Here is a 42,289-nt window from a genome sequence, read left to right as displayed (position 1 = left end):
GACCCCGATCGTCCCACCATGAAGCGCAAATCCGACAGCGCCGACACCACAGCCTCCAACCCACCCGCCGACGACCCCGACCGTCCCACCATGACGCGCCGAACCTCCACCACCGACACGCAGAACACCACCACCGACACCGCCTCCAGCGCCTCTACTCCCTCCAGCGATCCCGACCGCCCCACCCTGAAGCGTCACTCCGCCGAAGACGCCAAGCGCGCACACGACACCAACTCCGTTGCGGGGACCGGCAACCTCAACGACGATCCCAACCGCCCCAACCTCCATCACGGCAAACCCACCAGCGCCATGACCGAGGAGGATCTGCCCAAGCTCACCGGCATCCCCCAGAACCTCCACCAGATGGTAGCGGTCTCCGACGCCGCCAACCGCGACCCCCACGCCTTCATCCTCGACTGGGAGGACGCAGCCCAGCACGCAGCCATCCTCGAAAAGATGCAGACCATGGCCCGCGCCCAGCTCGCCGCCTACTCCGCAACACCCGCCGCCAAGCCCGCCACCCCAGCAATAAAGAAGACACCGACGACAGCCACCCACCCCCACCGCACCACCACGCCCACAACACCGCCAATGCTTCTGTCAGACGAAGAGCTGAAGGCCTACACCCTCAGCTACGGCGGTGCCGCCACTTACGTCTACTCGGCCCACACCGCAGGCACCGGAGCAGCCCTTCGCTACGTCACCATCGTCGCGCAGGACAACGGCCTCGGCGAGCTCAAACCAGCCATCCAGAGCGTCACGGATGCAGCCCACCTCGACCGCACTCCGCTCATGCGCTTTGTCGATGTCGTCGACGCGGAAGCCAGCAATCGCGCCAGCCTGCTCTTCGAGCTGCGCGGCCAGAACGCCCGCCAGTTCGGACTCTATCGCGTCATCGCCTCACACTCCGAGCAGATCTTCCTCACCGGGACCACCCAGTAGCGTTTTCCTTTTTCTGTCCGTCTAACGTCTGAGTAGGCTATCCACGCGGAGTAGTCTTTTTAGCAGCGCTCTTGAAACTCAGGAGATCCCCATGGTCCGTCTCTCCATCGCACTTGCTCTTCTCGCCGGCACCGCATCGCTCGCGCAGGCACCTGCAACCGCCCAGTCTCAGCCAGACTCTCCTTCCGCCTTTCACAGGGGACCGACTCCCTCTGCCGTTGTACTAAGAGAACTCGCCGGAAGCGTCAACTGTCCCGTTGGCTTCCACGCCAACCGTAAGGGTCCCGTCCAGATGTTTAGCGCCAGCAATGGCGGAAAGATGAGTCCAACCCTCGGCCTGCATCTTACCTTCGACCATAAGAACTCTCCGGCTATCGATAGCATTGAAATCACTGTTTATGGGGTCACTCCAAACGTACGCGCCGTTCCGGCCGCAGCTCTTACCGCCGATACGAACAAGGCCGATACAGTCTCAAAATCCTTCAGCCTGAGACGAAACATCGGCAGCGACACTCTCACTGACGCAGAGGTGTGGATGCATCAGGTAGGAGCCCTCCGCTGGGTCGACCTGAACGCGGTCCATTACACCGACGGCGCAGAATGGACCTCATCAGAACCTGCCGAATGCCGCGTCTTCCCCACCGATCTCGTCCTTGTCGGTCAAAGATAAAAAGTTAGCCCCCGCGAAGTTCAACCTTACAACGGAATATTGCCATGCTTCTTGGCAGGATTTTTATCCCGCTTCGTCGCCAGCATATCCAGCGCAGAGTTCAATCGTCTGCGCGTCTCACTCGGCCTCACCACCGCATCGATATAACCCCGCTCCGCAGCAACATAAGGATTCGCAAACCGCTCGCGGAACTCCTCCACCTTATCCTTCCGCGCCTCGGCCAGAACCGCCAGCTTCTCCTCTTCCGTGAACGCCTTCCCCTGTGGCCACATCGCCTCGGCGCGCTTGACCGTCGTCTCCAGCTCGCGCTTGTACACGATATTTACCGCGCCCTCCGGCCCCATCACCGCAATCTCCGCAGTCGGCCACGCAAGGTTCAAATCCGTCCGCAGATGCTTCGAGCTCATCACGCAGTAAGCGCCGCCATACGCCTTGCGCGTAATCACCGTCAGCTTCGGCACTGTAGCCTCCGCAAACGCATACAGCAGCTTCGCTCCATGACGAATGATCCCGCCATGCTCCTGCTGAATCCCCGGCATAAATCCCGGCACATCTTCAAACGTGATCAGCGGAATATTGAACGCATCGCAGAACCGCACAAACCGCGCCCCCTTCACGCTCGCGTTGATGTCCAGCACCCCCGCAAGAAACGCCGGCTGATTCGCCACGATCCCCACCGGCCGCCCCGCCATCCGCGCAAACCCAACCACAATATTTCGCGCAAAGTGCTCCTGCACCTGGAAGAAATATCCGTCATCCACCACCCGCGAGATCACATCCACCATGTCGTACGGCTGATTGCTCTCCTCAGGAATAATCGTGTCGAGCGCAGCATCCGCACGTGCCGGATCGTCCTGTATCTCTCTTCGCGGTGCATCGTCGAGATTGTTCGACGGCAGAAAACTCAGCAGCTCCCGCACCGTCGCCAGGCACTCCTGGTCGTCATGCGCCATAAAGTGCGCCACGCCGGAGATCTCGTTGTGCGTCACCGCACCACCCAGCGCCTCCTTCGTCACGTCTTCATGCGTCACCGTCTTGATCACGTCCGGCCCGGTCACAAACATGTAACTCGTCCCCTCCGTCATCACGGTAAAGTCCGTAATCGCAGGCGAGTACACCGCACCACCCGCGCAAGGCCCCAGGATCGCCGAGATCTGCGGCACCACCCCGCTCGCCAGCGTGTTCCGCAAAAAAATATCCGTATACCCGGCCAGCGAGACCACGCCCTCCTGGATCCGCGCCCCACCCGAATCGTTCAGCCCAATCACCGGCGCGCCCACCCGCATCGCCATGTCCATAATCTTCACGATCTTCGCCGCATTCGCCTCCGACAGCGACCCGCCAAACACGGTAAAGTCCTGCGCGAAAACAAACACCACCCGCCCATGCACCCGCCCATAGCCGGTAATAAATCCATCCCCAGGTACCCGCATCTCGGCCATGCCAAAGTCAGTCGCCCGATGCGTGACAAACTTGTCCGTCTCCTCGAACGTTCCCTCATCCAGCAGAAAATCGATCCGCTCCCGCGCCGACAGCTTGCCCGACTTTCGCTCCCGCTCCCGCCGCTCTTCGCCCCCGCCCTCTTCGGCGATAGCGTGGCGTGCGGCAAGCTCGGCGAGTTTGCGCTGATGATTCAAAGACTTCGCGACTGCGACTTCGGGTTGAACAGGATGTTCTGCTGCGGCCATAGAACGGAATTCTAGCAGCGCATCCTCGTACCAGTCCTGCCACTTTCATAGCATTCCAGCTGTTCGTCCGGCGTACGCGCCTACAATCAACATCAAACAAAGTAGGAGCAACCCGAAATGTTCAAATCCAACAACTGCGTCGCCATCCATCTCGAAGACATCACCGCCGCCGAAAACTTCTACACCAACGTGATGAAGTTCGAGCTCCTCAGCCGCTCCGAAGCCTACCTCGAGTACGACACCGGGCACTTCCGCCTCTACGTCAACCGCGACCTCAACACCGCTCCACCCATTCCCAGCTTCACTGTGGAAGACATCGGCGCCGCTAAGCAGTCCCTCATGGAAAACGGCTGCACCATCCTCCGCGAGGACCAGAACTCCCTCTACTTCCGCGACCCCTTCGGCATCACCTACGACATAATCCAAAAATAGCAGAGATCCACAGCTAGACGAACAAAAAGCGAATATATAATCTGAGAGACACCGTGGCCGCCGCGCTACAACCCGACCGCTTCCGCTTCCTCCACATCGACCTCAACAGCTTCTTCGCGTCCGTAGAACAACAAATCCACCCCGAATATCGCGGCCGCCCTCTTGGCGTCGTCCCCACCATGGCCGACACCACCTGTTGCATCGCCGCCAGCTACGAAGCCAAACACTTCGGCGTCAAAACCGGAACCCGCGTCAGCGACGCAAAAAAACTTTGCCCGGGAATCATCCTCATCGAAGGCAGCCACACCGAGTACGCCAAGTACTCCCACGCCGTAAAAGAAGCGGTCGAACAAGCCTGCCACGTCACCTCCATACCCTCCATCGACGAGACCGTCTGCGAGCTCATAGGCCGCGAACAGGAGCCGCCCAACGCACGCAAGATCGCCCTCGAGATCAAGCAGTCCATCTACAAGAACGTCGGCGAAGCCATCCGCTGCTCCATCGGTATGGCGCCCAACCGCTACCTCGCCAAGGTCGCCAGCGACATGCAGAAGCCCGACGGCCTCATCGGTCTCCTGCCCTCGCAGCTCCCCCGCGCCATCGCCCATCTAGAACTCCGCGACCTCCCCGGCGTAGGCGCCCGCACCGAGATCCGCCTCAACAAAAAAGGCATCACCACCATGGAGCAGCTCCTCGCGCTCGACCGCAACGGCATGCACCAGCTCTGGGACTCCGTCTGGGGCGACCGCCTCTACCACTGGCTTCGCGGTATCGATGTCGGCGACAACGGCGCTCCTCCCACCTCCGACATCCAGAAGACCCTCGGGCACTCCCACGTCCTCGCACCCGAATTTCGTTCCACCACCGGGGCATGGTCCGTCGCCCACAAGCTCCTCCACAAGGCCGCCATGCGCCTTCGCATGGAGAAGTTCCACACCACCACCCTCTCCTTCAACATTCGCTTCGCCCTCACCCGCGAGCAGGTCGCCCGCGCAACCAAATCGCGCCGTCACAACAGCGGCATCGAACACGCCTCCTGGGGCATGGAAGCTCGCTTCGCCGCCTGCAACGACACCCTTACCCTGCTCGAAGCCCTGCAAGGCATCTGGAAGCAGTGCCCCAAGGGCCCCGACCAGCAGAAGCCCTTCTTTCTCGCCATCACCCTCCACAATCTCATCCCCGACGACGAGCTCCAGCAAACCCTCTTCGCCGAACCCGGTAACCGCAACGAGCTCTCCGCCACCATGGACAAGCTCAACCTGAAGTACGGCCACACCACGCTGCACTTCGGCGGCATGCTCCCCGCCCGCGAGTCCGCGCCAACCCGCATCGCCTTCACGCAGATCCCCGTCCAGTACGGCGTCGACTACATGTAACCAAATTAGTCACAAAAATGGCGCCGAAGGCGCGTCAGCCTCGATGGCAGATCGCGCCGTGCGCGCAGCACGCCTTTAGTCTTTTGCAACTCAACGAACAACAACCGCCTTCTTAGCAGTAGTAATCACCACCACGCTCACCAGCACACACACCGTCCCCACAACAGTCCGCAGTCCCAGCGTCTCACCGCCCAGGAAATACCCCAGCACCACCGCCACCACCGGATTCACATAAGCATAGGTCCCCACCTTCGTAGGCGATTCATGATGGATCAGCCAAACGTAAGCCGTATATCCAATAATCGAACCCGCAACAATCAGGTACGCCAAAGCAAACCAAGCCCCACGCGAAACCGCTACGGGATGAAAGTTACGAAACTCCCCAGCGACAGCCGCAACCACAGCCAGTAGCAAACCTCCCGTTAGCATCTGCGCCCCTGAGCTCATCACCTTCGATTCAGGCAACGGCAGCACGCGCGACAGCACCGAAGCCACCGCCCAGCTCAGCGAGCCTATGATCAACGCCACCGCGCCCTTCGTCTCAATCGCTGCCCCGCCAAGATCCAGCGAGTGACTCATCAGCACACCCACCCCGCCAATCCCAATCAGCAGCGCCAACGCCAGCCGAACCGTAAGCTTCTGCGTCCGCAGAAAAATAATCTCCGCCAGCGCCATAAACGCTGGAATCGTAGCCAGCATCACCGCCGCAATCCCTGAGGGCACCGTCTGCTCGGCCCAGAACAGCAGCCCGTAGTCGCAGACGAAGATCACCGAAGCGATCAGCACCACCGATCCCCACTGCCTCCCGTTCGGCAGCCGTTCGCCCTTCGCAATCATCCATCCAAACAGCACCAGCCCCGCAACCGTAAACCGCATCGCTGCAAACAAAAACGGCGGCACCTCATGCACACCCACCCGAATCGCGAGAAAAGTCGATCCCCACACGAAGTAAATAATCGCGAACGCCAACAGAGTCTTCCACTTCGGGCGATCGATCACGGCTTCCATTGCCAATTTCTATCACGCTGTCCCACCCAAAGCTGTCAGCAGTCTTCCAAGGCGCATGACATCTGTCACCTCACAATCCTTACGTCCAACACTACTGCTCCCGGACAAACCATCGCATCATCGTCCTGTAATCCACACAGGAGACCGATCATGCCCCTGACCGCCACAGCCTACGAAACCGAGATCCAACCCACCGCTGGCCCCCGGATCGAGCATCGCCAGCCTGTCGCCACCCTCACCGGCGTCACCAAGCGCTACGGCAGCGCCCTCGCTCTCGACCGCCTCAACCTCTCCCTCCGCCCCGGCGAGATCGTCGCTCTCCTCGGCCCCAACGGCGCAGGAAAATCCACCGCCATCAAGCTCCTCCTCGGCCTCAGCTCCCCCACCTCCGGATCCGTCCGCGTCTTCGGCAGCGACCCGCGCAACGCTGCCACCCGCACCCGTGTCGGGGCCATGCTTCAGGTCTCCCGCATCACCGAGATGATCAAAGTCCGCGAGCACCTCGACCTCTTCCGCAGCTACTATCCGCGACCTCTGCCCGTCTCCGACATCGTCCGCATCGCCCAGCTTCAGGGCATCGAAGACCGCCTCTTCGGCCAGCTCAGCGGCGGCCAGAAGCAGCGCGTCCTCTTCGCCCTCGCCCTCTGCGGCAACCCCGACCTCATCTTTCTCGACGAGCCCACCGTCGGCATGGACATCGAAGCCCGCCGCGGCCTCTGGGCAGAGATCCGCGTCCTCTCCGCCCTCGGCAAAACCGTCCTCCTCACCACGCACTACCTCGAAGAGGCCGACGCCCTCGCCGACCGCATCATCGTCATCAATAAAGGCCGCGTCATCAGCGAAGGCACGCCCGCCGAGATCAAGCGCAGCAGCGGAGGACGCCGCATCCGCTGCCACACCGCGCTCTCGCACGAACTTCTGCAAAGCCTGCCCACCGTCACTAGCGTCGAAAGCAGCGGCGAAGCCACCATCGTCACAGCCATCCACGCAGAGAAGGTCGTTCGCGAGATGCTATTGCGCGACGAAACCCTCAGCGGCCTCGAGATCGCCAGCCCCGCCCTCGAAGACGCCTTTCTCGCCCTCACCAAAACCTAACGTGCCCCGCAAGGTCGTCATCCGCATTTGCAGTTTCACTCGCACACATCCAGACCCAAGGAGAAAGCTAATGTCCACTGCCGCCATCCTCCATCCGACCACCACAAACTCCGTCCGCATCTATCGCAAAGAAGCCAGATACGAGTTCGTCAAACTCCTCCGCACCCGATCCTTCTCTCTCGCCACCATTGGCTTCCCTGTCATGTTCTACGTCCTCTTCGGCATCGTCAATAAACACTCCTACGAGGGCGGCGTCCACATCGCCAAGTACATGCTTGCCGGATACGCCTGCTTCGGTCTCATCGGCTCAGCTCTGTTCGGCATCGGCGTAGGCCTCTCCTCCGACCTCGCCGCCGGATGGCTCGAACTCAAACGCTCAAGCCCCATGCCCGTCGCTGCCTACCTCTTCGCCAAGTGCGCCGCCGCCGTCGCCTTCGGCCTCATCATCGTCAGCATCCTCACCCTCATCGGCATCAGCTTCGGCGACGTACACCTCTCGCCTTCAGAGTTGTTCAAGATGCTCGGCCTCACGATAGTAGGTTCCATCTGCTTCGCCAGCATGGGACTCCTCATCGCGCTTCTCGTCCCCGCCAACGCCGCGCCCGGCATCATCAACCTCATCTATCTCCCCATGTCCTACCTCAGCGGCCTCTGGGTGCCCATCCAGTTCATGCCACGCTGGCTGCAGCACTTCGCGCCCGTTCTGCCCACCTATCATCTCTCCCAGCTCATGCTCAGCATCTTCCACTACGGCGACTCCATGTCCCTCATCACCCACTGGAACGCCCTCATCGGCTTCACCCTCCTGATGCTCGGAATCAGCAGCCTCATCTTCCATCGCAAAGAGCAAAATGCATAATCGAAGTCGAGCAGTCCAAACCTCACGGCGTAAACTGCTCTGGAGTAATCCGGGACCCGACCTATGACCGGCAACGACAACATCTCGAGCGCACGCCAAAACAAGTGGCCCTGGATCTGGCTCGCCTACACCGGCTTCCTCTTCATCGACCCCGTCCTGGAGCCGAACCGGCACATCTGGCTCGCCACCATCACAGTCTTCATCACCTTCCTCGCTCTCTTCTTCGGCTATGTCCGAGCCACCGACGAAGGACGCCCCCTGCGCTTCTGGATGATCGGCGCAACTTTCCTCCTCGGCCTTGCGACCTTCCCATGGAACTCCGGTGGCATAACCTTCTTCATCTACGTCGCCGGTTTTCTTCCCTTCAGCATTGAATCGAAGCGCCGCGTTCTCGCTCTCTTCTTCGTTGAGGCCCTCGCCATTCTCGGCGAAGCCTATATCTTCCGCGCACCCGGCCACTTTCAAATCGGCTGGCCGAACGCCATCATCGGCATCTTCCTCCTCCTCATCATCGGTGGCGGCAACATCTTCTTCGCCGAGCAGAAACGCGCCGACTGCAAACTACGCCTCGCCCAGGAAGAGAACGTCGCTCTCGCCGCCGTCGCCGAACGCGAACGCATCGCCCGAGACCTCCACGACGTTCTCGGCCACACCCTCTCCGTCATCGTCCTCAAAGCAGAACTCGCAGGCCGCCTCATCGAAACCGACCCGCACCGCGCAGCTCACGAGATGGCCGACGTAGAAAGAACCGCCCGCACCGCACTCAGCGAAGTTCGTGAGGCCATCGGCGGCTATCGCTCCCAGGGCCTCAGCTTAGAGTTGGAGAAGGCACAAAAAACCCTGCAATCCGCAGGTGTCGCCCTCTCCTGCGAATCTCCCGTCCCTCAACTCAGCGCATCCGAGGAGACCGTGCTCTGCCTCACCCTCCGCGAAGCCGTCACCAACATCGTTCGCCACGCCATGGCCACGCAATGCCGCATCCGCTTCTCACGCTCCGAAGACGGCTATCACTCTCTCCTCATCACCGACGACGGGGCCCAGCCCAAAGTCAGAGAAGGCAACGGCCTCCGCGGCATGCGCGAGCGCGTCCAATCCCTCGGGGGACGACTCTCCATCACCACCAGCCCAGGAGTCACCATCCTCATCGAACTCCCCCACACGCCGTCGCAGCCCACGCCGCAACTCGACAAAGCACCGCTAGCAGCCCTATGAAGACGACCCGCACCACCCCGCACGTCAAAGCGCAGCTGCCTGCCTTAAAGCAATTGTCTGTCCTTAAATTGCCTTTCAGCTTTTATCCGCGTACCTCCGCGAATATCCGCGGTCGACTCATCGGCCTTCAAAGCGCCACTCTATGACCACACCGATCAAAGTCATCCTCGCCGAAGATCAGGCCATGGTCCTCGGCGCGCTCTCAGCCCTCCTCGAGCTCGAGTCCGACATCGCCGTCGTCGCCACCACCGCCAACGGTCGCGACGCAGTCGACGCGGTAGGCCGCCTCAAGCCCGATGTCCTCGTCACCGACATCGAGATGCCTTACATGACAGGCCTCGAACTCGCGGCCAACCTCCGCACCAGCCACCCTAACGTCCGCACCATCATCCTCACCACCTTCGCCCGCCCGGGCTACCTCCGCCGCGCGCTCGACGCCGGAGCCCGCGGCTATCTCCTCAAAGACCGCCCCGCCAAAGAGCTTGCCGACGCCGTCCGCCGCGTGCATCGCGGCATGCGCGTCGTAGACCCCGCCCTCGCCGCCGAAGCCTGGAACGCAGAGCTCGACCCCCTCACCGACCGCGAGCGCCAGATCCTTCAACGCGCTGGCGACGGCCGCAGCAGCACCGAGATCGCCACCGAGCTCCACCTCTCCGAGGGCACCGTCCGCAACTACCTCTCCGAGGCCATCGCCAAGCTTGGCGCCTCCAACCGCACCGACGCCGCCCGCATAGCCCGCACCAAGGGCTGGCTCTAACAGCTCCCTGACTCGTGGCCATGCCTTAGCCGTTGCAACCCCTTTAGCCGTACCGAAGTCTTTGCCGTTGCCGTTGCATTTGCGGTTGCCGTTGCCCTTGTCTGTCCTTTTGGTTGTCATCCCGTAGGGATCTGCGGTTGTCCTTGTACTTACCGTTCTTGTTGTCATCCCCGAAGGGGATCTGCATTTGCCGTTGCATTGCATTTGCCGTTGCCGTTGTCTGTCTTTTTGGTTGTCATCCCGTAGGGATCTGCTGTTGTACTTGCACTTGCCGTTCTTGTTGTCATCCCCAAACGGCATCTGCTTCTTCTACACTTTCCACCCCAAAATCCCACCCTCCAGGCAACCTTTCCCCCATGAGACACCAAACCCCTGTCCTGCATCCCACCAACTGAACAGGAGATCTAAATGAAGCCTTCCATCCGCACCACCCTCCGCACAGCCGCCCTCTGCAGCGCCGCCATCGCACTCGCGACCGGCTGCAACAAAAAAGCCGACAACACCCTCAACTTCACCAGCGCCATCAACACCTACTACAGCGCTCATCCCGCCTGCCTCTGGTCCGACCCCGTCAAATTCCCCGTCCAGGCCAACACCTCCGACAACAGCAAGACCTCCAACTACGACGCCCTCGTCGACCAGGGTCTCCTCGTCCGCACCACCGGCGAAAAGAAGGTCCTCATCATCGCCAGCAAGCAGGTCAACAACTACGACCTCTCCGACAAGGGCCGCACCGCCTGGACCGCCGACACCACACAGCCGGGCTACGGCAACTTCTGCTACGGCCATCGCAAGGTCTCCAGCATCGACAGCTCTACCCCCACCACAGACGCCGTGGGCGCCACCACCCAGATCAACTACCACTACATCATCTCCGACGCAGCCGCATGGGCCACCGCAGCCGAAACCCAGACAGCTTACCCGCAACTCCAGACAGATCTGGCTGCCCCGCAAAACGCGCAGGCCACCCTCACCAACACCAGCAACGGCTGGCAGGTCACCTCGGCCAAATCCACCAGCACCTCCAGCAACGACGGCAAGATCGTCGAATAAGCAAATCTAAAGCCGCCATGCGCAGTTGGCGATCCCGTTGGTCGCAAAGAATCTTCCGCCGACCAACGGGAGGCCCAAAGCGAAGCCAGTATACAAGTCACGAAGTGACCGCCCCGTGCGCAGCGGGCACTTTTAGTCTTTATCGCTGCTGATCAAAATCCCCAGGCCCCGACCGCATCGCCGCAGTCACCGCCGTATAAGACTTCATCTCATACTCATGCGGCGGCACATCTCCCGCCAGGTTCTTCACAAAATAATCCCACCGCCGCCGCGTCATGTACTGCGAAGCCTCCGCATACCCATGAGCCACGTTCGGAACAATCAACAGATCGAAATCCTTATTCGCCTTGATCAGCGCATCCACCACCAGCAGTGTGTTATTCATCGGCACATTGTTATCCATCGACCCATGTGCCAGCAGCAGCTTGCCCTTCAGATTCTTCGCCACATACTGGTTCGCCTGGCTGTCATAGTTCGTCGTCCCATCCGCATTCGTCGTCAGCAGTCCGTTCCACTTCTCCGCCCAATCATCCTCATAGTCCCTCTGGTCGTGATTCCCACTCTCCGCAATCCCCACCTTGAAGAAATCCGGAAAATGAAACATCGCCGCGGCCGTGGCATTTCCGCCACCCGAGTGGCCATACATCCCCACCCTGTCAATATCGATCCACGGATACATCGCCGCCAGCTCCTTCATCCCCGCCACCTGGTCCGGAATCGTATTGTCGCCAAGATTGCCGAAATAAAACTCGTGAAACGCCTTCGACCTCCACGGCGTCCCCATCCCGTCAATACACACCACCACAAATCCCAGCTCCGCCAGCGACTGCCAATCCCGATGCGCCGCCGCGAACCCGCGCCCGCCGCATGACCCCGTCTGCGGCCCCGGATAAACACTATTCACAATCGGATACTTCTTCGACGCATCGAAGTTCGTCGGCTTGAACATGTAACCGTACAAGTCCGTCTTCCCATCCCGCGCCTTCACCGTAATCGGCACCGGAGGCACCCACCCGGAGGCAACCAGCTTCGTAATATCCTGCTTCGCCACCTCCACCACCACCCTGCCGCTGTCATCCCTCACCACCGTCGTCTGCGGCTCTGTCGCAGTCGAATACACATCGACAAAGTACCTCCCATCCTGCGACACCGTCACCGCATGATCCGCATTCTCCGGCGTCAATAACTTCATATCCTTCCCGTTAAACCCAATGCTGTAGAAGTGCGAAAAATAAGGATCGCGCCCCGCCTCCTTCCCCACGCCCAAAAAGTAAATCTTCCGCGCCGCCTCATCTACATGCAGCACCTGCGTTACATTTCCCTCGCCATGCGTAATCTTCTGCTTCAGATTTCCGTTCTCAGCGTCGTACAGATACATCTGTCCCCAGCCGTCCCGCTCGCTGAACCACAACAACTCGTTCGTCTTCGAAAGATACTTCCAGTTCACCTTGCCGTTGCCGCTCTCAAAAAACTTTGCCGCCTTCTCGCCCATCACATCCAGCACATCGCCCGACGAAGCATCGGCAATCCGCATCCACTCCTGCTTGTGATCCCGCGACGTCGAAACAAACGCCAGCGTCTTCCCATCCGCGCTCCACTGCACATCGTCCCACCCGCTGCCGCCGCGGCAGCTCACGTCATCGCACAGCGTCGACCGGTGCTGATCCGGCGCCATCTTCAGCCGCACCACCTTTGCCTTCTCTACATCGATGATCACCCGCTCGATCATCGTCACATCCTTATCCCCCACCAGCGGATACTTCCACGCCTTCAGCTCCGGATGCCCGTTCGTAACCGGAACCATGTACATCTCGCCCGTCTTCCGCTGGTCTTGCTGAAACGTCGCAATCTTCTTTCCATCCGGCGACCACACCAGAATCGCGTTATCGCTCGTCTGCCACCCGGCATTATCGGTCGCGTACCCAAAGTCCTTCACGCCATCCGTCGTCAGCTGCGTCTCTTTACCCGTCGCCACATCACGCACCCAAAGATTCCAGTCGCGAATAAAAGCAGCCTTCGTCTTATCCGGCGACAGATCTCCATGCGCAGCAGCGCTCGCGGCCTCCCCACTCGTCGCCTTCGCACCCGCCGCAACCAGCTCCGTGCAAACCCCGGCCCCGCTCAAATCACAACGAAACTTCCGTGACCCATTCCCCACCACCACGGTCTTGTCCCCGTCAGAGAACGTCATCTCCGTCAACGTCGTCATATGTTGCGGCGAGACCTTCACCGCCCCCTTCACCGCCGCCGTCAACGCATTGGCCAGCTTCACATGATCGAACGCCGGTGCCTTCGTCCCCTTCGCAGGATCGACCACCATCAGCGTCAACCCGTCGGGCCCAAAGTCTCGATACCAGAACCGTCCATCAGCCATCCACGTCACCCGCGCCACGCCGTGATACACCAGCGAGTTGACGTTGTACCCCATAAACTTCTCCGCCCGCGCATAGTCCTCGTTCGTAAGCTGCCGCCCCTGCGCCACTCCGCTAACAGCAAAACAACCCGCAACCACCCCGGCAGCCACAACCGACAAATACCTCTTCAACATGCTCAAACCCTCCGAACCATCCACCGCTAAAGTGTACGAATGACGCTTAGTCTACAGTTCCAACGCGCTAGGGTGATATATGAAATCCCAACTTTCCGTCAGCCGCTTGCTGTTGTCTGTCTTTTGTTGTCATCCCGCAGGGATCTTCCGACAAGCCGATGCTGACAACGGTGCCCGGTTGTTCCATGCCTGCCACTTAGTTCGGAGGTGGCGACAATACCCTCCGCGAGCCCGGCTCTGGAGCCACTACCTCCGGGTGCAGTGTGGTCGGGTCGGCAAGCACCTTCGGGTTCGCAACCGGAAAGGTCACTCCCGTCGTTCGGATGTACGCATTACTCTTCAAAATGGACACGCCGATACTGTGATGTCCCGGCTTGAAATCGTCGCTTCGCGGAAACTCCAGGATGTATCGGTGGCGCACCATGGTTACCAGCTCTTGGAGAGTCTGGTCCAGTGTCAGTCTGGCCGCAAACAATTCCACGCCGCCCGTAAGTTCACAAATAGAGTCAAACGGATCCTCTGGGTCCGCGTTCCCGGTCGTCAGCACCCCGAAGATGGCCACCGACTCTATCTGCGCACGCTCCTGCACCGTCCACCACGTTGCCTTGTTGCTTCCCGAGTCTGCCCCATCAGAGATTGTGACGAGCACTCTCCGCCCCGGCTGTTGATGGAGTTTCTCGGTCACATACGACAGCGCATCCCAAAGGGGCTTGCAAGCCCTGGTATGTGCATTTGAAACCGTAATGCGTGAAGCCTTCCTCTGTCGGATCGCCCACGTCGCCATCGCAGTGTTCATCGCATTCTCCAGAGACTTCGCATCTGGCGTAATCTGGTCGGCTGCAAGGGTCAGATCGCAGCCCATCGCATAGATCGATACCCGGTCTTGCGGGCCCAGGGACCCACGCGCCAATCCCCTCACCGCTTCTTGCACTTGAGGCAGCAACTCGCTCTTCGGAACCATCGTGTCGATCAGGATCGCCATCGAGATCGGGTCGTCACCCTCTACCCGCACATGCGTCGGTGGAACTGCCGGTCCCGAGTCGATGCTCAGCCGAAATTGTGCAGGCGGCACTGGCGTCATCTCCTCGTGCCTCTTCGTCAACACCAGCGTTGGAACCTGCGCCAGGTTCGTATACACATGCAGCGTCGTTATCGATGTGTCGTTCGCGGGTGAAGTCTGCTGCGCCCACCCGCAGCCCATACCCAGTAAACCTAGCCATAGCCAGCCAGACCCAAAGCTCTGCGAAGGTACCAGACGCCTCCCCATAGTGCCAACCAGTATGCCACCTTCGGCACACCTTCGCAGTCTTTCAACCTGCTAGCCATTGAAGTATCAGTCACTCGTTTAGAACATCTCTGTCACCCACGCACCTTCCACAACACCTGCCGCAAAACCCCCATCCAAACCGGCGCATCCGCCACCGACACCCCCATCCTCACCACCAGCCGCCGAATCTGCCCCTCCTCGCAGTTCGCAGGATGCCGCTTCGTATAGCCGGTCGCCTCCAGCACCTCCGTCAACAAACCCGTCAGCCGCTCCACCTCTCCCGCACCCGCCGCAACACTCGAAGCACCCGCAGCAACCGAACCCGCCCCCCGCACCAACTCATACAAACAAACCGCCACCGCCTGCCCAAGATTCATCGAAGGATGCCGAATCTCCTCCTGCACCCGCATCGGAATAGTCAGCAGCCACTTGCAGTGGCTCAACTCCTCATTGCTCAGCCCCGTCTTCTCCGAACCAAATAGCAACGCAACCCGTCCCTCCCCGGCCAGCTCCGCGCCAATCCTCTCCGCCCCATCCGCCAGCACATACAGCGGATGCTGCAACGCCCGCTCACCCACCGCCGTCGTCCCCACCACCAACGTGCAATCCGCCACCGCCTCCGCGACACTCGCGCACACCTTCGCCCCAGCCACTACCTCCGAAGCATCCACCGCCGACCGCGCCGTCTCAAACGGCACCGCATACTCGTTCACAATCCGAAGATGTCGAAACCCGAAGTCATGCATCGCCCGCGCCACCGCGCCGATATTATTCGGATTGCGCGCACGCACCAGCACCACCACCACTCGATCCAGAACTTCACTACCCATACTATGAATTCTAGGCGCAAGCATTCCAGGCAAAAAAAACGGCCGGCGAAATCTACGCCGGCCGCTCGCATCAGTTCTTACAACTTACTTATGTTCGTGAGCCTCAGCATGAGGATGAGCCTGTGTATTCGCATTATGCTTATCCTGGTTAATCGACCGGCTGACATTATTCTGCCGCTGGTTGATCTGCTGATGCTCCTGTCCAGTCAGGCGTCCTCCATTGGCCGCACGATCGGTCGCCGCCTGGTTGTGAATACTCGCCTCACGGTTCTCCAGGTTGCCCGTCTCATGCGCCGTCAGCTGGCCCGACTGCACTCCCTGGCCAATCCGCTGCTGCTGATTCGCCGCCCGTACACCAGGCCTTGAGAAAGCTGCATTCTGCGGACGTCCGCCGTTGACCGAAGCAAAGTTGCTGCGGTCGGCATGTGCCATCTGCACATGGCTCTGCTGCTCTGCCGTCGGAGCCACATGGTTCTCTCTCGCGAACGCATTCTCCTGCGCCGAAGGACGAGCCTGGATCCCGCCCGTACCGCCGTTGAAGCTCGTACGGTTGTTGATCGTCGTACGGTTGATCACCGTGTTATCCACATAGGTATTGCGAATCACCGTCCGGTTCACATTCACCACCGCGGTGTTGTACGCGAAGTGGCCACCCTCCCAGCGTCCGCCGCCAAAACCAACGCCGCCGTAGCCGAAGCCATAGTTCACGCCGCCGTAGAAGCCAACGTGCGGCCCCCAATACCCAGCGTGGAACAGATACGCCCCACCACCCCAGCCCCAGTATCCCGGCGTCCACAACAATCCGACCTGCGGCGGACGAACCCACACACCAGGAACCCAGTAGTAGCCCTCATCGCCATACGCCCAATAGCCGGGGTTCCAAAGATAGCCATCACCCGGGCAGAGCGGCTGCGTATAAACCGGCAGCACCGGAGGCGCAAAGCCGACCGAGATAAACACTCCGGCAAACGACGCCGCCGGCAAAAGGGCGAGAGCCGCACCCACTACAAACTTGCGGACTAAATTTGTCAGTTTCATACATCCATCCTTTATTGGCCCACGGCGCCGGTCTTGCCTTTATGACACCAGCCCGCTGCACTCAAGTTGTTGAATAGCCAAACCTCTCAGCGGCCATTCCTTCCATACCCTCCGTGCAAACACGCTCTGCCGAAGGAAGTTCCGCACGATGTAACGTAGGCCCCCGCAAATAACCCCAGATATCCCTCAATGGTTGTACAAACACAAATGGCCGCGCGCCGTCATCCTGCGCTACCCATTGCGTCGTCATCCTGCGTTCTCCTCATTGCGCCGTCATCCTGCGCTACCCATTGCGCCGTCATCCTGCGTTCCACCCATTGAGCCGTCATCCTGAGCGAAGTGACTCACGGCACTTTGTGAGTCACGCAGTCGAAGGATCCCCGTATTTGCAGTTGCAGTTGTATTTGCAGCTACTGTTGTCATCGCGTCGCCATCACTCGAAGCATCCGAGAAAATTCAGATCAGGCCTCACCCTTAGCCCTTAACAAGGCAAAAAAAATAAATCTCAAAAAGTTGGCGCATTTTTACGCCCTCAAAGTACGCAGCGAAACACCACGCGCAGCCACGCAAGCCACCACGTTGTCACCAGCGAAAAACCACCTCCAGAACACCACTTTTTGAAAAACACCCCTCAAAAACACAGCAAAACCATCAAACCTCAGCTCCCGCACCGCTCCGTTTTTTTTCTGCGTCTAAACTCGTATAAGTCCGTCCAAAACCTTCCCGCCTCGCCACCATGTCCGACAACTTCGCACAACTCGTCAAGCAGCAGGCCGACATCGTCCGCATCATCGGCGACTACCTTAAGCTCCGCAAATCCGGCGCGCAGAACTACACCGGCCTCTGCCCCTTTCACAAAGAAAAGACCGGCTCCTTCTCCGTCAACGCCACCCACAGCTACTTCTACTGCTTCGGCTGCCACGAAAAAGGCGACGTCTTCACCTTCGTCATGAAGCTTGAAAACATCAGCTTCCCAGAGGCCGTCCGCGTCGTAGCCACCAAGTGCGGAATCCCGCTCCCCAAGCGCGAATTCAGCTCACCCGAAGAGGCCCGCGAAGCCGGCATTCGCCGCCAGCTCATCGACATTCACGAGGCCGCCACCCAGTACTTCGAAGCCGCACTCAAAGCACCCGAAGCCGCACGCGCACGCGAATATCTCACTGGCCGCGGCGTCACCGCAGACACCATCGCAAAGTTCCGCATCGGCTACGCCCCCGACGACTTCAACCACATGCGCGAGCAACTCGGAAAACACTTCTCCGACGAAGTCCTCCGCACCAGCGGCCTCTTCAGCGCCAAAGAGCAAGCCGACGGCGGCCAGGGCCAGCTCTACGCCCGCTTCCGCAAGCGCATCACCTTCCCCATCGCCAACGAGCAAGGCAAGACCATCGCGTTCACCGCGCGCGCCCTCGACGCTGAAGACGAAAAAGGCCGCCCCATCGCGAAGTATCTCAACTCCCCCGAGACCGCCCTCTACAGCAAAGGCCAGGTACTCTTCAACCTCGACAAAGCCAAAGCCGAGATCCGCACCCTCGGCTTCGCCCTCCTCGTCGAAGGCCAGATGGACTGCATCTCCGTCTACATGGCCGGAATCAAAGGCGTCCTCGCGACCTCCGGCACTGCCTTCACCGAGATGCAGATCCGCCTCCTCAGCCGATTCACCAAGCGCGTCATCGTCAACTTCGATCCCGACACCGCCGGCACCACTGCCACCGAAAAATCCATCGCCCTGCTCACCGAAGAGGACTTCGAAGTAAAGATCGTCACCCTCGAAGGCGGACTCGACCCAGACCGCTATATCCGCGAGCAAGGCGTCCAACAGTACATGGCCGCTCTTCGCAACGCCAAGCGTCACTCCGACTACCTCATCGACCGCGCCCGCGAGCAGTTCCCCGGCCGCACCTCCGACGCGAAGGTCAAAGCCCTCAACTTTCTCCTCCCTCACATCCGCCGCATGCCCAACCGCATTCAGCGCGACGAGTTCGCCGCCGACGCCGCACAAAAACTCGGTATCGACTCCGCCATCCTCCGTCAGGAACTCAAGCAGGCCGCAGCCCAGCGCGTCGAAAGCGTGCGCTCCCACAATCAGGATCCCGCCAGCGAGACCGAGCGTGTCCTCATCCGCGCCCTCGTTCTTACGGAGGGCGACTCCGCCCGCATCCTCGCCGTCGATCAGCTCAGTCAGCATCCGGAGTGGTACGACAGCCTCCCAGCCGGTGCTCTCCTCGAAGCCCTCGTCAACGCACCCGTCCCGCCCAACCCTCTGGACGCCGCGCCAGACCAGCAAAGCCGTGCCCTTCTTGCCCGCACACTCCAGGACGCCGAAGATCCCGACGCCGCCACCCCCAGTACCCAAACCATGGTCGAACAGGTAGAAAATGCCCTTCACACCTTGGAACATCGCCAGTTCGAACGCCGTCAGCGCGAGCTTCGTACCCTCATCGCTGAAGCAGATCGCCGCGGCGACCATGAGATGCTGACTAAGCTCACCGCAGAAAAACTACAAATCGATCGAAAACTACGTGAGCACTAACGCTTCGCTCCTTTTATGCAGAACATCCGTCAACCCAACGGGTTCTAGACAGTAGACTTGCCCTGTATCTCAAGAACAAAGCTCACTCATGAGTATGGACACCTCCACAAAGCGAAGGCTGATGCTCGGCTTCTTGATCAACTGGATTGGGAAACTCTCCTCGACCCTCATCCAGTTCGTTCAGATCCCAGTCTTCCTTCACTATTGGAGCGTCCCTCTCTACGGCGAATGGATGATCGTCAACTCCATCCCCGCCTACCTCAGCTTCAGCAACGCCGGCTTCGGCTCGGTCGCAGGCAACGAGATGACTATGCTGGTCGCCCGCGACGAACGCGACGCCGCCCTCCGCGTCTTCCAAAGCTGCTGGTGGCTCATCGCCATCATCTGCACTGCAACCATCGTCCTGCTCTCCGGATCCCTCTACTACCTGCCCGCCGCTCATCTCCTCAAGCTCACCACAATTGGCGAGTCCGACACCAAGTGGATCATCTTCTATCTGGGTGTCTCCGTCCTGCTCGGACAGCTCGAGCAGCTTCTCCAGTCCGCCTACCGGGCCATCGGCCGCTACCCCTATGGCACCTTCCTCAAGAACATGTTCTCCCTGATCGCCTTTGGCTGCATGATCGTCGCCGTCATCCTCGGCGCAGGCGCAAGAATCACGGCGCTGGTCTTCGCATCCGCCAATCTCGCTATCACCCTCATCTTCTGCATTCTTGTGCGTCGCGATATTCCCTGGATCCGCTATGGCTGGCAGCATGCCAGCTTCGCCGAGATTCGCAAGCTCGCCCGCCCCGCCTTCGCCTTCATGGGATTCCCCCTCGGCAACGCCCTGAGCCTCCAGGGCAGCCTGCTCGCCGTTGGATATGCTCTCGGTCCTACTCAGGTCGTCATCTTCAGCACCGCACGCACCGTCTCACGGGTCGCCCTCCAGATGGTTCAGATGGTCAACAACACCTTCGAACCGGAGATGTCGATCGCCTACGGAGCCGGAAACTACGAGCTCACCCGCATCCTTCTCCGCCGTGCCTGCCAGCTCGCCCTTCTTATTGCCCTCATCCTGGTCATCGTCATGCTCACCTTTGGCCCCTGGTTCCTCGTCCACTGGACCGGCGGTCACGTACCTCCAAGCCGGGATCTCCTCAGCATCTTGCTGGTCGTTGTCGTCCTGTACTCGCTGTGGTCTACCTGCGGCACCCTGATGACCTCCACCAACCAGCACCAGCGCCTCGCGACCTACTACCTCCTTGGCACCGCGGCTGCCTGTGTCTTCTGCTACGTCTTGGCACGCCCGTATGGCCTATTCGGAGCCGCAGCTTCCCTCCTGATCTCAGAGATCGTCATGAACTTCTACGTCGTCCCCGCATGCCTCCGCATCGCACACGACACCCTGCCTGCTTTCCTCGCCAGCATGCTCCACTACCCCCCGTCGCTCCGCCCCGTCTCCCTTCTGGCCCGTATCCGACGCTCCAAACCCGGCTTCGAAAGCTGAAAACAACCTCGTAGTTAGTACAGGGGTTATAATGGATAAGGGGGGAATCTCATGACCACTGCAGTCAAAATCACTACAATCGGCAACTCAGTCGGTATCGTCCTGCCAAAAGAGGTCCTGAGCCATCTCCATGTTGAAAAAGGAGATACTCTCTATCTCACGGAGTCTCCTGACGGCATCCGGCTCTCTCCATACGACGCCACGCTCGCCAAAAAACTCGACGCATTAGAACACGTCATGCGCGAGAACCGTGATGTCCTGAAAAAGCTTGCCGAGTAACGATGGATGAACCGGTCTGGATCGACAAACCAGAAGTACTCATCGCGCACTCGATGCAGTTGGCTGAGCATGGTGGCTCTGACGGCATGCGTGACGAAACGCTACTCGACTCTGCCCTTGCAAAGCCCCGTAACGTCTTTGTATACGGTGACGACGTCACACTTCCAAGGCTCGCCGCGTCCTATGCGTTTGGGCTTGCGCGAAATCACGCATTCATTGATGGCAACAAACGAACGGCACTCGTAGTCTCCGAAGGTTTTCTACGCCTGAATGGCCTGAAAGTCGTCTCATCACCAGAAGAAAAGTACTTCACCTTCCTCCACCTTGCTGACGGCTCCCTCAGCGAGGACGAACTCACCGCCTGGTTCACCAGGCACGCTATGCCTTTGCAAAAATGACCACTTTTCAAAGCACTACCCCCGGATACAAGAACAAACACGGCCAGGTCGTCATCTCCCGAACCGGATTCCCCTCAGAATCCTTCCCGGGCCAGACCATCTACCACCTCCGCTGCAGCCACTGCCATCATGACTACGGTTCTGCTGGCAAAGATATCCATCTCCGACGATGTCCCAGCCACCAGAACGGCGTAAAAGGGGAGCCGCTTCGTGCTGCTCCAGCGAATCTTTTTTCCCCTCCTGGCGTCTAAACATATGTGATATTCTGTGATTCGCTGGGGACGTGTGCCTTCGAATGCCCAGACCCTTTAAGGGTCACCGGGCTTGCCATCGCGGTCTAAACCGCAACCTGCTCCCTGCCCATTACGCAACCACCAAGGGATCAGTCCGCCTGAATATCACAATCACCATCAGCGGCATCCCAATTTTCAGAATCTTTCGCAGGAGTGCGCACAGCCGTGGCTGAAGAAATTGACAAGTACGAAGACGATATAGATAAGCTCATCGACACAGGAAAAGAAAAGGGTTATCTCACCTACGGCGAGGTCAACGACCTCCTGCCTGGTGACATCACCACCCCCGACGATCTCGATGATCTTCTCACTACCATCAACACCCAGGGTATCGACGTCCTGGCTGGAGACGATCGCGCGAATGGCCGCGACAAGTACGAGCCCGAAGCAGGCGAAGAGTCCGACGACGTAGAACTAGACCTCTCTCCCGGAACCCTTGAGAAGACAAACGACCCCGTCCGCATGTACCTCCGCGAGATGGGCACCGTTCCCCTGCTTACTCGTGAGGGCGAAGTTGAGATCGCCAAGCGTATCGAGCGCGGTCAGCTCCGCGTCATGAAGGCCATCTCCCGCTCGCCGATCGTCATTCGCGAGATCGTCGGCCTAGGCGAAGACCTCCGCCGCGGCGTCCGCAACATCAAGGAAGTCGTCACCTTCGACGAAGAAGAGCTCACCGAAGAGATCCTGCAGGCTCGCGTTCGCGCCACTGCAGGCCGCATCGATGTCATCGTCAAGCACCAGAAGAAGCTCGCAGCCCTCGAAGAAAAGCTCGAAGCGCCCGTCGGCAAAGATGCCAAGGCGAAGGCGAAGGAGACCCGCAAAACCCGTTGGCTCATCGGCCGCGAGCACGTCTACATCAACCGCATCGTCCGCGAGCTGAAGTACACCAACGGCGAGAAGAAGCGCCTCCTCGACAAGGTCAACAAGACCGTCGATGCCATGCGCACCCTCGAGCGCCAGATCAAGACCCTCGAGACCAAGCACGAAGCCTCAAAGTCCGAAGAGCTGCGCAAAGAGTATCGCCGTCAACAGAAGAACTGTCGCACCGACCTCGAGCGCGTCGAAGCCGACGCCGGCATCTCCCTCGTCGATCTCAAGCGCACCCAGCGCGAGATGATCCAAGGCGACATGGACGCTGAGCGCGCGAAGCGCGAGCTCATCGAGGCCAACCTTCGCCTCGTCGTCTCCATCGCGAAGAAGTACACCAACCGCGGCCTACAGTTCCTCGACCTCATTCAGGAGGGCAACATCGGCCTCATGAAGGCCGTCGATAAGTTCGAGTACCGTCGCGGTTACAAATTCTCGACCTACGCCACCTGGTGGATCCGTCAGGCCATCACCCGCGCCATCGCGGACCAGGCCCGCACCATCCGCATCCCGGTCCACATGATCGAAACCATCAACAAGCTCATCCGCACCAGCCGTCAGCTAGTGCAGGAGCTTGGCCGCGAAGCCTCCTCGGAAGAGATCGCCCGCCGCATGGACATCCCGGTCGCGAAGGTCCGCAAGGTCCTCAAGATCGCCCAGGAGCCCATCTCCCTCGAGACCCCCATCGGAGAAGAGGAAGACTCGCACCTTGGAGACTTCATCGAAGACCGCATGGCCGTCTCCCCGGCTGACGCCGTCATCAGCGTCAACCTGAAGGAGTACACCTCGCAAGTTCTCCGCACCCTGACCCCACGCGAAGAGCGTGTGATCAAGATGCGTTTCGGCCTCGAAGACGGCTCTGAGCACACCCTCGAAGAGGTGGGCCAATCGTTCCAGGTCACTCGCGAGCGCATCCGCCAGATAGAGGCGAAGGCGCTCCGCAAGCTCCGTCACCCCAGCCGCAGCCGCAAGCTGAAGGCCTTCGTCGACGGCGTAAAAGACATGTAGTACCTACCAAACTAGTGAGACAAACGGGCGACAGCGCAAGCTGCCGCCCATTTTTTTGCCTCTGTTGTTCCCTTCAGCACGCGCCGAGATATCCAGTCAGACATCACCCCGCTTCTGCGATGATGGAAGCATCACTCCGGAGGAAACCGCCCCCGCATGACACTCCCCGCAACGGAGCCTAATCGTCTCCCCTACTGGCTGCGCCGTCTGTGGCCCGTCTACTGCTTTCTGGCTGTTCTCGTCACCTTCGGCTACGCCCACTACGACCCCTATCAGCTTGACGGCGACGCGGTGGCCTACATGGACATCGGCGATCTCATCCGCTCCCACCAGTGGCACGGCATCATCAACGGATACTGGAATCCGCTCTATCCAGCTGCCCTCGCCCTCGGCCACATTCTCTTCCACTCCACTCGTTACACCGAGCTCCACGCCTACTACATGGTCAACTTCGTCATCTTCCTCATGGAGATGCTGGCCATCGTCGCCTTCACCGACTCCCTCGTTCGGTTGCGCGAGCACTTAGAAGCGGCAACTATAGGTCCTGCATCCTTCCTGCTCGATCGCTACACGCTCCGCTACCTCGGCCTCGGCCTTTTGGTCTTCTCCACCCAGCGCGAGCTAAGCATGGGCAAGGTGCGCCCCGATGCTCTTCTCCAGGCCTTTCTCCTCCTCGGCCTGTCCGCATTGTTGAGATACCTCGCCACCAGCCACCTCCGCTACACCGCCCTGATGGGCATATCCCTCGGCCTCGCCTATCTCACCAAGTCCTTCGCCTTCCTCTTCACCCTGCTCTGCATCCTCGCGCTGGTACTCTTCCGCCGCTTCTGGCAGCGACAGTCCTTCGCCAGCATCACCGCAGCCGGACTCTTGGCGCTCCTCTGTTTCGCCATCGTTGCGGGCCCTTACATCGCCGCGCTCTCCAGGCAGAAAGGACGCTTCGACTTCGGCGACTCCGGCACTCTCAACTACGCCTGGTTCGTCGCCGGCACAGAAAAGATGCACCTCCAGCAAGATCAAACCTCGCTCTTCGGAGCCTCGGAGGTACATCTCAAGCACCCGGAGAAGCTGCTTCTTCAATCGCCGCCTGTCTTCAGCTATAGCCAACTCCCCTACGGAACCTATCCCGACTGGTTCGACAACTCCTTCTGGAACGATCGGGTCAAAGCACACATCAACCCGCACGCAGAGATCATCGTCATAGGACAGTGCATCGTGCGGATGTGCCGCTACGTCGCCAACCATCCCGAAGCATGGCTCCTCCTCTTTGTTTTTCTCATCATGGGAGGCCGTCTTCATCGGCAGTGGGGAACCTCCACCAACGCCTTCTGGCTCCCGCCTCTCCTGCTCGGACTTGGCGTCCTGGGTATCTACGGCATCGTCAACGTCGAGGATCGCTACATTACCATCGGCTTTCTCGCCATCCTGCTCCCGCTCTTCGCTGCCTTGCGTCTGTCCTCCTCGGTGCAGCCCGCAACCCGTACTGCAGCCTCCGCTGCCGTCGCGATCCTCGCCCTTATAGCAATTGGCGACTCTGCTCGCACCGTTGGCGAACTGCGTCGCGTCCAGATCTTTGCTCAACTCCCCGCCGGCTGGTACGACCCGGAGATCTTTGGCGCTGCCCATGCCCTCAACGACCTTGGCGTCGTCCCCGGCGACACCGTCGCCTGCATCGGTGCCAGAGCCTGCCTCAACGATCACTACTGGGCTCGCATCGCAGGGGTTCGTATCCTCACAGAGATCTACGAGCCCGACTACGTTCTCTACCCATCATTCGTCGCCATGCCTCACCGCGAAGAAGCCTACGACCTCGTCCGCCGCCAGGGAGCAAAGGTCTTAGTCGGACACTTTCCCCCGGCTCAAATGAATCCCACCAATCCCATCGCAACCGGCTGGCAGGAGCTGGGCAGCTCCTCCTTATACGCACTTCCACTCAACCTCCCTCCTGCCTCCCACCCCTGACCCTGACCCTGACCCTGACCCTGACCCTGACCCTGACCCTGACCCTGACCCTGACCCTGACCCTGACCCTGACCCTGCAAGTCTTCACGCACCACTTTGGTAGCATGCAAACAATGAGCGATCTGACCGTAACCATTCTCATGCCATGCCTTAACGAAGCAGAGACATTAGCCTTCTGCGTTCGTCAGGCGGTCACCGCTCTCCGCGACAACAATGTTGCCGGAGAAGTCGTTGTCGCCGACAACGGCAGCACCGATGGCTCTCAAAAAATCGCAACTGATGAAGGCGCCCGCGTCGTCAATGTGCCCACTCGCGGCTACGGCGCCGCTCTCATCGCAGGTATCGAAGCCGCCCGCGGCAAGTACATCCTCATGGCCGACGCCGACGCCAGCTACCACTTCGAACACCTGCCCCGCTTCCTCCCAAAACTCGACGAAGGCTACGACCTCGTTATGGGCAACCGCTTCTCGGGCACCATAGAACCAGGAGCCATGCCTCCGCTCCATCGCTATCTCGGCAATCCTGTTCTCTCCTCCATTGGCCGTATCTTTTTCCGCATCCCCGTCCGCGACTTCCACTGCGGACTGCGCGCCTTCCGCCGCGACCCCATCCTCGCCCTCCAGCTCCGCACTACCGGCATGGAGTTCGCCTCGGAGATGGTCGTTAAATCCTCTCTGGCTGGCCTCCGCATGACCGAGGTTCCCACCACCCTCTCGCCCGATGGACGCAGCCGCGCCCCGCACCTTCGCTCCTGGCGCGACGGCTGGCGTCACCTTCGCTTCCTTCTTCTCTTCAGCCCCCGCTGGCTCTTTCTGATTCCAGGCGTCGTTACCTTCTTCGTCGGCATCCTGCTGTCGCTATGGCTCATTCCTGGTCCTCAAACCGTAGGCCGTTGGACCTTCGATGTCGACACGCTCACCTACGCCCTCGGTCTGGTCCTCATCGGAGCCCACATCTCCGTCTTCGCAGTCAGCGCCCGCGTCTTCGGGACGCAGGAAGGCTTCCTTCCGCCCAATCCCAAGTTCGAGCGGATCTTCCGATACATCAATCTTGAGGTTGGGCTCTTATTCGGAGGAGCACTTCTCCTGGTCGGCCTCGGAATCTTGGGCTACGCTATCCATATCTGGCACGGTGCCGATTTCGGAGACCTATCACCGCAGCGCATGCTCCGTCTCACCCTGCCATCCGCAACCTGCTTCATGCTTGGCGTAGAGGCGATCTTCGGAAGCTTCTTCCTGAGTCTGCTCGGCATGAATCGCCGATAGCGAACCGTTAAAACAAGACTGCGCGGCTAAGCCCCAACAGACTCAGCCGCGCCGCGTTTGTCTTTTGTCTCTAAAGCTTGGGTATCTCTAAGCCTAGGCCGCCGGCACAAACCCATCGCATCCGCTAATTGGGGAGACCTTCAAGTGCAGTGCGGCATGCTTCGGATGGCCGCACTCATCCAACAGGTCCGCGTCAGCTTTTTTGCTGCTAAGAATCGTGACCAACACCGAACTCTTCGCATGATGCTCGCCGAAATGGTTACAAAGTCCGCACTGTCCGCTATGAACTGCCTGCATAACAACCTCCTGCTTTCTCTAAGTCTGACTCTCGATCGCAGCGCTCCGTTGTCTCGCGCACTGTGATTTGTCGCAACTTTACGCCGCATCACATCGCGTGTAAATTACGACCATCCAAGTCGTACCCGCTCATAAAATAAGCACTCAATCGGTCGCATATCGGAACCATCGCTCACCCAGCCGCGTATCTTTGTCCGAGCGCTTCAGCAAGAGGAGCAAAATCATGCAGATCACCGACCCTCTCTACACCTCCAACATGACCGATCAGCAGCGCGGCTGGTTCTACGCCGAATACGAACGCGCACGCAAGGACGAAATGGTCGGCCTCCTTCTCGCACTCTTCCTCGGCTGCTTCGGAGTCCACCACTTCTACCTCCGCCGAAACACCGCCGGCATCCTCTATCTGATCTTCTTCTGGACCGGCATCACTGCCATCCTGGGTGTGATCGAGTGCTTCTTTATGCCAGGCCGCGTTCGCGAGTACAACACCGCCCAGGCGATCTACATCTCCGGTCTCATTCTGGCCCACTCAGGCCACCCTGGCGCATCTGTCACGGCAGCCACGCACTGCCCATCCTGTAACAGCGCCATCGACCCTGCGGCTGTCTTCTGCGTGCACTGTGGGGCTGCCATCGCTCCCACCCAGCCCAGCACCCAGACCACGATCTAAACACTCCCCAAGCTCACCACACAAACGAAAAGGGCTCCCTCAAGGAGCCCTTTTCTTTCTTCTCGACCTCCAGCAAATCTCGCCAGAGCATCCCAGCGTTACACGCCGGATGTGTGCTTCACCGCAGCTTCATATCCAGCCGTAAAGCCCGAGCGGTACTCATCGCGAGCCGCTCCCTTTACCGGTGGGTGGACATACAGGTGAGACGACTTCGCGTCGATCTTCCGCTTTGCCGTCATATCCAGCTGTGCCGCTTCCACTCCGTCGCGGTAGGCCGACTGCGCCTGCTCCGTACCTGGAGGAGGCGTATTCCAGCTCCGGCTCTCGGTCGTTGGTGCCTGGTTCTCTTGGGCGTGTGCGAAAAATGTTGCACCGCTCATCAGTGCCACTGCCATCAGTGGTGTTGCAATTCGAATTAGCTTCATCGTGTTTCCTCTTTCCTTACAGGTCAATAGATGCACCTCAAGGCCAAAGGGACACTATCATATCGTGTTAATTGCTGGCAAATTGCACACTCGTAGTCCGCTAACCCCTGCAAACACTACATATTCGTATGGCCGCCGCGCATATCTTCGTTGAACGTGGGCTTGATGAACGCCAGCGCATGAGCCAGTTCCGCTGCATACTGCGCACGATGGCCCATCAGCGCTTCCGTAGCAGTCGCGTACTCCGTGTCCGCCGCCAGGTGGATGATCCCCTCACCCGCCAGCGCCGCCACCGTCTTCTTCAGCTCCTCCACCGTCGAGTTCAGATACTGCGCATCCCGGGGATCCAGCAGCCACACCGGCTTTCCTCCGCCAAGCACGCCCGACAACCAGAACACTTTCGCCGCCAGGTACTCCTGCCGCTGTCCTTCCGTGGTGTCGTTGAAGTTGAACCGTTTCTTCCACGGGCTATAAAACCGCGTCGTCACCGGAACCGGCTGACGGTTGCCGCTCTTCACCAGCTCCAACTGCCCCTGGTCCATCGTCTTCCGCACCGCGTTGTAGATAAACCCTTCCGAAAACGGTTGCTCCGGAGCTTTCACGATCTCTGCAAACGTCACCGTCATCGACGCCGACACCTTCGCATGCAGCGGGCTTCCCTCTCCATCCTGCAGATGAACCTCGCCATGCACCAGGAACGTATCCGCACCCGAGGTCGACTCATGGAACGGCCAGGTAAACTTCTCAAAACTAAGGGGAAGCCCATGCAGCGTCAGGTAGTAGTCCTGGTTCGGATTCCTCAGCCGCTTCGCCGTCTCGCCTAGATAAACCCCAACCTCGGCCAGCATATCCGCACGGCTGAAATCGAACTTGTCGCTTAGCTCCAGCACTTGTGTCTTCGAGTGATCCGCCGTCAGTGCCAGCATGAACCGAGTCGTCGGGTTCCCCGAAAAATCCTGCCCAATCGTGCTCGAGACCACTTCCAAGCCGGCCGCCTTTGCCGCCGCTTCTACCTGTCCAGCCAATACCTCTTGCGTTCCCATCGCCATCTGCCTCAATCGTCCTTTACGTTTTGCGTATCCTCTATTTTACGGCTTCCGGCTTACTTTTACTGCTTCCGGCTCACTTTCTGCTGCCCGCCCACGATCCAGGCCAATGCTTATGATTTGTAACCCGGTGTAGAGTTCTGGCGCGGAGTCGCAAAGCCTCTTGCTTTCCTGCTGAAATTTTCATCCTTGATTAATTTCTGGAAGCAGGAGAGACTGCTGGCGTGTCTCCTAAGAGGTTTCCCATGTCCGGAACTCTGCGTCTACTTGCCTTTAGCGTGCTCTTCTCCGCTGCGATTCCTACGGCTCACGCCGATAGCCTCACGTTCGTCATCTCGGATGTCGCCACCGGAATGATCGGGTCGCAATCCTTCACAGACAAGCTCGTCACGCTCTCAGCCACTCTACCGCTTGATGATCTGGCAAATCAGCCGGGCTATTACAACGGCACCGGCGACTTCGAATACGACAGCAGTGCTGGCCTCGTCACCACAGTCAGCATCCAGGGTATAGGTACCTTTGCCGGAACCAGCAACTATATCGTGGGATACAACATCGATGGCGACGGCGGTCTTGCTATCGCTGATGTGAACAATGAGCTCTATCTGGATTACGGGGGGCCACTCACCCTCGGGCCTACCTTTGAGCAAACTCCTTCGACCGGCCCTGTGGCAGGAAGCATCGATACTGCTCCGCTGGGAAGCGATTGCATCCCGAATATTGAACATCAAACCTGCCCTGATACTTTTGATACTAGCGGTGGCATGGTGTCATTCGACTCCATCAGTCCTACCGGATCCGCTGAGTTAATTGCTACGTCGACCGTGCCAGAACCGTCCACCTTTACGCTCCTCGGCACAGGACTTGTCGGAGCGTTCGGCGTGATCCGACGCAAATTCATTAAGCACAAGCGGCCTTTGCTAAATTCATAGGCAGATTGAGCTAATCCTATCTCAGGATTCTCGCCTCGGACCAGTCATCGCTGGCTCATCTCCAAGCCGCTACGGATTCTTCGCCGCAGCAGCCTTATCCGCAACCGCCAGCGCCTTCCTGAACTCCTCCACCGCCGGAACGTTATGCGAACGAAGCCCATCCTTCGCGACATAACTCCATCCCGCCGAAGCTTCGAGCGGATGGTCGCTGTCTCCGTCATAAACCCTGAACGAGTCCTCCACGGTCCCAATCTCAGTCTGCGGATGCGCCGGCTCACCACTGCTCGCATCGGGCACTCCCGCCCCCGCCCCGTTTGACTGCCTGCCGTGTTGTGCCCCAACCGACATTCCATTTGCCGTCGGGTCGATCACTCCTGCGCGGTTATTCTGCCGCGGATCGCTGATCGTCGTATCCACCACCTGCTTATGGCCTTTGCGAATCACGATCACCAGATCCGCACCCTGCGTGCTGATCACCGGCAGAAATCTTCCCCAGTTCAACAGCGCCGTCTCAACATCCTTCTGCGCCACTTGGTTAGCCCTGGGATCCTCAAGATCGATTCCAGCCGTCGGGTCGATCACAATCGCCACCGTCTTCGCACGAAGAATGTACGTCGGCACGGTCTTCTCCGGCTTGTTCTTCGCACCCACAAACGCTGCCGCTAGAAAGCTCACAGCAACCACCACCAACACGTGCCTGCGCATAACTCCCCCCTTCGCTGCCCGGCGTAAAACGCGGTCCGGCACAAATTCTACGCCCGGCAACCCTCAAAATCAGCAGTCATCGCGACCTGCAGCCACTCCCCCTGCACGCGGTAAGGCATACTTGCACATAAGAAAGTGAACCGCTCAAGCATGGAAACCAACTCGAACCTGGCCACACTCCTCACCGAAGCCCGCAACCCACGCTCCGAGCACATCGATGAGCTCCCCACTCTGGATATGCTCCGTCTCATCAACCAGGAGGACGCCAAGGTTGCCGCCGCAGTAGCCGCAGTCCTTCCGCAGATCGCCACAGCCGTTGACGCCATAGCAAATCGCTTCAACGAAGGCGGACGCCTCTTCTACACCGGAGCAGGCACCAGCGGCCGTCTCGGCGTCCTCGACGCCAGCGAGTGCCCACCCACCTTCTCCGTTCCGCCCGCCCTGTTTCATGCCCTTATCGCAGGTGGCGACAGCGCCCTCCGCAGATCCAGCGAGCAATCCGAAGACTCCCCCGAACAAGGCGCAGCCGACCTCGCAGCCGCAGATCTCCGCCAGCAAGACGCCCTCATCGGCATAGCCGCCAGCGGACGCACCCCCTACGTCCTCGGCGCACTCGCCCACGCTCGCAAACTCGGAGCCCTCACCATCGCTCTCACCTGCGTGCCCAACTCTCCCATCGCGGCAGCAGCAGAGATCTCCATCGCCCCGCTCACCGGCCCCGAAGTTCTCACCGGGAGCACCCGCATGAAGGCCGGTACCGCCACCAAGCTCGTCCTCAACATGATCTCAACCGGCGTCATGATCAAGACCGGCGCCGTCTACGGCAACCTCATGGTCAACATGCAACCCACCAACGCCAAGCTGGTAGACCGCGCCCAGCGCATCATCATGGCCGCCATCGGACCAGAAGATCCCATAGATCAATCCACTGCCGCCAGTCTCCTGCAAAAGTCCGGCAGCATCAAGACAGCCATCGTCATGCAAAAACTCTCCCTCGACCGCCCCACCGCAGAAGCAAAACTAGCTACCCACAAAGGAAATCTTTCGGCACTCCTTCGCAATCCCTGAGCTTCGCGATACATAACCGTCGCAAGGCAAAGGCTTCGCAGTCCATGGGCCGGTTCTCGTCGAACTGACCGGTCGAACCTTGCCAGTGACTTTGCGATCTCCTTCCTTCTCTGCCGTTGCGTCTTTGTTGTCATCCCCGAAGGGGATCTGCGTTTAACCTTGCACCATGACCGACGAAACCAGGAACGCCCCGCCGCGTCCCATCCTCACCTCCATCGCCGCACAGCTATTCGTTGCCGACGTCAAAGCCTCGTCTGATTTCTTCACCGCGAAACTTGGCTTCGTCGTCGACTTCCTCTATGGCGATCCGCCATTTTATGGACAGGTTAGTCGCGACACGGCACGGCTTGCACTGCGGCAGGTCGGCGAACCTGTCTTCGCTGGTGACATCCGCGAGCGCGAACATCTGCTCTCCGCTGCCATCACCGTCGCCACTGTAGAGGAGATCAAGCAGCTATTTCTCGCCTGCCAGTCGGAAGGGGTGCGTTTCCATCAGCCGCTCAAAAAGGAGCCATGGGGTGCCAGAACCTTCGTCATCCTCGATCTAGACGGAAATCACATCCTCTTCGCCGGTCCAGCCGACTGAGTGCACTCCGCAAGGTCTTAGCTCGGTAAAGCTTTTGGGAAGCAGTACGCAAACCGAGACACCACCGAGGCGAAGGTCCTACTCTCTTGGTCGCCCGAAGAACAAAACGTAGCCGTCAGGATCGCCAACCTCGAAGCCGCGCAGGCCGTCGTGTGTATCTCTAAGCGGTGCGCTGAATGCTACGCCCTTATTGGTAAATTCACTGGCCAGTGCATCGGGGTTTGGTGCATAGACATAAGCGTCCCACCTCATCGAAGGATGCCGCTTGGCATTCGGCATCGGCAGCACGCCATCTTCGGATTTGACGAAGAGTTGCGCTGCGTCGCGCCCGAGAATAGCGAAAAAAGGATTTCGATCCGGCTCTTTGAATCTCGTCTCAAAACCAAGTCTATCGCAATAGAACGCGATGGTTTGATCGACATTGCTGACGATGAAGAACGGTGAAATCGACTGCATGCTCGGTCGTGTCATAAGCGTCCTCTTCTTCTCGCCACATACGTTGTCATTCACAGGCGGTTCGTAGTCATTCCGTGCACGGTTCGTGGTCATTCCATCATGGTTTGTTGTCATTCCGCAGCACAGCGAAGGAATCTGCTTCTCTCCGATACCCCGCCTATCATCGGGTGCCCATCCATCGCGCACTCTGCGATGGATGGGAAGGTAGCCATCTCCCCGACCAGAGGTATCTTCATCCGAGGAGCCGCAGCCTCGTCACTCCGCAGCGCAGCGAAAGAATTCTACGTTTAGGATATCGAATACCTCCTCAACGATTCACACCGGATCAACCCCGTTCCGCTATCATGAAACGCCATGCTACCCTCCTTCCGAACGCAACTCCTCACTGCCGTCCTCCTCACCGCCGCCACCCTCTCCGCCCAGCAGGCCCCTATGCCAAATCCCTTCCTCGGACTCATGACCGCCGCCGATAAGCACGCCAAGGCTCACAACGCGCAGACTCCAGTGCTCTCTCCTGTCGATGCCACCCTCCTCGGCGCTAATCCTCCCGTCAACGTCGCCGAGCTCCAGAAGGCAGGCTTCAAGGTCGTTCCCTGGACCACGAACGACCCCGCAAAGATGCGCGCCCTAATCGACCTCCGCGTCGACGGCATCATCTCCGACTACCCAAACATCCTCCAACAGGTCGTCGCCGAGCAGAAAGCCGCCCACCCCGAAGCCGCCGCCTACTTCAAGACCTTCGACGTGTCGGCTCATCGCGGAGGACGCGGTCTGCGCCCCGAAAACACTCTGCCATCCTTCGAGTCAGGCCTCGATCACCTCGCCACCACCCTCGAAACCGACACCGGCGTCACCACCGACCATGTCTCTCTCATCTGGCACGACCAGTTCCTCAACCCTGAGTCCTGCCGCCGCGCCGACGGCAAGCCCTACACCCGGGAAGGGCGCATCTACACCCGCGACATCTCGCTCGCCGAGGCACAAAGCACCTTCATCTGCGACAAGCTCCATCAGGGTCCGTCCTACGGCAATGCGAAGTTCGACGACCAGCAGAACGACCTCGCGCTATCCCCCGTCGCTGTCGCCTTTGCGAAGCAGGAGCACTTGATCAGTCCTTACGTCCCCACCTACGCGGAGCAGCTCTTCCGCTTCACCCGCTTCTACGCCGACTACTACAGCTCCGGTGCGGGTAAATCGCACCCGGATGCAGCTGCCCGCGCCGCCAACGCCCGCACCGTCCGCTTCAACCTCGAAACCAAGATCACGCCCTTCCCCGAAGACGCCGCCGGGCAACCGCCCCCGCCTCTGCCGGAGCACACCGAACCTAAGACCAACCACACCTATGATCCGCAGACCTTCGTTACGGCACTCTGCGGAGCCATCACCCGCAACCACATGGAGTCGCGCGCCGAGGTGCAGAGCTTCGACTTCCGCACCCTGATTCTTGTCGAGGAGCAGTTCCCGAAGATTCCAACCTACTACCTCACCGGGCCACCGAAGATGCTGAGCACTGACTTCGTTCCCGCCGCCTTGCGTCAGTAGAAATCCTGGCCACCACGCCGGATTTTTTTCTGGCGTGGTGGTTGTGGTGTTTTGCAGGGGTTTTTGCGAAATTGTGGTTGCGTAACGTGGTGTTTTGGCTGGTGAAACGTGGTGTAGATCGTGGTGAATGTGTGGCTGGAAACACCACAAATTTCGCGACGAAAAATACGCCACGTTTTTCAACTTTATTTTTGAGTACCTGAAAGAGCTGTCCTGCCGGACGGGCGCCCTACGCGGGCGGCGGTCACTTCGTGACTTTTCTATCGGTTTTGGTGGATGGAAATGCCTCGGTCCGGCCGTTGGCCGGGTCTAAAAGAGGCTTAGTTTGCGGGGCATCTCTATGCCTAGATGCTCATAGGCCAGACGCGTGGCTACGCGGCCACGCGGGGTGCGGTCGAGGAAGCCGATCTGGATGAGGAAGGGCTCATAGACCTCTTCGAGTGCGTCCTGCTCTTCCGCCAACGCAGCGGCGAGGGTGTTGAGACCGACCGGACCACCATCGTACTTCTCGATGATGGTCCGGAGAAGACGGCGGTCGAGCTCGTCGAAGCCGTGGGCATCGACTTCGAGGAGTGAGAGGGCTGCCTGTGCCGTGGGCCGGTCGATGACGCCTTTGGCGCGTACCTGGGCATAGTCGCGGACGCGGCGCAGGAGGCGGTTGGCGATGCGTGGTGTGCCGCGGGAGCGCATGGCAATCTCGGCTGCGCCGTCGCGGTCGATGGGAACGCCGATGACCTCGGCACTGCGCTCTACGACAAAGCGGAGTTCGTCGTCGGTGTAGAACTCCAGCCGAAGGAGGATGCCGAAGCGGCTGCGCAGCGGCGAGGAGAGGAGCCCCGGGCGTGTGGTGGCAGCGACGAAGGTGAAGGGGCGAATCTCCATCACATGCGTACGCGCTGCCGGCCCCTGGCCGATGATGATGTCGAGCTTATAGTCCTCGAGCGCTGTATACAGCTTTTCCTCAAGCACAGGCTGCAGCCTGTGGATCTCGTCGAGGAAGAGAACCTGCCTCTCGCGCAGGTTGGTGAGGATGGCCGTGAGGTCGCCTTGTATCTGAAGGGCGGGGCCGGAGGTCTGCTGGTAGCCGACTTCGAGCTCATTCGCGATGATGGTGGCCAGCGTGGTTTTGCCAAGACCGGGAGGGCCGAAGAGGAGGACGTGATCGAGGGCTTCGCCTCGCGATTTTGCTGCTTCTAGGGCGATGGCGAGCTGTTCCTTGGCCTTTTCCTGTCCGATGAACTCGGCGAGGCGGGTTGGGCGCAGCTTGAGCTCAAAGGCATCATCGTCGTCGGCTTTGCCGGCGGAGACGAGGCGCTCGGCTTCTGCTGATTTTTCGGAGCGGTTAAGATCAACCTTCGGCTTGTTTTTGAAAAAGTCCACTAAGGGCGATGGTAAGGCGAAGCTGGGCGCGACGCAAACTTGTTTTCGTATGCGGGAGTGTGCCTGATGTCGCCATGAGAATGGCGTGGATCTTCGATCCGTTGCTCATTGGACCCGCAACTGGGCTGGAGCAGCGGATAAGACAACCAACTGCAAAGACAACCGCAGATCCCTACGGGATGACAACAAAATAACAGGCAACTGCAACGGCGAACAAAGACAATTGCGGCTTCTAGTCGTGGAGGCAGTAGACTACGGAGCCGTGAGGGGGGAGATCGACCTGGAAGGAGTTTAGCAGGCCCAGCTCTCTTCTCTGCCACAGGTCACGGACCTTGTACTGGGCGCGATCGATGTAGCCGAACTCGGCCAGGGTTTTGTCGATATGCATGGGCGCGTCGCTGAGGTTGAAGACCGCGAGGTAGCGTTTGTCGCCTTTGACGGACTGCGATGTCCAGGTGACGAGGTCTGCCTGTGCGTTGTTCTGGTTACTGTTGGTCGAGGACTGATCCATCTCAAGAATGGCCGGGTTGGTGAGCAACGACTTGAGTGCGTCGTCCATCTGGGTGAGATTTCCTCCGATGAAGAGCGGAGATCGTGAGACAGCCCAGAGAGAGATCATTGTTCTCTGCTCGTCTTCGGTGAGCTTTGAAGCGCGTGGTTTGCCGTCGCCGGGGTTTGGCCGGAGCTGGCCGATGGGGAGCATGTCGGCGTCGGGCCAACTGCCGGGCCGCACGTGTTCAGCCCAATCCGCGAGAACAGGGAACTGTCCCTTCACGCTCTGCGACCACTCCTTCTGCGGATCCTTCTCCCAGTGGTCCCAGACATCGTTGGAGATGCGCCAGAGCTGCGCGTTCTTTGCGACCTCGGTGGCGTGCTCGAGCGAGGTTGGGCCGGGGGAGAGGCTGAGCACAATGGGGCGGCCTGAGCGCTCGATGGCCTTATGGATCATGCGGATTTCCGCGCTTTTGTAGGGGTTGGCGATGCAGTCGACTTTGAGATAGTCGACCCCCCACGACGCGTATTGCTTGATGAGGGCGTCGTACCAGGCCTGGCCGGCGAAGTTGGCCTTGACGCCGAAGTTATCAGGGTTCCAGGAGCAGACGTCGGTGGTGTCTGCGGCTGCGCTGGCGCGGTACCTGGTGGTGCCGATGTGCGAGTTTGCGAAGACGGTCTTCTTGGGAATACCGCGAATGATGTGGAGCCCGAATTTGAGTCCATCGTCATGCACTGCGTCGCTGATTGGTTTGAAGCCGCCACCGCTGGCGGAGGAGGGAAACCGGTTAGGCGCAGGCTCGTACTGGCCGCGCAGGTTGATGGTGTAGCGAAGAGCCTGTGGCATGGAGGCGTTTTCGGGGTTCTGCAGGTACCAGCCCTCATCGACAACGACATACTGCCAGCCGAACTCCTTGAGTTGTGCGGCGAGGACGACCATGTTCGCGCGAAACTGGGATTCGTTCACGGTGAGGCCGTAGGCATCCCAGCTGTTCCAGCCCATGGGCGGGGTCGGGGCGAGCGCCTTGTCCTCTGCGCCTGCGGAAGAGATCATCAATAGAATCGCAAGAACCGCAGAGATACGCTTTATTACCATGCGAATAAACATATCAAAGTAGGAGCTGGGCCATCTTGTGCGGCCGGGTGCAGAGGGCAAAGACAGGGGTCCTTCGGCGAAGTTGCTCGCAAAGTGCCGCGAGCAACTTCGCTCAGGATGACGGGCTCGATGATGATGATTAGACTGGACGTATTCGTGAAGGCTTACCCTAGGAGTACGACCTTGAACAATCTTCGTCCGGCCATCGCCATGGCACTCGCTGTTCTCTCTCTTTCTGCCACCGTGATGGCGCAGTCGATTCCGCCAGCTATTAAGGCTGCGGAGGCGTCGATTGACGGCGAGAAGATTCGCGCGCAAGTACGCTTTCTGTCGGACGACCTGCTCGAGGGCCGAGGACCTGGGCTGCGCGGAAGCGAGATTGCCGCAAAGTACATGGCGACCCAGTTTGCGCTATATGGGCTGAAGCCGGGCGGGGATAACGGCACCTATCTTCAGCAGATCAACTTCGTTGGGATGAAGGCGATTCCTGAGAAGACGACGATGTCTCTGATTCCGAAGAAGCCTGCGGGGAATTCGATTGATCTTTACTCGATCGACCTGAAGTATGCGGACGACTACACGGTGAGCAATCGCACGCTGACGCCGAGTGTCGATATCGATGCGCCGATTGTGTTTGTCGGGTATGGCGCGGTTGCACCGGAGTTTCAGTGGGATGACTATGCGGGTGTGGACGTGAAGGGGAAGGTGATTCTGTGCATCGTGGGGGATCCGCCTTCAACCGATCCTAAGTTCTTTGGTGGCGATGCACTGACCTACTACGGGCGGTGGACGTACAAGTTTGAAGAGGCAGCGCGGAGAGGCGCGGTGGGCGCGCTGATTATCCATCGCACGGACCTGGCGAGCTACGGCTGGGATGTGGTGAAGAACTCGAATACGAGTGAGAAGACCTATCTGCGGGATGATAAGAATCCGCAGCTAGAGGCGGCGAGTTGGATTCAGCTGGATGTAGCGAAGAAGATCTTCGCCTCGAGTGGGCTGGATGCGGACGCAGAGATTATTGCGGCGGGGAAGCGCGGATTTAAGGCGGTGGAGTTACCTGTGAAGTTGAAGGCCCACATCGAGAGCACGGTGCGGCCTTTCCAGTCTCCGAATGTGGTGGGGATTTTGCCTGGGGCGAATGCGTCGGGAAAAGATCAGGCGGTGATGTACACGGCTCACTACGATCATCTCGGGTTTGTTCCGGGGATGGCGGGCGACAATATCTATAACGGCGCGGCGGATAATGGCACGGGCTGCGGGATGCTGCTGGAGATGGCGCGAGCTTGGGCGATGTCGGACGTGAAGCTGCCGCACTCGATCATCTTTGCTTCGGTGACGGCGGAGGAGCAGGGGCTGCTGGGGTCGGAGTATCTGGGGCAGCATCCGCCGATTCCTGCGGGGCAGATTGCGCTGGATATTAATTACGACATGATTCTGCCGATTGGCGTGCCGCTGGAGACGAATGTGAACGGCGCGCAGAGGACTACGTTTTATCCGACGGTGGAAGAGACGGCGAAGAGGTTCAAGCTGGCGATTGTGCCGGACCCGAAGCCTTCAGCGGGGAGCTACTACCGGTCGGATCACTTCAGTCTGTCGCGGGTGGGGATTCCGGCGTTCTCGGTTGAGACGGGAGTTCTTTACGAGGGACATGACGCTGGTTGGGGACGCAAGCAGCATGAAGACTTCACCGCGCATGATTATCACAACTTCAGCGACAACTTCCATGAGGATTGGGACTTCAGCGGGAACGCGAAGCTCGACCGCTTCGGCATGGAGCTGGGGTGGCAGGCACTGACGGCGCCATCGCTGATCCAATGGAAGCCGAACGATGAGTTCGAGGCGGCGCGGAAGGCCAGCCTGGGCTCGAAGTAAGATTTCGCAACGTGAGAAGGAGCATGACGATGGTTGCGGGCCTCAGTAGAAGTCGGCGCAGCTAAGAAAGTAGCCGCAGATTCGGCAGACCAGCTTGCAGCGGCTGTCTTCCAGACGGGAGGAGCAGGTGGGGCAGAAGCGGGAGTGATGCTCGGTGGCGATGGTGCAGGCGGGTGGGGCTGGATCGGCTGCAGCTAGAGAAGCTGGAGTTCGCGGCATCTCGAAATGCTATCGCAGGAGCGGATTTTCAACGTCCTTTGGTTCGGGCGGAGCATCGAAGAAGGTACTGTGGATAGATAACAGTTGAAGAACAATAAGGAGAACACCGATGGATCGCAGCGCAAGCGCAGTATGGCATGGCAAGATCATGGACGGCACCGGCACCATCTCCACCCAGAGCGGCACGTTGAAGGACACGCAATACAGCTTCAAGGCGCGGTTTGCCGATGGCGTGGGGACCAATCCTGAAGAGCTGATTGCAGCGGCGCACGCGGGCTGCTACACGATGGCGCTAAGCGGCCAGTTTACCGAGGCGGGTTTTACTCCGGAGTCGATCGAGACCACCGCCGTGCTTACGCTCGACGTGCATGGCGCGCCAACGATTACGAAGATTCACCTGACCACCAAGGCCAAGGTTCCGGGTATCGATAAGGCAAAGTTCGACGAACTGGCGCATAACGCCGAGGTTGGATGCCCGGTGTCGAAGGTGCTGAAGGCAGCGACAATTACGCTGGACGCAACTCTTCTCTAATTAGCGGCATTGCCTGGTTTCCAAAGAGAGGCACGGGACGATGATCCCGTGCCTCTCTGTTTTGGTTTCGTCGCGAATCTTTGGCTTATTGGCTTAGAGGTAGCTTAGCCACCAGTCGCGCGACTATGAGCAGGGCAGCGATACGATAACTGCGACCGACGGAAGGCCGTGACGGTGCTCTATCTGCTTGTTCGTGCAAAGAATTCGCCTGAATAAGGGTATGTCCAGTTGCTCGTGGCTAGTGGCTGTGGCCGTGGGTGCCGACAGCCTCCAACTCGGGAGGAGCGGCACAGCCGTGAGTAGTCTCACAGCCGATGGTCTCGAACTGGATGGTGGTGTGGGTGATGTGGAAGCGGTCGTGCAACGCGCGTTTGATGCCGGTCAGGATATTGCCGCACTCGGACATCGGCATCTCGGCGATCGTAACGTGACTGGCGAGCGCGTGAGACTGCGAACCAAGGCTCCAGACGTGGAGATCGTGGACGTTGACGACGCCTTCTATCGAGGCCATGACCTGACGGATCTCGCCGAGCTGTAGATTGCGGGGAGTGCCTTCGAGAAGGATGTTCAGCGTCTCGCGGAGGATGCCGGCGGAGCTCCAGAGGATCATGCCGGCAATAAGAAGAGAGAGAACGGGGTCGATCCACGCCATGCCGGTGAAGTAGATGGCTGCGCCACCTGCGATAACGGCTGCGGTGGAGAGGGTATCACCCAACATGTGCAGGAAGACGCTGCGGATATTGACGTCGCCGGAGAACTTCCACAAGAGCGTGGCAATGGTGCCGTTCATCAACACACCAGCGGCGGCGACGACCATCATGAGCCTGGGCTGGACCGCCACGGGCATACTGAACCGATGGATGGCGGCAAAGCCGATCCAGATGGAGAGGATGATGAGGGTGGCGGCGTTGACGAAGGCTGCCAGCACACCTGCGCGCTGATAACCGAAGGTCTTCTGATCGGTAGCCGGACGCGCCTGAAAGTAAACGGCTACGAAGGAGAGCACGATGGCCAGAAGGTCGCTGACGTTATGCCCTGCCTCGGAGATGAGCGCGAGGGAGTGGGCACGCAGACCAAAGTAGAAGGTGGCACCGACGTACGCCAAGGTAAGCACCATGGAGAGCTGCAAGACCCGCTGCATCTTGCGATTCGGGCTGGCGACCATGTGCATTGCTATAAGTGTAGTCTGTGCAGCGATTAGGTTCAATGAATGGATATCGAATATAGGCACGGACATTCGATACGGTTACCCGGATGTGGCGAGCTCAGTCGATTAGAACGGTTTGCCTAGATCTTCCTCTTCCTGATCAGGATAAGGAATTTGCGGTCGGGTACCCAGGCGCAGTCCGCTCCACGTCTCGGCCACGACGATGCTGTTGGCCGGGTTTTGCGGGGCGTAACGCACCTGAATGGGAAGGTCTGTGCGAACGCCGTGCACCAACTCAGGGAGCATAGTGACATCCTGCGCGCACTCGTACGTGACGCCGGCGATGCGGTAGTTATAGACGATCATCTCGGGCGTGACTGGACCGGTACGAATCTGATCGGTCTCGTCCAGGAGATCTAATGCCGGGCTGCGGACTTCGGCAATCATGGTGTCCATGATGGTGCCGTCGGTGATGCGGCCGACGCGGGCGAGCATCTCGCGACGTTCACGCTCTACCTCTTCGGCTGAGGGCTTGCGGCGGGTAAGGACGTAACTGGCAACACCGATGGCTGCCGCAGTGGTGGCTCCGACTGCGATGAGAACCCTCGGCGAGCGCAGGGCGAGGTGCAGGTGAGTTGGAATCAGCGAAAACACGGTCTCTGCCCAAAAGCATAGACCATGGCGAGGGAGTTGGGAGGGTGGAGGTGCTGCGGGAGTACACAACTTTCAGGTTATGGAAGCTCCTCCTGAATTGATGAAGGCGCTCCTGAATGCGCGATATACTGGAGATTGCCCATGAAGCCGCCTTCTTCTCCCAGCGTCAAGCCCTCCGCTCTCGTTAAAACTGTCTCTCATGCTTCGTCTCACCTTGCTCATCCACTGGATCTGGGCGACGGCAGGCGAATTCGCTCCACAACCGTGATCTGCGTGCGTCGCGGCGACTCTGTGGTGATGG

39 protein-coding genes are annotated in these 42,289 nt (G+C 59.5%); 24 read left to right on the top strand and 15 right to left on the bottom strand.

What is annotated here, in order from left to right:
• Nucleotides 1-942 (top strand): hypothetical protein (locus GSQ94_RS21630; protein ID WP_216843022.1); only part of this gene is annotated, 942 nt, incomplete at its 5' end.
• Nucleotides 943-1,033: 91 nt separating this feature from the next.
• Nucleotides 1,034-1,612, top strand: coding sequence for a hypothetical protein (locus GSQ94_RS06435; protein ID WP_158942665.1), 579 nt, complete (start codon nucleotides 1,034-1,036; stop codon nucleotides 1,610-1,612).
• A 26-nt stretch (nucleotides 1,613-1,638) separates the two neighbouring features.
• Here GSQ94_RS06435 and GSQ94_RS06430 read toward each other — a convergent pair whose 3' ends face one another.
• Complete coding sequence (locus GSQ94_RS06430; protein WP_158942663.1) at nucleotides 1,639-3,300, bottom strand: acyl-CoA carboxylase subunit beta; 1,662 nt, start codon at nucleotides 3,298-3,300, stop codon at nucleotides 1,639-1,641.
• 117 nt (nucleotides 3,301-3,417) lie between these two features.
• On the opposite strand from GSQ94_RS06430, the gene GSQ94_RS06425 reads away from it, so the two are divergent.
• Both GSQ94_RS06425 and GSQ94_RS06420 read left to right on the top strand, forming a co-directional pair.
• Entirely contained in the window at nucleotides 3,418-3,732 is a 315-nt protein-coding gene (locus GSQ94_RS06425) for a VOC family protein (protein WP_158942661.1), read from the top strand.
• A 53-nt stretch (nucleotides 3,733-3,785) separates the two neighbouring features.
• Nucleotides 3,786-5,108, top strand: a complete 1,323-nt coding sequence (locus GSQ94_RS06420) for a DNA polymerase (protein WP_158942659.1) — start codon at nucleotides 3,786-3,788, stop codon at nucleotides 5,106-5,108.
• A gap of 90 nt (nucleotides 5,109-5,198) precedes the next feature.
• Here the strand turns inward: GSQ94_RS06420 and GSQ94_RS06415 are convergent, their stop codons facing one another.
• On the bottom strand, nucleotides 5,199-6,116 hold the full coding sequence (locus tag GSQ94_RS06415; RefSeq protein WP_158942657.1) for an EamA family transporter: 918 nt from the start codon (nucleotides 6,114-6,116) through the stop codon (nucleotides 5,199-5,201).
• A gap of 150 nt (nucleotides 6,117-6,266) precedes the next feature.
• On the opposite strand from GSQ94_RS06415, the gene GSQ94_RS06410 reads away from it, so the two are divergent.
• The 5 genes from GSQ94_RS06410 (at nucleotide 6,267) to GSQ94_RS06390 (ending at nucleotide 11,092) form a co-directional block, all read left to right on the top strand.
• On the top strand, nucleotides 6,267-7,211 hold the full coding sequence (locus tag GSQ94_RS06410; protein WP_158942655.1) for an ABC transporter ATP-binding protein: 945 nt from the start codon (nucleotides 6,267-6,269) through the stop codon (nucleotides 7,209-7,211).
• Between the two features lie 70 nt (nucleotides 7,212-7,281).
• On the top strand, nucleotides 7,282-8,070 hold the full coding sequence (locus GSQ94_RS06405) for an ABC transporter permease (RefSeq protein WP_158942653.1): 789 nt from the start codon (nucleotides 7,282-7,284) through the stop codon (nucleotides 8,068-8,070).
• A 63-nt stretch (nucleotides 8,071-8,133) separates the two neighbouring features.
• Nucleotides 8,134-9,282: a sensor histidine kinase gene (locus GSQ94_RS06400; protein WP_158942652.1), complete on the top strand. Its 1,149-nt coding sequence runs from the start codon at nucleotides 8,134-8,136 to the stop codon at nucleotides 9,280-9,282.
• Between the two features lie 142 nt (nucleotides 9,283-9,424).
• Nucleotides 9,425-10,039, top strand: coding sequence for a response regulator transcription factor (locus GSQ94_RS06395; protein WP_158942651.1), 615 nt, complete (start codon nucleotides 9,425-9,427; stop codon nucleotides 10,037-10,039).
• 408 nt (nucleotides 10,040-10,447) lie between these two features.
• Nucleotides 10,448-11,092 (top strand): hypothetical protein, encoded by a 645-nt coding sequence (locus GSQ94_RS06390; protein WP_158942650.1) that lies wholly within the window; start codon nucleotides 10,448-10,450, stop codon nucleotides 11,090-11,092.
• A 139-nt stretch (nucleotides 11,093-11,231) separates the two neighbouring features.
• On the opposite strand, the gene GSQ94_RS06385 is transcribed toward GSQ94_RS06390, so the two are convergent.
• The 4 genes from GSQ94_RS06385 to GSQ94_RS06370 form a co-directional block, all read right to left on the bottom strand.
• The gene (locus GSQ94_RS06385; protein WP_158942649.1) at nucleotides 11,232-13,640 is read right to left on the bottom strand and encodes a DPP IV N-terminal domain-containing protein; all 2,409 of its coding nucleotides are present in this window, start codon (nucleotides 13,638-13,640) and stop codon (nucleotides 11,232-11,234) included.
• Between the two features lie 196 nt (nucleotides 13,641-13,836).
• Nucleotides 13,837-14,907: a hypothetical protein gene (locus GSQ94_RS06380; RefSeq protein ID WP_158942647.1), complete on the bottom strand. Its 1,071-nt coding sequence runs from the start codon at nucleotides 14,905-14,907 to the stop codon at nucleotides 13,837-13,839.
• A gap of 92 nt (nucleotides 14,908-14,999) precedes the next feature.
• Nucleotides 15,000-15,737, bottom strand: coding sequence for an RNA methyltransferase (locus GSQ94_RS06375; protein ID WP_158942645.1), 738 nt, complete (start codon nucleotides 15,735-15,737; stop codon nucleotides 15,000-15,002).
• Between the two features lie 84 nt (nucleotides 15,738-15,821).
• Nucleotides 15,822-16,775: a YXWGXW repeat-containing protein gene (locus GSQ94_RS06370; protein WP_158942643.1), complete on the bottom strand. Its 954-nt coding sequence runs from the start codon at nucleotides 16,773-16,775 to the stop codon at nucleotides 15,822-15,824.
• Between the two features lie 736 nt (nucleotides 16,776-17,511).
• Here GSQ94_RS06370 and dnaG point away from each other — a divergent pair.
• The 7 genes from dnaG (at nucleotide 17,512) to GSQ94_RS06330 (ending at nucleotide 26,869) form a co-directional block, all read left to right on the top strand.
• Nucleotides 17,512-19,308, top strand: a complete 1,797-nt coding sequence (dnaG, locus tag GSQ94_RS06365; RefSeq protein ID WP_158942641.1) for a DNA primase — start codon at nucleotides 17,512-17,514, stop codon at nucleotides 19,306-19,308.
• Between the two features lie 88 nt (nucleotides 19,309-19,396).
• Nucleotides 19,397-20,797 (top strand): lipopolysaccharide biosynthesis protein, encoded by a 1,401-nt coding sequence (locus GSQ94_RS06360; protein ID WP_158942639.1) that lies wholly within the window; start codon nucleotides 19,397-19,399, stop codon nucleotides 20,795-20,797.
• A 51-nt stretch (nucleotides 20,798-20,848) separates the two neighbouring features.
• Nucleotides 20,849-21,076 (top strand): AbrB/MazE/SpoVT family DNA-binding domain-containing protein, encoded by a 228-nt coding sequence (locus GSQ94_RS06355; protein WP_158942637.1) that lies wholly within the window; start codon nucleotides 20,849-20,851, stop codon nucleotides 21,074-21,076.
• A gap of 2 nt (nucleotides 21,077-21,078) precedes the next feature.
• The gene (locus GSQ94_RS06350) at nucleotides 21,079-21,474 is read left to right on the top strand and encodes a type II toxin-antitoxin system death-on-curing family toxin (RefSeq protein WP_158942635.1); all 396 of its coding nucleotides are present in this window, start codon (nucleotides 21,079-21,081) and stop codon (nucleotides 21,472-21,474) included.
• A gap of 458 nt (nucleotides 21,475-21,932) precedes the next feature.
• Nucleotides 21,933-23,642 carry an RNA polymerase sigma factor RpoD gene (gene rpoD, locus GSQ94_RS06345; RefSeq protein ID WP_158942633.1) on the top strand — a complete coding sequence of 570 codons (1,710 nt, stop codon included), beginning with the start codon at nucleotides 21,933-21,935 and terminating at the stop codon, nucleotides 23,640-23,642.
• A 156-nt stretch (nucleotides 23,643-23,798) separates the two neighbouring features.
• Nucleotides 23,799-25,604: a hypothetical protein gene (locus GSQ94_RS06340; RefSeq protein ID WP_158942632.1), complete on the top strand. Its 1,806-nt coding sequence runs from the start codon at nucleotides 23,799-23,801 to the stop codon at nucleotides 25,602-25,604.
• 113 nt (nucleotides 25,605-25,717) lie between these two features.
• Entirely contained in the window at nucleotides 25,718-26,869 is a 1,152-nt protein-coding gene (locus GSQ94_RS06330) for a glycosyltransferase family 2 protein (RefSeq protein ID WP_216843021.1), read from the top strand.
• 93 nt (nucleotides 26,870-26,962) lie between these two features.
• Here GSQ94_RS06330 and GSQ94_RS06325 read toward each other — a convergent pair whose 3' ends face one another.
• On the bottom strand, nucleotides 26,963-27,166 hold the full coding sequence (locus GSQ94_RS06325; protein WP_158942628.1) for a hypothetical protein: 204 nt from the start codon (nucleotides 27,164-27,166) through the stop codon (nucleotides 26,963-26,965).
• 223 nt (nucleotides 27,167-27,389) lie between these two features.
• Here GSQ94_RS06325 and GSQ94_RS06320 point away from each other — a divergent pair, with 223 nt between their 5' ends.
• Nucleotides 27,390-27,836, top strand: a complete 447-nt coding sequence (locus GSQ94_RS06320) for an NINE protein (protein WP_254063693.1) — start codon at nucleotides 27,390-27,392, stop codon at nucleotides 27,834-27,836.
• A gap of 98 nt (nucleotides 27,837-27,934) precedes the next feature.
• On the opposite strand, the gene GSQ94_RS06315 is transcribed toward GSQ94_RS06320, so the two are convergent.
• Both GSQ94_RS06315 and GSQ94_RS06310 read right to left on the bottom strand, forming a co-directional pair.
• Nucleotides 27,935-28,261, bottom strand: a complete 327-nt coding sequence (locus tag GSQ94_RS06315) for a hypothetical protein (RefSeq protein WP_158942626.1) — start codon at nucleotides 28,259-28,261, stop codon at nucleotides 27,935-27,937.
• Nucleotides 28,262-28,377: 116 nt separating this feature from the next.
• Complete coding sequence (locus tag GSQ94_RS06310; RefSeq protein WP_371417457.1) at nucleotides 28,378-29,304, bottom strand: hypothetical protein; 927 nt, start codon at nucleotides 29,302-29,304, stop codon at nucleotides 28,378-28,380.
• Nucleotides 29,305-29,552: 248 nt separating this feature from the next.
• On the opposite strand from GSQ94_RS06310, the gene GSQ94_RS06305 reads away from it, so the two are divergent.
• Nucleotides 29,553-30,239, top strand: coding sequence for a PEP-CTERM sorting domain-containing protein (locus GSQ94_RS06305; protein WP_254063692.1), 687 nt, complete (start codon nucleotides 29,553-29,555; stop codon nucleotides 30,237-30,239).
• 69 nt (nucleotides 30,240-30,308) lie between these two features.
• On the opposite strand, the gene GSQ94_RS06300 is transcribed toward GSQ94_RS06305, so the two are convergent.
• Nucleotides 30,309-30,944 carry a hypothetical protein gene (locus GSQ94_RS06300; RefSeq protein WP_158942622.1) on the bottom strand — a complete coding sequence of 212 codons (636 nt, stop codon included), beginning with the start codon at nucleotides 30,942-30,944 and terminating at the stop codon, nucleotides 30,309-30,311.
• A 150-nt stretch (nucleotides 30,945-31,094) separates the two neighbouring features.
• Here GSQ94_RS06300 and murQ point away from each other — a divergent pair, with 150 nt between their 5' ends.
• On the top strand, nucleotides 31,095-32,012 hold the full coding sequence (gene murQ, locus GSQ94_RS06295) for an N-acetylmuramic acid 6-phosphate etherase (RefSeq protein WP_158942620.1): 918 nt from the start codon (nucleotides 31,095-31,097) through the stop codon (nucleotides 32,010-32,012).
• 166 nt (nucleotides 32,013-32,178) lie between these two features.
• Entirely contained in the window at nucleotides 32,179-32,598 is a 420-nt protein-coding gene (locus GSQ94_RS06290) for a VOC family protein (protein WP_158942618.1), read from the top strand.
• 78 nt (nucleotides 32,599-32,676) lie between these two features.
• Here GSQ94_RS06290 and GSQ94_RS06285 read toward each other — a convergent pair whose 3' ends face one another.
• Complete coding sequence (locus GSQ94_RS06285; protein ID WP_158942616.1) at nucleotides 32,677-33,069, bottom strand: VOC family protein; 393 nt, start codon at nucleotides 33,067-33,069, stop codon at nucleotides 32,677-32,679.
• Between the two features lie 339 nt (nucleotides 33,070-33,408).
• Here GSQ94_RS06285 and GSQ94_RS06280 point away from each other — a divergent pair, with 339 nt between their 5' ends.
• Nucleotides 33,409-34,596 carry a glycerophosphodiester phosphodiesterase family protein gene (locus GSQ94_RS06280; RefSeq protein WP_158942614.1) on the top strand — a complete coding sequence of 396 codons (1,188 nt, stop codon included), beginning with the start codon at nucleotides 33,409-33,411 and terminating at the stop codon, nucleotides 34,594-34,596.
• Nucleotides 34,597-34,905: 309 nt separating this feature from the next.
• On the opposite strand, the gene ruvB is transcribed toward GSQ94_RS06280, so the two are convergent.
• Together ruvB and GSQ94_RS06270 are read right to left on the bottom strand one after the other, a co-directional pair.
• On the bottom strand, nucleotides 34,906-35,976 hold the full coding sequence (gene ruvB, locus GSQ94_RS06275; RefSeq protein WP_158942612.1) for a Holliday junction branch migration DNA helicase RuvB: 1,071 nt from the start codon (nucleotides 35,974-35,976) through the stop codon (nucleotides 34,906-34,908).
• Between the two features lie 232 nt (nucleotides 35,977-36,208).
• A complete protein-coding gene (locus GSQ94_RS06270) occupies nucleotides 36,209-37,564 on the bottom strand; it encodes a glycoside hydrolase family 27 protein (RefSeq protein WP_254063691.1) in 1,356 nt (451 codons plus the stop codon).
• Between the two features lie 210 nt (nucleotides 37,565-37,774).
• Here GSQ94_RS06270 and GSQ94_RS06265 point away from each other — a divergent pair, with 210 nt between their 5' ends.
• The 3 genes from GSQ94_RS06265 (at nucleotide 37,775) to GSQ94_RS06255 (ending at nucleotide 40,187) form a co-directional block, all read left to right on the top strand.
• The gene (locus GSQ94_RS06265; RefSeq protein WP_158942708.1) at nucleotides 37,775-39,436 is read left to right on the top strand and encodes a M28 family peptidase; all 1,662 of its coding nucleotides are present in this window, start codon (nucleotides 37,775-37,777) and stop codon (nucleotides 39,434-39,436) included.
• Nucleotides 39,437-39,469: 33 nt separating this feature from the next.
• Nucleotides 39,470-39,634, top strand: a complete 165-nt coding sequence (locus GSQ94_RS06260; RefSeq protein ID WP_158942610.1) for a putative RiPP precursor — start codon at nucleotides 39,470-39,472, stop codon at nucleotides 39,632-39,634.
• Between the two features lie 130 nt (nucleotides 39,635-39,764).
• On the top strand, nucleotides 39,765-40,187 hold the full coding sequence (locus GSQ94_RS06255) for an OsmC family protein (protein ID WP_158942608.1): 423 nt from the start codon (nucleotides 39,765-39,767) through the stop codon (nucleotides 40,185-40,187).
• Nucleotides 40,188-40,425: 238 nt separating this feature from the next.
• Here the strand turns inward: GSQ94_RS06255 and GSQ94_RS06250 are convergent, their stop codons facing one another.
• Both GSQ94_RS06250 and GSQ94_RS06245 read right to left on the bottom strand, forming a co-directional pair.
• The gene (locus tag GSQ94_RS06250) at nucleotides 40,426-41,358 is read right to left on the bottom strand and encodes a cation diffusion facilitator family transporter (protein ID WP_158942706.1); all 933 of its coding nucleotides are present in this window, start codon (nucleotides 41,356-41,358) and stop codon (nucleotides 40,426-40,428) included.
• Between the two features lie 102 nt (nucleotides 41,359-41,460).
• Nucleotides 41,461-41,988: a hypothetical protein gene (locus GSQ94_RS06245; protein WP_158942606.1), complete on the bottom strand. Its 528-nt coding sequence runs from the start codon at nucleotides 41,986-41,988 to the stop codon at nucleotides 41,461-41,463.
• Nucleotides 41,989-42,289: the final 301 nt, after the last annotated feature.

Source organism: Granulicella sp. S190, from assembly GCF_009766095.1.
Taxonomy (GTDB): Bacteria; Acidobacteriota; Terriglobia; order Terriglobales; family Acidobacteriaceae; genus Edaphobacter.
This window is presented reverse-complemented; position numbering and strand designations above follow the sequence as displayed.

Excerpts from the sequence above, each read along its gene's own strand:
- GSQ94_RS06435 (WP_158942665.1), top strand. The coding sequence starts at position 1,034 with ATGGTCCGTCTCTCCATCGCACTTGCTCTTCTCGCCGGCACCGCATCG.
- GSQ94_RS06430 (WP_158942663.1), bottom strand. The coding sequence starts at position 3,300 with ATGGCCGCAGCAGAACATCCTGTTCAACCCGAAGTCGCAGTCGCGAAG.
- GSQ94_RS06425 (WP_158942661.1), top strand. The coding sequence starts at position 3,418 with ATGTTCAAATCCAACAACTGCGTCGCCATCCATCTCGAAGACATCACC.
- GSQ94_RS06415 (WP_158942657.1), bottom strand. The coding sequence starts at position 6,116 with ATGGAAGCCGTGATCGATCGCCCGAAGTGGAAGACTCTGTTGGCGTTC.
- GSQ94_RS06410 (WP_158942655.1), top strand. The coding sequence starts at position 6,267 with ATGCCCCTGACCGCCACAGCCTACGAAACCGAGATCCAACCCACCGCT.
- GSQ94_RS06405 (WP_158942653.1), top strand. The coding sequence starts at position 7,282 with ATGTCCACTGCCGCCATCCTCCATCCGACCACCACAAACTCCGTCCGC.
- GSQ94_RS06400 (WP_158942652.1), top strand. The coding sequence starts at position 8,134 with ATGACCGGCAACGACAACATCTCGAGCGCACGCCAAAACAAGTGGCCC.
- GSQ94_RS06395 (WP_158942651.1), top strand. The coding sequence starts at position 9,425 with ATGACCACACCGATCAAAGTCATCCTCGCCGAAGATCAGGCCATGGTC.
- GSQ94_RS06390 (WP_158942650.1), top strand. The coding sequence starts at position 10,448 with ATGAAGCCTTCCATCCGCACCACCCTCCGCACAGCCGCCCTCTGCAGC.
- GSQ94_RS06385 (WP_158942649.1), bottom strand. The coding sequence starts at position 13,640 with ATGTTGAAGAGGTATTTGTCGGTTGTGGCTGCCGGGGTGGTTGCGGGT.
- GSQ94_RS06380 (WP_158942647.1), bottom strand. The coding sequence starts at position 14,907 with ATGGGGAGGCGTCTGGTACCTTCGCAGAGCTTTGGGTCTGGCTGGCTA.
- GSQ94_RS06375 (WP_158942645.1), bottom strand. The coding sequence starts at position 15,737 with ATGGGTAGTGAAGTTCTGGATCGAGTGGTGGTGGTGCTGGTGCGTGCG.
- GSQ94_RS06370 (WP_158942643.1), bottom strand. The coding sequence starts at position 16,775 with ATGAAACTGACAAATTTAGTCCGCAAGTTTGTAGTGGGTGCGGCTCTC.
- dnaG (WP_158942641.1), top strand. The coding sequence starts at position 17,512 with ATGTCCGACAACTTCGCACAACTCGTCAAGCAGCAGGCCGACATCGTC.
- GSQ94_RS06360 (WP_158942639.1), top strand. The coding sequence starts at position 19,397 with ATGAGTATGGACACCTCCACAAAGCGAAGGCTGATGCTCGGCTTCTTG.
- GSQ94_RS06355 (WP_158942637.1), top strand. The coding sequence starts at position 20,849 with ATGACCACTGCAGTCAAAATCACTACAATCGGCAACTCAGTCGGTATC.
- GSQ94_RS06350 (WP_158942635.1), top strand. The coding sequence starts at position 21,079 with ATGGATGAACCGGTCTGGATCGACAAACCAGAAGTACTCATCGCGCAC.
- GSQ94_RS06340 (WP_158942632.1), top strand. The coding sequence starts at position 23,799 with ATGACACTCCCCGCAACGGAGCCTAATCGTCTCCCCTACTGGCTGCGC.
- GSQ94_RS06330 (WP_216843021.1), top strand. The coding sequence starts at position 25,718 with ATGAGCGATCTGACCGTAACCATTCTCATGCCATGCCTTAACGAAGCA.
- GSQ94_RS06325 (WP_158942628.1), bottom strand. The coding sequence starts at position 27,166 with ATGCAGGCAGTTCATAGCGGACAGTGCGGACTTTGTAACCATTTCGGC.
- GSQ94_RS06320 (WP_254063693.1), top strand. The coding sequence starts at position 27,390 with ATGCAGATCACCGACCCTCTCTACACCTCCAACATGACCGATCAGCAG.
- GSQ94_RS06315 (WP_158942626.1), bottom strand. The coding sequence starts at position 28,261 with ATGAAGCTAATTCGAATTGCAACACCACTGATGGCAGTGGCACTGATG.
- GSQ94_RS06310 (WP_371417457.1), bottom strand. The coding sequence starts at position 29,304 with ATGGGAACGCAAGAGGTATTGGCTGGACAGGTAGAAGCGGCGGCAAAG.
- GSQ94_RS06305 (WP_254063692.1), top strand. The coding sequence starts at position 29,553 with ATGTCCGGAACTCTGCGTCTACTTGCCTTTAGCGTGCTCTTCTCCGCT.
- GSQ94_RS06300 (WP_158942622.1), bottom strand. The coding sequence starts at position 30,944 with ATGCGCAGGCACGTGTTGGTGGTGGTTGCTGTGAGCTTTCTAGCGGCA.
- murQ (WP_158942620.1), top strand. The coding sequence starts at position 31,095 with ATGGAAACCAACTCGAACCTGGCCACACTCCTCACCGAAGCCCGCAAC.
- GSQ94_RS06290 (WP_158942618.1), top strand. The coding sequence starts at position 32,179 with ATGACCGACGAAACCAGGAACGCCCCGCCGCGTCCCATCCTCACCTCC.
- GSQ94_RS06285 (WP_158942616.1), bottom strand. The coding sequence starts at position 33,069 with ATGACACGACCGAGCATGCAGTCGATTTCACCGTTCTTCATCGTCAGC.
- GSQ94_RS06280 (WP_158942614.1), top strand. The coding sequence starts at position 33,409 with ATGCTACCCTCCTTCCGAACGCAACTCCTCACTGCCGTCCTCCTCACC.
- GSQ94_RS06270 (WP_254063691.1), bottom strand. The coding sequence starts at position 37,564 with ATGGTAATAAAGCGTATCTCTGCGGTTCTTGCGATTCTATTGATGATC.
- GSQ94_RS06265 (WP_158942708.1), top strand. The coding sequence starts at position 37,775 with ATGGCACTCGCTGTTCTCTCTCTTTCTGCCACCGTGATGGCGCAGTCG.
- GSQ94_RS06255 (WP_158942608.1), top strand. The coding sequence starts at position 39,765 with ATGGATCGCAGCGCAAGCGCAGTATGGCATGGCAAGATCATGGACGGC.
- GSQ94_RS06250 (WP_158942706.1), bottom strand. The coding sequence starts at position 41,358 with ATGCACATGGTCGCCAGCCCGAATCGCAAGATGCAGCGGGTCTTGCAG.